Annotated in this window: 50 protein-coding genes and 3 tRNA genes (2 of these 53 running past the window's edge); 22 read left to right on the forward strand and 31 right to left on the reverse strand. The window is 70.9% G+C overall.

Annotated features, from left to right (window positions below; genetic code table 11):
• Positions 1-943, reverse strand: the 5' portion of a protein-coding gene (locus tag ACWGJM_RS19550; RefSeq protein WP_453412925.1) for a molybdopterin oxidoreductase family protein. 1,205 nt of this gene lie to the left of the window's left edge; only the first 943 of its 2,148 coding nucleotides appear in the window; it begins with the start codon at positions 941-943; its stop codon lies off the left edge, out of view.
• A 101-nt stretch (positions 944-1,044) separates the two neighbouring features.
• Positions 1,045-1,722 (reverse strand): SanA/YdcF family protein, encoded by a 678-nt coding sequence (locus ACWGJM_RS19555; RefSeq protein WP_453412926.1) that lies wholly within the window; start codon positions 1,720-1,722, stop codon positions 1,045-1,047.
• A gap of 151 nt (positions 1,723-1,873) precedes the next feature.
• Here ACWGJM_RS19555 and ACWGJM_RS19560 point away from each other — a divergent pair, with 151 nt between their 5' ends.
• The 5 genes from ACWGJM_RS19560 to ACWGJM_RS19580 all read left to right on the forward strand — a co-directional run bounded on the left by ACWGJM_RS19560 (position 1,874) and on the right by ACWGJM_RS19580 (position 8,900).
• Positions 1,874-2,713, forward strand: coding sequence for a sirohydrochlorin chelatase (locus ACWGJM_RS19560; protein WP_453412927.1), 840 nt, complete (start codon positions 1,874-1,876; stop codon positions 2,711-2,713).
• A gap of 172 nt (positions 2,714-2,885) precedes the next feature.
• Complete coding sequence (locus ACWGJM_RS19565; RefSeq protein ID WP_453412928.1) at positions 2,886-4,223, forward strand: deoxyguanosinetriphosphate triphosphohydrolase; 1,338 nt, start codon at positions 2,886-2,888, stop codon at positions 4,221-4,223.
• A 104-nt stretch (positions 4,224-4,327) separates the two neighbouring features.
• Positions 4,328-5,593 (forward strand): NAD(P)/FAD-dependent oxidoreductase, encoded by a 1,266-nt coding sequence (locus ACWGJM_RS19570; RefSeq protein ID WP_453412929.1) that lies wholly within the window; start codon positions 4,328-4,330, stop codon positions 5,591-5,593.
• A 47-nt stretch (positions 5,594-5,640) separates the two neighbouring features.
• Entirely contained in the window at positions 5,641-7,542 is a 1,902-nt protein-coding gene (gene dnaG / locus ACWGJM_RS19575; RefSeq protein ID WP_453412930.1) for a DNA primase, read from the forward strand.
• A 176-nt stretch (positions 7,543-7,718) separates the two neighbouring features.
• Complete coding sequence (locus tag ACWGJM_RS19580; RefSeq protein WP_453413013.1) at positions 7,719-8,900, forward strand: RNA polymerase sigma factor; 1,182 nt, start codon at positions 7,719-7,721, stop codon at positions 8,898-8,900.
• A 55-nt stretch (positions 8,901-8,955) separates the two neighbouring features.
• Here ACWGJM_RS19580 and ACWGJM_RS19585 read toward each other — a convergent pair whose 3' ends face one another.
• From ACWGJM_RS19585 to ACWGJM_RS19600, 4 genes are all read right to left on the reverse strand, one after another.
• The gene (locus ACWGJM_RS19585; protein ID WP_453412931.1) at positions 8,956-10,884 is read right to left on the reverse strand and encodes an ABC transporter ATP-binding protein; all 1,929 of its coding nucleotides are present in this window, start codon (positions 10,882-10,884) and stop codon (positions 8,956-8,958) included.
• Positions 10,884-12,617, reverse strand: coding sequence for an ABC transporter ATP-binding protein (locus tag ACWGJM_RS19590; RefSeq protein WP_453412932.1), 1,734 nt, complete (start codon positions 12,615-12,617; stop codon positions 10,884-10,886). The genes ACWGJM_RS19585 and ACWGJM_RS19590 overlap by 1 nt, the downstream gene beginning before the upstream one ends.
• A 139-nt stretch (positions 12,618-12,756) precedes the next feature.
• A complete protein-coding gene (locus ACWGJM_RS19595) occupies positions 12,757-14,211 on the reverse strand; it encodes a xylulokinase (protein ID WP_453412933.1) in 1,455 nt (484 codons plus the stop codon).
• Between the two features lie 171 nt (positions 14,212-14,382).
• A complete protein-coding gene (locus ACWGJM_RS19600; RefSeq protein WP_453412934.1) occupies positions 14,383-14,691 on the reverse strand; it encodes a YtxH domain-containing protein in 309 nt (102 codons plus the stop codon).
• 157 nt (positions 14,692-14,848) lie between these two features.
• On the opposite strand from ACWGJM_RS19600, the gene ACWGJM_RS19605 reads away from it, so the two are divergent.
• The 5 genes from ACWGJM_RS19605 (at position 14,849) to ACWGJM_RS19625 (ending at position 16,159) form a co-directional block, all read left to right on the forward strand.
• Positions 14,849-14,921 (forward strand) — tRNA-Asn (locus ACWGJM_RS19605).
• A gap of 5 nt (positions 14,922-14,926) precedes the next feature.
• Positions 14,927-14,999: transfer RNA gene (locus ACWGJM_RS19610), tRNA-Asn, on the forward strand.
• Between the two features lie 178 nt (positions 15,000-15,177).
• A tRNA-Ile gene (locus ACWGJM_RS19615) sits at positions 15,178-15,254 on the forward strand.
• Positions 15,255-15,521: 267 nt separating this feature from the next.
• On the forward strand, positions 15,522-15,755 hold the full coding sequence (locus ACWGJM_RS19620; RefSeq protein WP_453412935.1) for a type II toxin-antitoxin system VapB family antitoxin: 234 nt from the start codon (positions 15,522-15,524) through the stop codon (positions 15,753-15,755).
• Complete coding sequence (locus ACWGJM_RS19625; RefSeq protein ID WP_453412936.1) at positions 15,752-16,159, forward strand: PIN domain-containing protein; 408 nt, start codon at positions 15,752-15,754, stop codon at positions 16,157-16,159. The genes ACWGJM_RS19620 and ACWGJM_RS19625 overlap by 4 nt, the downstream gene beginning before the upstream one ends.
• Positions 16,160-17,077: 918 nt before the next feature.
• Here the strand turns inward: ACWGJM_RS19625 and ACWGJM_RS19630 are convergent.
• Positions 17,078-18,124, reverse strand: a complete 1,047-nt coding sequence (locus ACWGJM_RS19630; protein ID WP_453412937.1) for a LacI family DNA-binding transcriptional regulator — start codon at positions 18,122-18,124, stop codon at positions 17,078-17,080.
• A gap of 107 nt (positions 18,125-18,231) precedes the next feature.
• Here ACWGJM_RS19630 and ACWGJM_RS19635 point away from each other — a divergent pair, with 107 nt between their 5' ends.
• The 4 genes from ACWGJM_RS19635 to ACWGJM_RS19650 are packed head-to-tail and all read left to right on the forward strand — an operon-like array spanning position 18,232 to position 22,241.
• Positions 18,232-19,410 (forward strand): phytanoyl-CoA dioxygenase family protein, encoded by a 1,179-nt coding sequence (locus ACWGJM_RS19635; protein ID WP_453412938.1) that lies wholly within the window; start codon positions 18,232-18,234, stop codon positions 19,408-19,410.
• A gap of 17 nt (positions 19,411-19,427) precedes the next feature.
• Complete coding sequence (locus ACWGJM_RS19640; protein WP_453412939.1) at positions 19,428-20,189, forward strand: SDR family oxidoreductase; 762 nt, start codon at positions 19,428-19,430, stop codon at positions 20,187-20,189.
• A gap of 31 nt (positions 20,190-20,220) precedes the next feature.
• Entirely contained in the window at positions 20,221-21,225 is a 1,005-nt protein-coding gene (locus ACWGJM_RS19645; RefSeq protein WP_453412940.1) for a Gfo/Idh/MocA family protein, read from the forward strand.
• Positions 21,222-22,241 (forward strand): Gfo/Idh/MocA family protein, encoded by a 1,020-nt coding sequence (locus ACWGJM_RS19650; RefSeq protein WP_453412941.1) that lies wholly within the window; start codon positions 21,222-21,224, stop codon positions 22,239-22,241. Before ACWGJM_RS19645 ends, ACWGJM_RS19650 begins: the two co-directional genes overlap by 4 nt.
• A 58-nt stretch (positions 22,242-22,299) precedes the next feature.
• Here ACWGJM_RS19650 and ACWGJM_RS19655 read toward each other — a convergent pair whose 3' ends face one another.
• The 5 genes from ACWGJM_RS19655 to ACWGJM_RS19675 all read right to left on the reverse strand — a co-directional run bounded on the left by ACWGJM_RS19655 (position 22,300) and on the right by ACWGJM_RS19675 (position 27,490).
• Positions 22,300-23,319 carry a Gfo/Idh/MocA family protein gene (locus ACWGJM_RS19655; RefSeq protein WP_453412942.1) on the reverse strand — a complete coding sequence of 340 codons (1,020 nt, stop codon included), beginning with the start codon at positions 23,317-23,319 and terminating at the stop codon, positions 22,300-22,302.
• Between the two features lie 29 nt (positions 23,320-23,348).
• Positions 23,349-24,251, reverse strand: a complete 903-nt coding sequence (locus ACWGJM_RS19660; RefSeq protein WP_453412943.1) for an ATP-binding cassette domain-containing protein — start codon at positions 24,249-24,251, stop codon at positions 23,349-23,351.
• Between the two features lie 8 nt (positions 24,252-24,259).
• Positions 24,260-25,339: an ABC transporter permease gene (locus tag ACWGJM_RS19665; RefSeq protein ID WP_453412944.1), complete on the reverse strand. Its 1,080-nt coding sequence runs from the start codon at positions 25,337-25,339 to the stop codon at positions 24,260-24,262.
• Positions 25,339-26,358 carry a sugar ABC transporter substrate-binding protein gene (locus ACWGJM_RS19670; RefSeq protein ID WP_453412945.1) on the reverse strand — a complete coding sequence of 340 codons (1,020 nt, stop codon included), beginning with the start codon at positions 26,356-26,358 and terminating at the stop codon, positions 25,339-25,341. The genes ACWGJM_RS19665 and ACWGJM_RS19670 overlap by 1 nt, the downstream gene beginning before the upstream one ends.
• A gap of 112 nt (positions 26,359-26,470) precedes the next feature.
• Positions 26,471-27,490, reverse strand: a complete 1,020-nt coding sequence (locus tag ACWGJM_RS19675; RefSeq protein WP_453412946.1) for a sugar ABC transporter substrate-binding protein — start codon at positions 27,488-27,490, stop codon at positions 26,471-26,473.
• Positions 27,491-28,034: 544 nt separating this feature from the next.
• Between ACWGJM_RS19675 and mmsA the strand changes: the two genes are divergently transcribed.
• Positions 28,035-29,534 carry a CoA-acylating methylmalonate-semialdehyde dehydrogenase gene (gene mmsA / locus ACWGJM_RS19680; protein ID WP_453412947.1) on the forward strand — a complete coding sequence of 500 codons (1,500 nt, stop codon included), beginning with the start codon at positions 28,035-28,037 and terminating at the stop codon, positions 29,532-29,534.
• Entirely contained in the window at positions 29,534-30,310 is a 777-nt protein-coding gene (locus tag ACWGJM_RS19685; RefSeq protein ID WP_453412948.1) for a GntR family transcriptional regulator, read from the forward strand. The genes mmsA and ACWGJM_RS19685 overlap by 1 nt, the downstream gene beginning before the upstream one ends.
• An 85-nt stretch (positions 30,311-30,395) precedes the next feature.
• Here ACWGJM_RS19685 and ACWGJM_RS19690 read toward each other — a convergent pair whose 3' ends face one another.
• From ACWGJM_RS19690 to ACWGJM_RS19730, 9 genes are all read right to left on the reverse strand, one after another.
• Positions 30,396-31,253 carry a sugar phosphate isomerase/epimerase family protein gene (locus ACWGJM_RS19690; protein ID WP_453412949.1) on the reverse strand — a complete coding sequence of 286 codons (858 nt, stop codon included), beginning with the start codon at positions 31,251-31,253 and terminating at the stop codon, positions 30,396-30,398.
• 171 nt (positions 31,254-31,424) lie between these two features.
• Positions 31,425-32,312, reverse strand: a complete 888-nt coding sequence (locus tag ACWGJM_RS19695) for a sugar phosphate isomerase/epimerase family protein (protein ID WP_453412950.1) — start codon at positions 32,310-32,312, stop codon at positions 31,425-31,427.
• Complete coding sequence (locus tag ACWGJM_RS19700) at positions 32,309-33,256, reverse strand: NAD(P)-dependent oxidoreductase (RefSeq protein WP_453412951.1); 948 nt, start codon at positions 33,254-33,256, stop codon at positions 32,309-32,311. The genes ACWGJM_RS19695 and ACWGJM_RS19700 overlap by 4 nt, the downstream gene beginning before the upstream one ends.
• A 4-nt stretch (positions 33,257-33,260) precedes the next feature.
• The gene (locus tag ACWGJM_RS19705; RefSeq protein WP_453412952.1) at positions 33,261-34,496 is read right to left on the reverse strand and encodes a Gfo/Idh/MocA family protein; all 1,236 of its coding nucleotides are present in this window, start codon (positions 34,494-34,496) and stop codon (positions 33,261-33,263) included.
• 135 nt (positions 34,497-34,631) lie between these two features.
• Positions 34,632-35,417 carry an HpcH/HpaI aldolase family protein gene (locus ACWGJM_RS19710; RefSeq protein ID WP_453412953.1) on the reverse strand — a complete coding sequence of 262 codons (786 nt, stop codon included), beginning with the start codon at positions 35,415-35,417 and terminating at the stop codon, positions 34,632-34,634.
• Positions 35,414-37,378, reverse strand: coding sequence for a 3D-(3,5/4)-trihydroxycyclohexane-1,2-dione acylhydrolase (decyclizing) (gene iolD / locus ACWGJM_RS19715; protein WP_453412954.1), 1,965 nt, complete (start codon positions 37,376-37,378; stop codon positions 35,414-35,416). The genes ACWGJM_RS19710 and iolD overlap by 4 nt, the downstream gene beginning before the upstream one ends.
• A gap of 46 nt (positions 37,379-37,424) precedes the next feature.
• Positions 37,425-38,873 (reverse strand): aldehyde dehydrogenase family protein, encoded by a 1,449-nt coding sequence (locus ACWGJM_RS19720; RefSeq protein WP_453412955.1) that lies wholly within the window; start codon positions 38,871-38,873, stop codon positions 37,425-37,427.
• Between the two features lie 876 nt (positions 38,874-39,749).
• Positions 39,750-40,715, reverse strand: a complete 966-nt coding sequence (locus ACWGJM_RS19725) for an SMP-30/gluconolactonase/LRE family protein (protein ID WP_453412956.1) — start codon at positions 40,713-40,715, stop codon at positions 39,750-39,752.
• Between the two features lie 179 nt (positions 40,716-40,894).
• The gene (locus ACWGJM_RS19730) at positions 40,895-41,806 is read right to left on the reverse strand and encodes a helix-turn-helix domain-containing protein (protein ID WP_453412957.1); all 912 of its coding nucleotides are present in this window, start codon (positions 41,804-41,806) and stop codon (positions 40,895-40,897) included.
• 141 nt (positions 41,807-41,947) lie between these two features.
• On the opposite strand from ACWGJM_RS19730, the gene ACWGJM_RS19735 reads away from it, so the two are divergent.
• Entirely contained in the window at positions 41,948-42,463 is a 516-nt protein-coding gene (locus ACWGJM_RS19735; RefSeq protein ID WP_453412958.1) for an SRPBCC family protein, read from the forward strand.
• Between the two features lie 394 nt (positions 42,464-42,857).
• On the opposite strand, the gene ACWGJM_RS19740 is transcribed toward ACWGJM_RS19735, so the two are convergent.
• The gene (locus ACWGJM_RS19740) at positions 42,858-42,989 is read right to left on the reverse strand and encodes a hypothetical protein (RefSeq protein ID WP_453412959.1); all 132 of its coding nucleotides are present in this window, start codon (positions 42,987-42,989) and stop codon (positions 42,858-42,860) included.
• Between the two features lie 225 nt (positions 42,990-43,214).
• Between ACWGJM_RS19740 and ACWGJM_RS19745 the strand changes: the two genes are divergently transcribed.
• Together ACWGJM_RS19745 and ACWGJM_RS19750 are read left to right on the forward strand one after the other, a co-directional pair.
• Positions 43,215-45,689 (forward strand): molybdopterin oxidoreductase family protein, encoded by a 2,475-nt coding sequence (locus ACWGJM_RS19745; RefSeq protein ID WP_453412960.1) that lies wholly within the window; start codon positions 43,215-43,217, stop codon positions 45,687-45,689.
• Positions 45,686-46,177, forward strand: a complete 492-nt coding sequence (locus tag ACWGJM_RS19750) for a hypothetical protein (RefSeq protein ID WP_453412961.1) — start codon at positions 45,686-45,688, stop codon at positions 46,175-46,177. The genes ACWGJM_RS19745 and ACWGJM_RS19750 overlap by 4 nt, the downstream gene beginning before the upstream one ends.
• A gap of 268 nt (positions 46,178-46,445) precedes the next feature.
• Here the strand turns inward: ACWGJM_RS19750 and ACWGJM_RS19755 are convergent, their stop codons facing one another.
• Complete coding sequence (locus tag ACWGJM_RS19755) at positions 46,446-47,144, reverse strand: ANTAR domain-containing protein (protein ID WP_453412962.1); 699 nt, start codon at positions 47,142-47,144, stop codon at positions 46,446-46,448.
• Positions 47,145-47,375: 231 nt separating this feature from the next.
• Between ACWGJM_RS19755 and ACWGJM_RS19760 the strand changes: the two genes are divergently transcribed.
• Complete coding sequence (locus ACWGJM_RS19760; protein ID WP_453412963.1) at positions 47,376-47,738, forward strand: STAS domain-containing protein; 363 nt, start codon at positions 47,376-47,378, stop codon at positions 47,736-47,738.
• Complete coding sequence (locus ACWGJM_RS19765; protein ID WP_453412964.1) at positions 47,735-48,667, forward strand: anti-sigma factor RsbA family regulatory protein; 933 nt, start codon at positions 47,735-47,737, stop codon at positions 48,665-48,667. The genes ACWGJM_RS19760 and ACWGJM_RS19765 overlap by 4 nt, the downstream gene beginning before the upstream one ends.
• Positions 48,668-48,699: 32 nt before the next feature.
• Here the strand turns inward: ACWGJM_RS19765 and ACWGJM_RS19770 are convergent, their stop codons facing one another.
• From ACWGJM_RS19770 to ACWGJM_RS19800, 7 genes are all read right to left on the reverse strand, one after another.
• Positions 48,700-49,737 (reverse strand): rod shape-determining protein, encoded by a 1,038-nt coding sequence (locus tag ACWGJM_RS19770; RefSeq protein WP_453412965.1) that lies wholly within the window; start codon positions 49,735-49,737, stop codon positions 48,700-48,702.
• A gap of 104 nt (positions 49,738-49,841) precedes the next feature.
• The gene (locus ACWGJM_RS19775) at positions 49,842-50,204 is read right to left on the reverse strand and encodes a hypothetical protein (protein WP_453412966.1); all 363 of its coding nucleotides are present in this window, start codon (positions 50,202-50,204) and stop codon (positions 49,842-49,844) included.
• The gene (locus ACWGJM_RS19780) at positions 50,194-50,487 is read right to left on the reverse strand and encodes a hypothetical protein (protein WP_453412967.1); all 294 of its coding nucleotides are present in this window, start codon (positions 50,485-50,487) and stop codon (positions 50,194-50,196) included. The genes ACWGJM_RS19775 and ACWGJM_RS19780 overlap by 11 nt, the downstream gene beginning before the upstream one ends.
• Positions 50,484-50,870 (reverse strand): CU044_2847 family protein, encoded by a 387-nt coding sequence (locus ACWGJM_RS19785; RefSeq protein WP_453412968.1) that lies wholly within the window; start codon positions 50,868-50,870, stop codon positions 50,484-50,486. The genes ACWGJM_RS19780 and ACWGJM_RS19785 overlap by 4 nt, the downstream gene beginning before the upstream one ends.
• A gap of 107 nt (positions 50,871-50,977) precedes the next feature.
• Entirely contained in the window at positions 50,978-52,588 is a 1,611-nt protein-coding gene (locus ACWGJM_RS19790) for a carboxyl transferase domain-containing protein (RefSeq protein WP_453412969.1), read from the reverse strand.
• Positions 52,581-54,029 (reverse strand): acyl-CoA synthetase, encoded by a 1,449-nt coding sequence (locus tag ACWGJM_RS19795; protein ID WP_453412970.1) that lies wholly within the window; start codon positions 54,027-54,029, stop codon positions 52,581-52,583. Before ACWGJM_RS19795 ends, ACWGJM_RS19790 begins: the two co-directional genes overlap by 8 nt.
• 70 nt (positions 54,030-54,099) lie before the next feature.
• Positions 54,100-55,203 carry a MerR family transcriptional regulator gene (locus ACWGJM_RS19800; RefSeq protein WP_453413014.1) on the reverse strand — a complete coding sequence of 368 codons (1,104 nt, stop codon included), beginning with the start codon at positions 55,201-55,203 and terminating at the stop codon, positions 54,100-54,102.
• Between the two features lie 145 nt (positions 55,204-55,348).
• Here ACWGJM_RS19800 and ACWGJM_RS19805 point away from each other — a divergent pair, with 145 nt between their 5' ends.
• On the forward strand, positions 55,349-56,245 hold the full coding sequence (locus ACWGJM_RS19805) for an ATP-grasp domain-containing protein (protein WP_453412971.1): 897 nt from the start codon (positions 55,349-55,351) through the stop codon (positions 56,243-56,245).
• Here ACWGJM_RS19805 and ACWGJM_RS19810 read toward each other — a convergent pair.
• A protein-coding gene (locus tag ACWGJM_RS19810) for a LysR family transcriptional regulator (protein ID WP_453412972.1) crosses the window boundary here: on the reverse strand, positions 56,242-56,721 show its 3' portion. It continues 429 nt past the right edge of the window; the window shows 480 of its 909 coding nt (coding positions 430-909); its start codon lies beyond the right edge, outside the window — the gene reads right to left on this strand; it ends in the stop codon at positions 56,242-56,244. The genes ACWGJM_RS19805 and ACWGJM_RS19810 overlap by 4 nt on opposite strands.

The following is a 56,721-nucleotide window of genomic DNA, read 5'->3' on the forward strand; positions in this document are numbered from 1 at the left end:
CCAGGCACAGGTTGATCCAGGCGCCCACCGTGTCGGTGCCCTTGGACTGCTGCTCCGGGCCGCGCGCGGTCAGTACCATCGCTGCCTCCGGCTCGCAGAACAGCCGTACCGCTGCCCGGAGTTGCGGAACGGACACCCCCGTGATCCGCTCCACGTACTCCGGCCAGTGCGCCATCGCCGCGGCCCGCGCCTCCTCCCAGCCGGCCGTGCGCTCCCGGATGTACTCCTCGTCGGTGCGGCCCTCGGCGACCACCAGGTGCAGCAGTCCCAGGGCCAGCGCGAGATCGGTGCCGGGGCGGGGCGCGAGGTGCAGGTCGGCCTGCTCGGCGGTCTTCGTGCGGCGCGGGTCGACGACGATCAGCGTGCCGCCGTTGTCGCGCAGTTCGCTGAAGAAACGCAGCGACGGCGGCATGGTCTCCGCGAGGTTGGAGCCGACCAGGATCACGCAGCCCGTCTTCGGGATGTCCTCCAGCGGGAACGGCAGCCCCCGGTCAAGACCGAACGCCTTCGTGCCCGCCGCGGCGGCCGACGACATGCAGAAGCGGCCGTTGTAGTCGATCTGCGAGGTGCCCAGCACCACCCGCGCGAACTTGCCGAGCGCGTACGCCTTCTCGTTCGTCAGCCCGCCCCCGCCGAACACCCCGCACGCGTCGGGACCGTACGCGGTGCGCGCCGAGGCGAGACCCGCGGCGATCCGGTCCAGCGCCTCCTCCCAGGACGCGGGCACCAGCTCACCCCCTGACCGCACCAACGGCGAGGTCAGCCGCACCCCGGGCGACAGCAGCGCCGCAGCCGTCCGCCCCTTGCCGCACAGCGCCCCCCGGTTCACCGGGAAGTCCGGCCGCTCGGTCACCTCGACGCCCCCTCCCGGCGCGGGGGTCACATTCATCCCGCACTGCAAGGCGCAGTACGGGCAGTGGGTGGGCGTCGAGGTCGTCTCCATACCGCCCAGCGTGCTTCGCACGTGTTACGTGCCGTGACGGCTCCCTGTTACACGGCCGGGACGGTGACCTCCCCGCCACCGTCGGCCCACGGTGAGGCCCCTCACCGTCCGGCGGCCAGCGCCCTGGCCACCCCCGTCTCCTTCGGGCCCAGGAAGCGGGGGTCCGGCTTGAAAGCTGCGTCCAGGGCCGCCTTGCCCGCGGCGAAGACCTCGCGGGTGCCGCCGTAGTACCAGGTGGCGTCGTGCTTGGCGTCGACGCCGACGCCGTAGGAGTCGATGCCCGCCGCCTCGCAGAGGGCGACCGCGCGGCGGATGTGGAAGCCCTGGCTGATCAGGACGGCCCGGTCGACGCCGAAGATCCTCTTCGCGCGGACGCAGGAGTCCCAGGTGTCGAAACCGGCGTAGTCACTGACCACGCGGGAGCCGGGAACGCCCCGCTCGGTCAGGTACGCACGCATGGCGTCCGGCTCGTCGTAATCGTCCCGGCTGTTGTCGCCGGTGACCAGCACCACCCTCACCCGCCCCGCCCGGTACAGCTTCACCGCCGCGTCCAGCCGGTGCGCGAGGTACGGCGACGGCTCCCCGTCCCACAGCCCCGCCCCGAACACGACGGCGACATCGGTGCGCGGCACGTCCGCCGTATTGCGCAGCCGGTCGGCCGTCGACACGAACAGCCAGGTCACCGGAAGCAGCGCCAGCACGCACCCGGCCATCACGGCCTGCACCAGCCGCCGCCGTCCGGCACGCGTCCGCGGCAGGCGCAGTCGACGGATCTTCACGCGGGTCCCCCTTCTCCGTTCCGACGAGGAGGACGCGCCGCACGGTGATCCGGTTCGCCTCACACGGTCCGGGCGCACGCCGTGAACCCACGGAAAATTCCCGTGACGGCCGTGCAACGAGGGCGCAACCTCCCGCCGTCAGGATCGTTCCATGACGGACCTCGACAGCACGGCGGACATCATGGCGGACATCAGCAGCCTGCTCGCCGGCCGGCTCCGCCTCGTCTCCCTGGACGGCAGGCGCCGACCCGGCCCGCCCGCCCTCGTCCTGGTGGGACACGGCAGCCGCGACCCGCGCGCGCTGCGGACGGTCCTCACCCTCATGGAGCGGGTACGGGAGCTGCGCCCCGGCCTGTCGGTGCGCCTCGGCCACATCGAGCTGAACGAGCCCCTGCTCCCGGACACCCTCGCCGCCCTCGGCGACGCCCCGGCCGTGCTCGTACCGCTGCTGCTCAGCCGCGGCTACCACGTCAAGCAGGACATCCCCGAGATGGCCGCCGCCGCCACCGCACGCACGCGCGTGGCCGCACCGCTCGGCCCCCACCCGCTCCTGGTGGAGACCCTGTACGACCGCCTGCTGGAGGCCGGCTGGCACACCGGCCCCGACGACGCCACCCGCCGTTCGAGCGGTGTCGTGCTCGCCGCCGCCGGTTCCCGCGACCCCGACTCCGCGGCCGACACCCGCCGCACGGCCCGGCTCCTCGCCGACCGCCTCGGCGTGCCCGTCGTCCCCGCCTACGCCTCCGCCGCGACCCCGACCGTCCCGACCGCCGTACGCGCCCTCGCCGCCCGAGGCCGCCACCGAGTGGCGGTCGCCTCCTGCTTCACGGCCCCCGGCCGCTTCGCCACCCAGTGCGCCGAAGCCGCCCCCGGGATCGCCTCGGCCCCCCTGGGCGCCCACGAGGCAATGGCCCACCTGGTCCTGCACCGCTACGACCAAGCCCTGTCGACCCCGGCGACGCTGACGAATCCGGCACTGGCGTCGGCTTGAAGACGGGGGGCAGGCTCACCCACCCAGGGGCGCGGGGCTGTGACGATATGCGGCTCCGCCGCGTGGGCGCGACAAGCCACGAACATGCCGCACCCGCCATACAACAAGACTCGGCAGACGAGTAGACACCCGGAACCCCCCGATCGTCACCGCCGACCCGTACTGTCGAATCATGGAAGGCACCGCAGGCAAAGGCACCCCAGGTAAAGGCACCGCAGGTAAAGGCACCGCAGGTAAAGGGACCGAACCCCCCACCGGCTACGACCCGGCGTCAGCCGATCGCTGGGCCCACGAGCCCGACAAACGCCCAGGCCGCACCGCCTTCCAGCGAGACCGCGCCCGCATCCTGCACAGCGCGGCGCTCCGGCGTCTGGCCGGCAAGACCCAGGTCGTCACCCCGGGCGAGCCGAACCACCCGGCCTGGGACGCCAGCCCCCGCACCCGGCTCACCCACTCCCTGGAGTGCGCCCAGGTCGGCCGCGAGCTCGGCGCGGCCCTCGGCTGCGACCCCGACCTGGTCGAGGCGGCCTGCCTCTCCCACGACCTGGGCCACCCTCCCTTCGGCCACAACGGCGAACAGGCGCTGAACGAGTTCGCCGACGACTGCGGCGGCTTCGAGGGCAACGCCCAGTCCCTCAGGCTCCTCACCCGCATCGAGCCCAAGCGCTTCACCCCCGAAGGCTCCGTCGGCCTCAACCTCACCCGCGCCGCCCTCGACGCCGCCACCAAGTACCCCTGGCTGCGCGGCGCCCACCCCACCGACCCGGCGTCGGGGAAGTTCGGGGCGTACGAGGACGACCGGCCGGTCTTCGACTGGGTCCGCAAGGAGGCCCCCGGCACGCGCACCTGCTTCGAGGCCCAGGTCATGGACTGGGCGGACGACGTGGCGTACTCGGTGCACGACGTCGAGGACGGCCTGCACGCCGGCCACATCGACCCGGGCTGCCTGCGCGCCGAACCGGAACGGCAGGCGGTCTTCGCGGTCGCCATCGGCCGGTACGTTCCCGCCGGCACCGACCCCGCCGAACTCGCCGAGGCCCTCGACCGCCTCCTGGGCCAGGAGTGGTGGCCGCACGGCTACGACGGCACGGCGGTCGCCCAGGCCCGTCTGAAGGACGCCACGAGCCAGCTCATCGGCCGCTTCTGCCTGGCCGCCGAGGCCGCCACGCGCCAGACGTACGGCAACGGCCGCCTCACCCGGTACGGCGCCGAACTCGTGGTGCCGCGCTCCACACGCATGGAGTGCGCGGTCCTCAAGGCGGTCGCCGACCAGTACGTGATGCGGCGCGCCGAGCAGGAGCGGCTCCGCGCCGACCAGCGGATCGTCGTCGCCGAACTCGCCGAGGCGCTCACCGCCCGCGCTCCCGACGGCCTGGACCCGCAGTTCCGGTCGCTCTTCGACGCGGCGGACGGCGATCACGCCCGTAAACGGGTGATCGTCGATCAGATCGCTTCCCTGACCGACGCGTCGGCCCGCTCGTTGCACGCGAGACTGACGGGGTGCCTGTGAGAAGAATGTGACCCTCCGTGGCCTGATCGGGTCACTCCCCCTTCCCGCATCACGCTCAGTGCGGGACGCTCCCATGTGGCGGCATCTTTACGAGGAGGCATCAAGTGGTCGACGCGGACCAGACGTTCGTCATCGTCGGAGGAGGACTGGCCGGCGCCAAGGCGGCCGAAACGCTCCGGGCGGAGGGCTTCACCGGCCGGGTGATACTGATCTGCGACGAACGCGACCACCCCTACGAACGTCCGCCGCTGTCCAAGGGCTACCTCCTGGGCAAGGAGGAACGCGACAGCGTCTTCGTGCACGAACTCGCCTGGTACGCGCAGAACGACATCGAGCTGCACCTCGGCCAGACCGTCGACGCGATCGACCGTACGGCGAAGACGGTCCGGTTCGGTGACGACGGCACCCTCGTGCACTACGACAAGCTGCTTCTCGCCACCGGCGCGGAGCCCCGCCGCCTCGACATCCCCGGCACCGACCTCGCGGGCGTCCACCACCTGCGCCGCCTCGCCCACGCCGAGCGGCTCAAGGGCGTGCTGAGCTCGCTCGGCCGGGACAACGGGCACATCGTGATCGCGGGCGCGGGCTGGATCGGCCTGGAGGTGGCGGCGGCGGCCCGGGAGTACGGCGCCGAGGTCACCGTCATCGAACACAACCCGACCCCGCTGCACGGCGTTCTCGGCCCCGAACTCGGCACCCTCTTCGCCGACCTGCACCGCCGGCACGGGGTCCGCTTCCACTTCGGGGTGCGGCTCACCGAGATCGTCGGCCAGGACGGCATGGTGCTGGCCGCCCGTACCGACGACGGCGAGGAGCACCCCGCGCACGACGTCCTGGCGGCCATCGGCGCCGCTCCGCGCATCGGGCTGGCCGAGGCGGCGGGGCTGGAGATCGCCGACCGTGCGCACGGCGGCGGCATCGTGGTGGACGAGCGGCTGCGCACCTCCGACCCCGACATCTTCGCGGCGGGTGACGTCGCCGCCTTCCCGCACGCCCTCTTCGACACCCGGCTGCGGGTCGAGCACTGGGCCAACGCCCTCAACGGCGGCCCGGCGGCGGCCCGCGCGATGCTCGGCGGAGACGTCACCTACGACCGCGTCCCCTACTTCTTCACCGACCAGTACGACCTGGGGATGGAGTACAGCGGCTGGGCGCCGCCGGGGTCGTACGACCAGGTGGTGATCCGGGGGGACGCGGGCAAGCGGGAGTTCATCGCGTTCTGGGTGAAGGAGGGCCGGGTGCTGGCCGGAATGAATGTGAATGTGTGGGATGTCACAGAGCCGATCCAGAACCTGATCCGCTCCGCGGCGCCGCTGGACACCGAGGCGCTGGCCGACCCCCACGTACCTCTGGACAGCCTCGCCTCCTGACCGCTCGTGGGGCCGCCGCTGTCACAGCACCCCCGTACAATTCACGCGTGGCAGGACGGATCAACGACGAGGACGTGAAGGCGGTACGGGACGCGGTCCCGATCGACTCCGTCGTGTCCGAGTACCTCCAGCTGCGCAACGCGGGCGGGGGCAACCTCAAGGGCCTGTGCCCGTTCCACGACGAGAAGTCGCCGTCCTTCCAGGTCAGCCCGAGCAAGGGACTCTTCCACTGCTTCGGCTGCCAGGAGGGCGGCGACACCATCACGTTCGTGATGAAGGTCGACCACCTCTCCTTCTCGGAGGCGGTCGAGCGCCTCGCCGCGCAGGCCGGCATCACCCTGCGCTATGAGGAGGGCGGGTACAACCCGGCCCACCAGCGCGGTGAGCGGATCCGCCTGGTCGAGGCCCACAAGATCGCCGCGCAGTGGTACGCGGAGCAGCTCGCCACCAGCCCCGAGGCCGAGACCGGCCGCGTCTTCCTGGCCGAACGCGGCTTCGACCAGGCCGCCGCCGTCCACTTCGGCGTGGGCTACAGCCCCCAGGGCTGGGACCACCTCACTCGCTATCTGCGCGGCAAGGGCTTCACCGACAAGGAGCTGCTCCTCTCCGGCCTCTCCCAGGAGGGCCGCCGCGGCCCCATCGACCGCTTCCGGGGCCGCCTGATGTGGCCCATCCGGGACATCGGCGGCGAGGTGGTCGGCTTCGGCGCGCGCAAGCTGTACGAGGCGGACAACGGCCCCAAGTACCTCAACACGCCCGATACGGCGATCTACAAGAAGAGCCAGGTCCTGTACGGCATCGACCTGGCGAAGAAGGAGATCGCCAAGACCTCCCGCGCGGTGGTCGTCGAGGGCTACACCGACGTCATGGCCTGCCACCTGGCCGGGGTGACCACGGCGATCGCGACCTGCGGCACGGCCTTCGGCGGCGATCACATCAAGATCCTGCGCCGTCTGCTGATGGACAACGGCAGCGCACGCGTGATCTTCACCTTCGACGGCGACGCGGCCGGGCAGAAGGCCGCCCTGCGCGCCTTCGAGGACGACCAGAAGTTCGCCGCCGAGACGTACATCGCGATCGCTCCCGACGGCATGGACCCCTGCGACCTGCGCCTGGCCAAGGGTGACGAGGCGGTGGCCGACCTGGCCGAACCGCGTACGCCGCTCTTCGAGTTCGCGCTGCGCCAGATCGTGAGCCGCTACGACCTGAACACCCCGGCGGGGCGGGCCGCCGCACTGGACGAGGCCGCCCCGATCGTGGCCCGCATCAAGAACAGCGGCGCCCAGCACGAGGTCGCCGTCGAGCTGGCCGGGATGCTCGGCATCCTCGACACGCAGTTCGTGGTCAAGCGGGTCTCCCAGCTCGCCCGTTGGGCCCGCGATCGCGGCGGCAGGGGCCCGGCGCCGACGGCCCCCCAGCGCCCCCCGCGGGAGTACGCCGCCGTACGGGCCCCTTCCGGCCCCGCGCTGAACCTCCGCAACCCGGTGTACGCCACGGAACGCGAGCTGCTGAAACTCGCCCTCCAGCGGCCGGAGCTGGTCTCCCCGGCCTTCGACGCCTACGGGATCGACGAGTTCACCGCCCCGCCCTACGCGGCCGTACGCCAGGCGATCATGGACGCGGGCGGCGCCGAGTACGGCACGCAGGATTCCCAGGAGTACCTGGTCCGCGTCCGCGAGGCGGCCCCCGACGACACGGTCCGCGCGATGGTGACCGAGCTGGCCGTGGAAGCGATCATGCGCCGCACGGTCGACGAGGCCTACGCCGGCGAACAGCTCGTCTGGGTCCGCCGCCGCGCCGTCGACCGCCGCATCCAGGACATCCAGAGCACCCTCGCCCGCCTCGGCACAGGCAGTGACCCGGCCCACCTGGCAGCCGTACAGAACGAGTTGTGGGTCCTCCAGCAGTACGGCCGGACACTGCACGAGCAGGGCGCGGCCGCTCTCTGAGCGATTGCGCGTCCCTCCCGTCACCGCCCGGTCACGGCACGAACGCAAAAAGTCACCGCAAGCCTCTCGTGGCGGTGATGTGTCTTACCCCACACTGGGGTGCGGTGCCTGAGTCCTCGGAGCGCTGCTGATCCGTCCCCCACGGATCGCGCTCCCCGCGGTTCCACTCAGCAGCGATCACCCTGGAGGTCGCCCCCGTGCAGACCCAGACCCTCACACAGACCGACAGCACCGAGAGCACCGCGACGGACGAGCCGGACGCCGAGAGCGAGGTCTTCGCGGTGGTTCCGCCGCAGAGCCGTGCCGCGCACCACCCGGAGCCGGAGCCGGAGCCGGAGCAAGCGGACGCGGCCGAGCCGGCGGATCCGCCCGCCGAGGCGCTGGCCGATGAGCCCGCCGAGGCGCCCGTCGAAGCTCCGGCGGCGATCGCCCGCGCCGACACCAGCGGTCCCTCCTCGGACCTGTTCCGCCAGTACCTGCGCGAGATCGGCCGCATCCCGCTGCTCACCGCGGCCGAGGAGGTCGAGCTGGCCCGCCGGGTCGAGGCCGGGCTGTTCGCCGAGGAGAAGCTGAGCAGCACGCCCGACCTGGACAGCCAGCTCGCCCTCGATCTGGACAAACTGGTCGTGATGGGCCGCATGGCCAAGCGCCGGCTCATCGAGGCCAACCTGCGGCTCGTCGTGTCCGTCGCCAAGCGGTACATCGGACGCGGCCTGACCATGCTGGACCTGGTCCAGGAGGGCAACCTCGGGCTCATCCGGGCCGTGGAGAAGTTCGACTACGCCCGCGGCTACAAGTTCTCCACGTACGCCACCTGGTGGATCCGCCAGGCCATGTCCCGCGCCCTCGCCGACCAGGCCCGCACCATCCGCGTCCCCGTGCACGTCGTCGAGCTCATCAACCGGGTCGTACGGGTGCAGCGGCGGATGCTCCAGGAGCGCGGGTACGAGCCGCCCCCCGAAGAGGTCGCCGCCCACCTCGACCTGCCGCCCGAGCGGGTCGGCGAGGTGCTCCGCCTCGCCCAGGAGCCGGTGTCGCTGCACGCGCCCGTCGGGGAGGAGGACGATGTCGCGCTCGGTGACCTGATCGAGGACGGCGACGCGGCCTCCCCCGTGGAGTCGGCGGCGTTCCTGCTGCTCAAGGAGCACCTGGAGGCCGTCCTGTCCACCCTCGGCGAGCGCGAGCGGAAGGTCGTACAGCTGCGCTACGGCCTCGCCGACGGCCGCCCCCGCACCCTCGAGGAGATAGGGCGCATCTTCGGCGTGACCCGGGAACGCATCCGGCAGATCGAGTCCAAGACCCTGAACAAGCTGCGGGACCACGCGTTCGCCGACCAGCTGCGCGGCTACCTGGACTGAACGGGGGCCGCTCACCCGACGCGAGCGGCCCCCTGGGGTCCTCTGTCCCGCCGGCTCAGTCGACCTCGGCCACCGCCTGCGCGAACTGCGCCTTGTACAGCCGCGCGTAGGCACCGTCCGCGGCGAGCAGCTCCGTGTGGGCGCCCTGTTCGACGATCGAGCCGTTCTCCATGACGAGGATCGTGTCCGCGTCCCGGATCGTCGACAGCCGGTGCGCGATCACGAAGGACGTCCTGCCGTGCGCCAGCTTGGCCATGGCCTTCTGGATCAGCACCTCGGTGCGGGTGTCGACGGAGCTCGTCGCCTCGTCCAGCACCAGGATCACCGGGTCGGACAGGAACGCCCGCGCGATGGTGATGAGCTGCTTCTCGCCGGCGCTGACCCCCGTGCCCTCGTCGTCGATCACGGTGTCGTAGCCGTCGGGGAGGGTGCGCACGAACCGGTCCGCGTGGGCCGCCCGCGCCGCCTCCTCGATCTCCCCGCGGGTGACCTCGCGCGAGGCGCCGTACGCGATGTTCTCCGCGATCGTGCCGCCGAACAGCCAGGTGTCCTGGAGCACCATGCCGATCCCGGCGCGCAGTTCGTCCCGGGACATCTTCCGGATGTCCACACCGTCGAGGGTGATGCGCCCGCCGCTGACGTCGTAGAACCGCATGAGCAGATTGACCAGGGTGGTCTTGCCCGCGCCGGTCGGGCCGACGATCGCGACCGTCTGCCCGGGCTCCACCTTCAGCGACAGGTCCTCGATCAGCGGCTTCTCGGGGTCGTACCGGAACGACACGTGCTCCAGCGCCACCCGCCCGCGCAGCTCCGCGGGCTTCTCGGCCGCCACCGGATCCGGCTCCTGCTCCTCCGCGTCCAGGAGTTCGAAGATCCGCTCGGCCGAGGCGACGCCCGACTGCACCAGGTTGGCCATCGAGGCGACCTGGGTCAGCGGCATCGAGAACTGCCGCGAGTACTGGATGAAGGCCTGCACGTCACCGATCGACAGCGCGCCGGACGCCACCCGCAGACCGCCGACCACGGCGACGAGCACATAGTTCAGGTTCGACACGAACATCATCAGCGGCTGCATGACCCCGCTGTTGAACTGCGCCTTGAACGAGGCCTCGTACAGCGCGTCGTTCTGCTCGGCGAACTGCTTGGCCGACTCGTCCTGCCGCCCGAACACCTTCACCAGGGTGTGCCCGGTGTACATCTCCTCGATGTGCGCGTTCAGCTTGCCGGTCGAGCGCCACTGCTGCACGAAGTGCGGCTGCGACCGCTTGCCGACCCGGGTGGCGACCACGAACGACAGCGGCACGGTGACCAGGGCCACCAGGGCGAGCAGCCAGGACACCCAGAACATCATCACGAGCACGCCGATGATGGTCAGCAGCGAGTTGATCAGCTGGCCCATCGACTGCTGGAGCGTCTGGCCGATGTTGTCGATGTCGTTGGTGGCGCGGGAGAGCACCTCGCCGCGCTGGCGCTTGTCGAAGTACGACAGCGGCAGCCGGGACAGCTTCGTCTGCACGTCCTCGCGCATCCGGTACATCGTGCGGTTGACGGCCCGGTTGACCAGCCGCGTCGCCACCGCCATCAGCAGACCGGCCACGAGGAACGTACCGAGCGCGAGCAGCAGGACCTTGCCGACGGCGTCGAAGTCGATGCCCTTGCCCGGGGTGAAGTCGGTGCTCCTCAGCATGTCCGCGACGGAGCCCTGGCCCCGTTCGCGCATGGAGTCGAGCACCTGCTCCTTGGTGGCCCCGGCCGGCATCTGCCGCCCGATGATGCCCGCGAAGACCAGGTCGGTGGCCTTGCCGAGGATCTTCGGGCCGATCACGCTGAGGCCGACGCTGACGACCACGCACAGCAGCAGTGCGTAGATGGTGAGCCGTTCCGGCCCGAACCGGGCGACGAGCCGTTTGCCCGAGCCCTTGAAGTCCATCGAGCGCTGGTCGGGGCCGCCCCCGGCCATCATGCGTCCCATGGGCCCTGCCATCAGGCGGCCTCCGCTTCCGTCAGCTGGGAGAGCACGATCTCCCGGTAGGTCTCGTTGTCCGCCATGAGTTCGTGGTGCCGGCCCGTGCCGACCACCCGGCCCTCGTCCAGGACCACGATCCGGTCGGCTTCCCGGATGGTCGCCACGCGCTGGGCGACGATCACGACGGTCGCCTCGGCGGTCTCATGGGCCAGCGCCTTGCGCAGGGCCGCGTCGGTGGCGTAGTCGAGCGCGGAGAAGGAGTCGTCGAAGAGGTAGATCTCCGGGCGCTGCACGAGCGTACGGGCGATGGCGAGCCGCTGGCGCTGGCCGCCGGAGACGTTCGTACCGCCCTGTGCGATGGGCGCGTTCAGCCCGCCCTCCAGGTTCGACACGAACTCCTTGGCCTGCGCGACCTCCAGCGCGTGCCACAGCTCCTCGTCGGTGGCGTCCGGGTTGCCGTACCGCAGGTTGGTGGCCACCGTGCCCGCGAACAGGTACGGCTTCTGCGGGACCAGGCCCACCGTCTTCGCCAGCAGCTTCGGCTCGACCTCCTGGACGTCGACGCCGTCGACGAGCACCGCGCCCTCGGTCGCGTCGAACAGCCGCGGGACGAGCCCGAGCAGCGTCGACTTGCCGCTGCCGGTGGAGCCGATCACGGCGGTGGTCTCACCGGGCCGGGCCACCAGGTCGACCCCCTTGAGCACCGGCTCCTCGGCACCCGGATAGCGGAAGCCCGCCCCCCGGATCTCCAGGTGGCCGTGCCGGCGCAGCTCCACGACGGGGGCCGTCGGCGGCACCACGCTGGAGTCGGTGTCGAGGATCTCCTGGATGCGCTCGGCGCACACCTCCGCGCGAGGCACCATCATGAACATGAAGGTGGCCATCATCACGGACATGACGATCTGCATCAGGTAGGCGAGGAACGCTGTCAGGTCGCCGATCGCCATTCCGCCGCTGTCGATGCGGTGCGCGCCGAACCACACGACCGCGATCGACGACAGGTTGACCACCGTCATCACGATCGGGAACATCAGTGCGAGCATCCGCCCGGTGGCCAGTTGCATCTCGGTGAGATCGCCGTTCGCCTTCCGGAAACGGTCCGCCTCGTACTCGTCCCGGACGAAGGCGCGGATGACCCGGTTGCCGGAGATCTGCTCGCGCAGCACCCGGTTCACCGTGTCCAGGCGCACCTGCATCGACCGGAACAGCGGGCGCAGCCGCCGCACGATCAGCGTGACGCTGATGCCCAGCACCGGCACGACCGCCACCAGCACCCCGGACAGCGGCACGTCCAGTCCGAGCGCCAGCACGATACCGCCGACACACATGATGGGCGCCGACACCATCAGGGTGAACGTCATCAGGGCCAGCATCTGGACCTGCTGTACGTCATTGGTCGTACGCGTGATGAGGGAGGGCGCGCCGAAGTGGCCCACCTCGCGCGAGGAGAACGACTGCACACGGTCGAAGACGGCGGCCCGAACGTCCCGGCCGAGCGCCGCGGCGGTCCGGGCGCCGTAGTACACGGCTCCCATGTTGCACACGACCTGCGCCAGCGAGATGCCGATCATCAGGGCGCCGAAGGAGAGGATGTAACCGGTGTCCCCCTTCACGACACCCTTGTCGATGATGTCTGCGTTCAGGGTGGGCAGGTAGAGGGTGGCGCAGGTCTGCAGGAACTGCAGCAGCACCAGCACGGCTATGGGTTTCTTGTAAGGCCTGAGACAGGCCCGAAGAAGTCGTATGAGCACGCTAGGTCTCTCGGGGTCGGCGAAGGGGGCGTTCGGTTGCCCTTGGCCCCTATCGTCGAACACTGCACCCGCGTTACCTCAACCGATTAAGCCAACAGCGGTGCTCCAGCAGCCTTATAAATTTTGGGTGTTGTAACCCTTATGGGCGAAATGCTCCGGGATGGGTCTGCTCTCGCACCGACACGAACTGCTGCCGCACGGCCTGCCCCACCGCCAGTTCCTCACCCGGGTCCAGCACTTGCGCCGCCGCACCCTGCCAGGCCGGCGGGGTACGCGGGTCGAGGGTGCCCTGCGACACTCCGAGCGCCCACGCGGCCTGCCGGGCGGCACCGATCGCCGCGTAGTCGGCGGGCTGCGGTACGACGACCTGCGCGCCGAACAGCGAGGGCGCGGCGGCCTGCACGGCGGGCAGTTCGGCGGCCCCGCCGAGCAGGAAGATCCGCCGTACGTCCACGCCCCGGCCACGCAGTACGTCGAGCGCGTCCGCGAGCCCGCACAGCATGCCCTCGAACGCGGCCCGCGCCAGATGCTCGGGCTTCATCGACTCGCGCCGCAGCCCGGCCAGCGTGCCGGCGGTGTGCGGGAGGGTGGGCGTCCGTTCGCCCTCCAGATAGGGCAGGAGCACCAGACCGTGGGACCCCGGCGTGGACTTCATCGCCAGATCGGACAGGCTCTCCAGGTCCGAGACGCCGAGGAGTTCGGCGGTTCCGCGCAGGGTCCGTACCGCGTTCAGGGTGGTCACGACCGGCAGGTGCATGCCGGTGGCGTCGGCGAGCGAGGTGATCATCCCGCTCTGGTCGACGAGCGCCTCCGGGTGGACGGCCATCACCGACCCCGAAGCCCCCAGGGACACCACGGCGTCCCCGAGCCCCAGCCCGAGACCGAAGGCGGCGGCCATCGTCTCGCCGGTCCCGGCGGAGATCAGCAGCCCCTCCGGCGTCGTACCGGCCGCGTCGGACGGGCCGATCACCTCCGGCAGCATCGCCTGGTGACCGAGCGCCAGCTCGACCAGATCCGGCCGGTAGCCGCCGGTGGCCGCCGACCAGTACCCGGTGCCGGAGGCCCCGCCGCGATCAGTGGTCCGGCGCACCGGCCGCCCGAGCAGCTGCCACACCAGCCAGTCGTGGGCCTGGAGCAGCATGGCGGTCCGCCGCGCGTTCTCCGGCTCGCTCTTGGCGAGCCAGCGCAGCTTGGTGACGGGCTGCGCGGCCTGCGGAACGCACCCCACCGCCTGCGCCCACGCCTCGCGCCCGCCCAGCGCGTCGATCAGGTCGGCCGCCGCGACCTGCGCCCGCTTGTCGCCGCCGACCATCGCCGGGCGCACGGTGGAGCCCTGCGCGTCCAGGGGAATCAGCGCGTTCTGCTGTGCGGACACGCCGATGGCCTGCACGCCCTCGAGCAGCCCGCCGCCCGCCGCTTCCCCCAGGGACAGCAGCCAGGCCTGCGGGTCCACGTCGCTGGACCGCGGCCCGCCTTCCGGCATGTCGACCGGATGCGGCGCGTATCCCTGGCGCAGCACGGCACCCGTGTCCGTGTCGCAGACCACGATGCGAGTGAAATCGGGCGAGCTGTCCAACCCGGCGACTATCCCCATGCCTCAAATTCTGCCGTAGCGCTGCGCTTGCTTTGGCCGTGGGCGCCGTAGGGGTGACTGTGCGGGTGCGGGCGCGGGTGCGTTCTGGCTGGTCGCGCCCACGCGGCGGAGCCGCATATGTCACAGCCCCGTGCCCGTGGGTCGGTCGGTGTGCCCGGCGTTGGAGAGGTTCTAGGTGTTGCTGGTGCCCCAGTCGTCTTCCGGGGTGGTGCTGTGGCCGTTGTGGTGGCGTAGGGAGCGGACTCGTTGGGCCACCGATTCGGGGACGCGGTCGCCGACCTTGTCGCTCACTGAGTGCAGGGCCTTGCCCGCGAACTGGCGCCCCTGCTGGGCGGCGGTCTCGGCGGTGTTGCGGACGGCCGGGTTCTGGGCGATCTGCCGAGCGGACTTCTTCAGCGTCTCGTAGCGTTCGCGTCCGGCCCTCGTGCCCAGGACGTAACCAAGGGCGAGTCCGACGACGAACGTCAGCCGGTAGCGCATGACGACCACCTTCCCATGCGTAGCTCTCTCGTGCGGCGACGGCGCCGGGGAGTACCGATTGGCGGAGCACCCCCCTGCTTGCGCTAATGTATGTGTCGCAGCGAGCGGGCGCCCCCTGGCGGATACCCAGGGAGGTACGTTCGATGCAACGAGGCATTCCTCCGTAGCTCAATTGGCAGAGCAGCCGGCTGTTAACCGGCAGGTTACTGGTTCGAGTCCAGTCGGGGGAGCTCGGTCCTCCGTAGCTCAATTGGCAGAGCAGCCGGCTGTTAACCGGCAGGTTACTGGTTCGAGTCCAGTCGGGGGAGCATGCTGAACGAGGACCCCTCAGGGGTCCTTTTTCATGTCCGGGGGAACCGCCGCACCCGCGCCCGAGTCCTCAAGGTCATGAAGGGCCGCGGGAAGCCGACCATCCGAGGCAGGAGATCGTATGACCGGCTATGCTGCGGCAGACGGCGCGCACACATGTACGCGACACGCCGCTATGGGGCGGTAGCTCAGCCGGTTAGAGCAGCGGACTCATAATCCGCCGGCCGTGGGTTCGAGTCCCACCCGCCCCACCACTCGCTACGCGGGCAGAAACCTTCTGACGAGCAAATTTACTGGCTGGCAAGTGAGTCGAGGGATGCCGACGGCGCGTTTTAAGGCGCGCTTCATGATCGGCAGGACAGATTCGGGACGCTGATTCCGGTCAAGTCGGACATGGGGTCCATGGGGTGATTCGCATTAGGTGAGGCGCCCTTGCTGACCGCCCTGGACCGGGAAGCGGTTGGTATTCAATGTTGGCGATGTATCGTGAATGCATACATCGTGGATGTTGGAGGTGTCCGGTGTCCGTCACGCAGATTGATCTCGATGACGAGGCGCTGGCCGAGGCCATGCGGCTCATGGGTGCCACGACGAAGAAGGAGACGGTGAACGCGGCTCTTCGGGACTACGTGGCACGGATCAAGAGGCTGGAGGCCGCGGAGAAGCTGGCCGCGCGAGGTGCGCGTGGCGAGTTCGAGCAGGCCGCAGCGGCGCATGGCGCCGAGAAGCGTGCGCGACGCGAGGCCTTCGAGTGATCACGTACCTGGTGGACACCTCGGCTCTGTGGCACCTGTTCCGCACCCCAGGCGCGCTGCGTCCCTGGGAGGGACACATCGCCGCCGGGGTATTCCACCTCTGCGAGCCGACACGAGCCGAATTCCTCTACTCGGCGACCAGCCCGTCTCATCGAGATGAGCTGGCGGAGGAACTGGACGCGCTCTGCCTGCTCTCTCCAGTTCCGAAGAACGCCTGGCGTTGGGTCGACACCGCCCAGTACAAGCTGACCCAGCGGGGGCAGCATCGGGCGGCCGGAGCGATTGACCTGCTGGTGTGCGCGACTGCTGTGCACCATGGGCACACTGTTCTCCACGTGGACAATGACTTGGCGACAGTGGCCGGAGTCCTCAAGGAAGTTCAGCAGCGAGACGCACGAGTCTGATCACCCTGCGTGCCCGGGGCCGACTGTTGTAGAGCACCCACATGGGGCCCTCTCCGAGCGATCCCCGCGGGCGCGGGGCCGATTAACGGGTGCCGCCACCCGGTACAGCCCGACTGAGCTATCCCCGCATGTGCGAGGCCTACGTGTGCAGGTCGTCCGGCGTCGTGGCGACGTAGGAGTTATCCCCGCGTGGGGGGCCGAAATCTATGTCGCGTTCGTGGTCGCCCCGAACGCGGAGTCATCCCCGCGTGTGCGGGGCCGAAAGTCAGAACGGACGCGTTCTTGACCAATGCCCGTGTGGGGCCAGGGAAGCGCCCTAGCTGTTGCGGGTCCGCTGGCTGAACTACTGGCCGTGCTCGCCTGGTCAAGCCCGTGACGGGATTCGGGACGCTCGCAGGACGCAGGGAAACGGAAGCAGCTGTTCCGCTGCCATGCCGCCGCCCGGGGGCTGGTAGGGGAATCGGGGCGGAGAGGCGGCGGGAGGCTGGGCCTGGGCTCCGTGGATCACAGAGCCGCTGCTGCTGAGGTCGGCTGGAGTGACTGGGTAATGGCCCGTACTGATAGCGGCCCAGGGGCCTTCTGGTGAGTCGCCTCACGAGGCTTGGAGCCGTGGCCACGAGGTACGACAAGTTGGCGGTCCGCTACGAGGCGACCGTCCTTGTAGGAGACCGTCCATGAGTGGCCGCGAGCAGCACATGGCCGACGCGATCACTGCGACGTCGCTGGACGTCGCTGGCCGCCTACGAAATGAGCGGTCGCCGGCCTTGCCCAATCCATCCGCAGCTTGGCTCTCTCAAGGGGCGAGTTGAGAGACTCCAGTCATGGGATCTTGGGGAACGTGGGACCTGCCGCCCTGAGGCGCGCAAGTACTGTGGCCTGCTGCGGAGTGCACAGCCGAGCGAAGGCTCACAGCGGGTTTCAGCCGACGGCCGGCACGGACGGAGCACCTGGTGGCATGTTGAACGGCGTGACCACCTGGATCGCCGAGGGCAGCGAGGGGCCGTCGTCGGGGAGTGCCTTGTGGGCGCGCATGATGATCTGGCAGGCGCGTCGCATGTCCTGGCGCAGGTCGTGGTGGAGGACCGCGGACAGCCGGCGCTCGCGCAGCAGGCGGGTGTTGTCGTGGTCGAGGTCGTGCGCGATGAACACCGCGCACTCCCGCCCGAGCGCGTCGAAGGCGTCGAGGGTGGCGAGGTTGCCCCCACCCGCGGAGTAGACGGCGATGATGTCCTCGTCCCGCTTGAGCGCCGCCAGGACGAGATCGTGCTGGGTGGCGTCCAGGCCGTCGCTGTCGGTGACCTCCACCAGGGATCGTCTGGGGTCGGCGAGGCGCATCGCGCTGCGGAAGCCCATCTCGCGTTCTTCCTCGCCCCGGAAGGAGCCCCGGCTGATGGTGGTGAGCACGTTGCCGGGCCGCTTGCCCAGCCACTGTCCGAGGAGGTAGGCGGCGGTGGCGCCGGCGGCGCGGTTGTCGATGCCGACGTATGCCAGGCGCGCACTGTGGGGCAGGTCGGTCACCAGGGTGACGACGGGGATGCCGGCCGTGACAAGCCGGCCGACCGCGGCTGCGATCTCCGGCTCGTCGGGGGCCTTGAGGATCACGCCCTGGGTGCCACGCTTCGCGATCTTGTCCAGGGTTCCGATCAGCTCCTCGGGAGGGCAGGCCTCCCGGAAGTGGAAGCGCGAGCGCACGTGAGCGGGATGCAGAGAGGGCAGTTCGGCTTCGAGCGCCTCCCGGACGGCGGTGGAGAACCGCTCCGGGGTCTGCATCACGATGTCGATCATGAAGGTGCGGCCCCCGAGCCGTACCTGGCTCTGCTGGCGGTCCAGGTCCTTGATGGCTTCGTGCACCTCCCTGATGGTGCTCTCCGTCACGTTGCCCCGGTCGTTGAGGACGCGGTCGACGGTGGCCGTGCTCAGTCCGGCCTGGCGAGCGATTTCCCTGATCGGGTAGGGGTGTCGCATGACTGATCCCAAGGATGATGATGGATTTTTGATGCGCTGATAAGCATTGAATGATGGGTTCGGGTTCTCAAGACTGGCAGAAATGCACGGACTGCGAAAGGACCCGGATGTCTTCCATAGCCGCGGGAGTGCGGACTTGGTTGACCGAGGCGGACTGCGATCTCGACGTGTTCCGCTCACTCGTGGAGCAGCGCACCGACCCCGCGGGCCACCCCTCGGCCGAGCGGGTCGAACAGAACGTCCCGCTCTACGCCAGCGATCGGCTCCGCTCCCTGGTGACCTCCCCGGAGGGCCGCCGGAGCGTCCAGGACGAGTTGGTCCGGGCTCTGCTGGACGGGCCCGGCATCGTGGTCCTCAAGGGTGCCTTCACCGACGCGGCCGTCGTGGACGCGGCGTCCGAGGCCTTCCGCGCACTGATCGAGGAGGAGCGGGCGAGCGGCGCGGCCCGCGGCGACCACTTCGCCAAGCCCGGCGCGAACGACCGCGTCTGGAACGCCCTGGACAAGGTGGCCGTACGTGCGCCGGAGGTCTTCGCCGACTACTACGCCAACGACATCCTGGAGCTGATCGCCGAGGCCTGGCTCGGCCCCGCCTACCAGGTGACCTCCCAGGTCAACGTGGTCAACCCGGGCGGCGCGGCGCAGAACGTCCACCGCGACTACCACCTCGGCTTCCTCTCCCAGGAGCGCGCCGCCGCCTACCCGGCGCACGTCCACCGCCTCTCGCCGGTGCTCACCCTGCAGGGCGCGGTGGCCCACTGCGACATGCCCGTCGAGTCCGGCCCGACCCTGTACCTGCCGCACTCGCAGAAGTTCGAGTCCGGCTATCTCGCCTGGCGACTGCCGCAGTTCGTCGAGTACTTCGATGCCCACCGCGTCCAGCTCCCGCTGGAGAAGGGTGACGCGGTCTTCTTCAACCCGGCGCTCTTCCACGCCGCCGGACACAACCGGTCGGCCGACATCAGGCGCATGGCGAACCTGTTGCAGATCTCCTCCGCGTTCGGCCGCGCGATGGAGAGCGTGGACCGCGAGGCGATGGCGAACGCGCTGTTCCCGGTGCTGCTGCGCCGCAAGTCCGAGGGCGCCTCGGACGACTGGCTGCGCCGTGTGATCGCGGCCACCGCCGAGGGCTATCCCTTCCCCACCAACCTGGACCTCGACCCGCCGGTTGACGGTCTCGCCCCACCCTCCCAGGCGGACACCGTCTGGCAGGCCGTCGCCGAGGGCTGGGCCCCTCAGCGGCTGCGCCAGGAACTGCAGGCGGCCGCCAAGCGTCGCGAGAGCTGAAAGGGACACCACCACTCATGGGACTTCTTGAGGACAAAGTCGTCCTCGTCAACGGCGGCAGCCAGGGCGTCGGCGCGGGCATCGTGCGGGCGGCCGTACGGGAAGGCGCGACCGTCGTCTTCACCGGCCGTCGGGCCGAGGTCGGCGAGAAGCTCGCCGCGGACACGGGCGCGCACTTCGTGCGGGCGGACCTCTCCGATCCGGCGCAGGCGCGCGACAGCGCCGTAGTGGCCGTCGACGCTCACGGGCGCGTCGACTGTCTCGTCAACGCGGCCGGGCTGACGACGCGTGGCTCGCTGCTGGACACCACGCCGGAACTGTTCGACCAGCACATGGCGATCAATCTGCGCGCGCCGTTCTTCGCGATGCAGGCGGCGGTGGCCGACATGACGGCCCGCAAGGCGCCGGGCACCATCGTCAACATCGGCTCCAACTGCGCCCACGGCGGGCCGCCCCACCTGGCTCCGTACTCGACGGCCAAGGCCGGTCTGGCGGGCCTGACGCGCAACGCCGCGCACGCGCACCGCTGGGACCGGATCCGGATCAACACCCTCAACATCGGCTGGACGGACACCGAGGGTGAGGACGCCACGCAGCGCGCCTTCCACGACGCGGGCGACGACTGGCGGGAGAAGGCCGCCCGCTCGCAGCCCATGGGCAAGCTCGGCCAGGTCGACGAGATCGCCGACTTCGTCGTCTTCCTGCTCTCCGACCGCAGCGGCGTGGTGACCGGCTCGGTCATCGACTGGGACCAGAACGTCTTCGGCGGCCAGGACTGAACCGCCCTCGGGCAGAAGGAGCACGATTCTCATGCGTATAGGCATCATGGGACTGGGCCGCATCGGCGCCTTCCACACGGAGACCCTCGCCGGGCTCGACGCGGTGGACTCCCTGGTGGTCACCGACCCGGTGGCCGCGGCCGTCGCCACGGCCACCGAACGCTTCGGGGCCACCGCCGCCGACTCTCCCGAGGCCCTGCTGGCCGCCGGAGTCGACGGTGTCGTGATCGCCGCCGCGACCGATGCGCACCCCCAGCTCATCCTCGCCGCCGTGAAGGCGGGCATCCCCGTCTTCTGCGAGAAGCCCGTGGCACGCGGAGTCGAGGAGAGCCTGGAGGTGCTGCGGGCGGTGGAGGGCAGCGGCGTCGAGGTGCACATCGGCTACAACAGACGCTTCGACGCGGGCTGTGTGGCCGCGCGCCGGGCCGTACTGAGCGGCGAGCTCGGCGACCTGCACACCGTACGGTCCACCACCCTCGATCCCGCCCCGCCGCCGCCCGCCTACGTGGCCGTCTCCGGCGGCATCTTCCGCGACTGCAGCGTGCACGACTTCGACATCGTGCGCTGGGTGACCGGCCGCGAGGTGGTCGAGGTCTACGCGACCGGTGGCAACCGGGGTGTGGAGTACATCCGTGAGGCGGGTGATGTCGACACGGCGTCCACCCTGCTCACCCTCGACGACGGCGCCATCGCCGTCATCTCCAACTCCCGTCACAACGCCCGCGGTTACGACGTGCGCCTGGAGCTGCACGGTATGAAGGACAGCATCGCGGTCGGCCTGGAGGACAAGCTGCCGCTGCGCTCCGTGGAGCCGGGTGTCACGTTCCCGGCGGGCACCCCGCACGACTTCTTCATGGACCGGTTCGCCGCCGCCTACCGCGCCGAACTCACTGCGTTCACCGAAGTCGTCGCCGGTACCCGTATCTCCCCCTGCACGGTCGCGGACGCCATCGAGGCGAGCTGGATCGCCGAGGCGTGCACCCTGTCGCTCCGTGAGCACCGGCCCGTACGACTCGACGAGGTGCGCAAGGCATGACGGACGAGCCCCTGCGGGTCGGCGTCCTGGGCGCGGCCCGGATCGCCGAGCTGTCCATCGTCGGGCCGGCCCGTGCCGGCGGCCACCGCCTTGTCGCGGTGGCCGCCCGCGCCCGTGACCGGGCCGAGGCCTTTGCCGCCACGCACGGCGTGGAGCGGGTGGTCGGCTCCTACGCCGACCTTGTCGCCGACCCGGAGATCGAGGTCGTCTACAACCCGCTGGCCAACAGCCTGCACGGGCCTTGGAACCTGGCCGCCCTCCAGGCCGGCAAGCACGTCCTCACCGAGAAGCCGTCCGCGAGCAACGCGGCGGAGGCGGCCGAGGTCCACGAGGCCGTCGCCAAGGCGGGCACGGTGTTCATGGAGGGCTTCCACTACCTGTTCCACCCGGTCATTCTGCGCCTGCACGAGCTGCTGGACAGCGGGGAGTTGGGCGATCTCCGGCACGTCGAGACCATGGTCGCCATGCCCGCGCCGCCGGACAGCGACGTACGGTGGTCGCTCCCGCTGGCGGGCGGCGCGCTGATGGACCTCGGGTGCTACAGCCTGCATGCCCAGCGCATGCTCGCGCCCTGGGCGGGCGGGGCGCCCCGGCTGGTCGCCGCGCGCGGCGGTGAGAAGGCCGGGGTCGCGGGCGTCGACGAGTGGCTGTATGCCGATCTGGAGTTTCCCGGCGGGGTCACCGGTACGGCCAACTGCCACATGGCGTACGACAAGTGGCAGATGAGCTGCCGTGTCGTGGGCACGCGTGGCGAGGCCACGGTGATGAACTTCGTGCAGCCGCACCTGGACGACCGCGTGGTGGTACGCACGGCCGCCGGCGAGCGCACCGAGGAACTCGGCCGCCGGTCGTCGTACACCTTCCAGCTGGAGGCCTTCGCGGCCCACCTGCGGGATGGTGCGCCACTGGTTCTCGACGCGGACGACGCGCTGACCACCATGCGTCTCATCGACGAGTGCTACCAGGCGGCCGGGTTCCCGGTCCGGCCGCGTACGGTGCTTCCGGACGTCAGCTGAGAAGCAACGGAAGAGGGCGGTACCCGTACGGGTACCGCCCTCAACTGCTGGGTGCCGCCTACTGGTAGAAAGCGGGTCGCTCGATCAGCTCGACCTCGACGCGCCGCCCCTCCCGCTGGGAGAGCACGCCCGCCTCGCACACGGCAGCGGCCGCATAGCCGTCCCAGACACTGGGGCCGGTCGTCTCGCCGCGCCGCGTGGCGTCCACCCAGGCCTGAACCTCGCGGTCGTAGGCGTCGTCGAAACGCTCGAGGTAGTCCGGTGTGACACGGCCACCCCAACGGCCTTCGGCGGTCAGCCGCGGGCCGTGCTCGTCGTCGATCCGTACGGTGCCCCGCTCGCAGACCGCTTCGGCCTGCACCTGGTAGCCGTAGCCGCAGTGTCCGAAGATCTCGACGTCGACCAGGGCACCCGACTCGGTTTCGAAGAGGACGAATTGAGGGTCGTCCATACCGGCCGGAGCATGTGACGTCGGGGCCGGCTTGTGCACGGTGACCGCTGTGATCTCCTGATCGAGGAGCCAGCGTGTCACGTCCATCTCGTGGACCACCGAGTCGTTGATGAGCATCTCGTTGGTGAACCACGGCGGCATGGACAGGTTCCGGTGCCGGTGGTGCAGCATCAGTGCCCTGCCCAGCTCCCCGCCGTCGAGGAGCCGCTTCAGCTTCATGTATTCGCCGTCGTACCGCCGCATGAAGCCCACCTGGACGCGCCGGTGCCCGAGCCGCTGCTCCGCCTCCAGGACGCGAAGGGCGGAGGCCGCGTCGGGGGTGAGCGGCTTCTCGCACAGCACCGGCAGGTCACGGCCGAGGGCTTCGAGCAGGGCCGCCTCGTGGGCGGGCCCCGGCGAAGCGATGAGTACGGCGTCGACGTCCGTCGCTGCCATGGCCGCCGTGGGTTCGGTGTACGCCGTGCAGCCCTCGATGGCGTCCGCGAGCGTTTTGGCGCGGTCCGCGTCGATGTCGACGACGGCTGTCACGCGTGCCCCGCTGATGACGTCGTGGAGTCTGCGCACATGGTCCGCGCCCATCTTGCCGGTGCCGACGACGGCAACACCCAGTGCTCGCTGAGGTGGCATGTTCGTGATGTCTCCGGTGCTGGTGAGGGTCAGTTGGCCTGGGGGGCGCCGACCTGAAGGGCGTCCGCTTCGGGGAGCTCCTCCACGTCGACGCCGCGGACCTGGGCCAACTCGTGCTTGAGTGCCGCGAGTTCGGTGCCTCCGGCCATGTGGTTGGTCAGTTCCTCGAGCGTGATCTCGCTGCGTTCGGCGGACAGTTCCATGGTGCCCAGGCGCAGCACGCTGAAGTGGTCGCCCACCATGTAGGCGTGGTGGGGGTTGTGGGTGATGAAGATGACGCCCAGACCGCGGTCGCGGGCGGCGGCGACGTACTTCAGCACCACGCCGGACTGCTTGACGCCGAGAGCGGCGGTGGGCTCGTCCAGGATCAGGACGCGGGCGCCGAAGTAGACGGCGCGGGCGATGGCCACGCACTGGCGCTGGCCGCCGGAGAGGGTGCCGATGGGCTGCTCGAGGTCGTCGAGGAGGATGCCCATCTCGCGCAGCTCGTGGTCGGCGGTCTTCTTCATCTTCTCGATGTCGAGGCGGCGGACGGGCCAGGGGCCCTTGGTCATCTCGGAGCCGAGGAAGAAGTTGCGCCACACCGGCATCAGCGGGACCGTCGCCAGGTCCTGGTAGACGGTGGCGATGCCGCAGTCGAGGGCCTGGCGCGGGGTGGAGAAGTGCACCGGTTCGCCGTCGACGAGGAAGTCGCCCTCGGTGTGCTGGTGCAGCCCGGAGATGATTTTGATCAGGGTCGACTTGCCGGCGCCGTTGTCGCCGAGCACGCAGGTGACCTGGCTGGGGTAGACCTTCAGCTCTACGCCGTGCAGGGCGCGGATGTTGCCGTACGACTTGCCGGCGCCGCGCAGTTCGACGGTGGCACTGTCCTTGTCCGTGGCATTGTCCGCGAGGATTGCGCCGTGCGTGCCGGCTCCGTTGTTGGATGTCATGGGTTGGGTCACCTCCTGGTCGCCGACTGGCGGACCCACAGATTGATCAGGACGGCGCCGAGCAGCATGACGCCGAGGAAGGCCTTGAACCAGTCGGGGTTCCAACCGGCGAACACGATGCCCTGGTTGACCATGCCGAACATGAACGCGCCGAAGACCGGGCCGATCGCGGAACCGGCGCCGCCGGTCAGCAGACAGCCGCCGATCACCGCTGCCGCGATGTAGATCAGCTCCTGTCCCACGCCCTCGCCCGACTGCACCGTGTTGAAGGTGAACAGCTGGTGCATCCCGACGAACCACGCGCCCACGCCGACCAGCATGAACAGCGAGATCTTGGTGAAGGTCACGGGCACGCCGACCGCCCGTGCGCTCTCCTTGTTGCCGCCGACCGCGAAGATCCAGTTGCCGTACTTGGTGCGCAGCAGGACCCAGGTGGCCAAAGCGGCGAAGGCCAGCCAGTAGAACACGGTGATCTTCACCTGGACGCCACCGATGTCGAACGAGGAGGCGAAGATCTTCTGCGCCTGGCCGAAGCCGTCCATGTCGCTGATGTCGTCGGTCGCCACGTTGCCGGTGACCAGCTTGGTCACCGCGAGGTTGACGCCCTGGAGGATCAGGAAGGTGCCCAGGGTGATCAGGAAGCTGGGCAGGCCGGTCTTGACCACCATCCAGCCGTTGAAGAAGCCGACGGCCAGTGACACGAGGAGTGCCACGAGCACTCCCACCCAGACGTTCATGCTCAGCTGATAGGCGAGCATGCTCGCGGTGAGGGCCGAGGTGATCACGGCGACGCCGGACGACAGGTCGAACTCGCCGCCGATCATCAGCAGCGCGACCGGCAGCGCCATGATGCCGATCGTCGACGACTGGTAGAGGACCGTGGCCATCGAACTGCCGTCGCGCACAGGCGGGGCGGCGATCAGGAAGAACACGTACACCGCGGCGGCACCGAGGAAGACACCCACCTCCGGCCGCGCCAACAACCGGAGGGCCAGTGGCCGTTCAGACGTGCGGCCGTCCTTTGTACGGGTCGGCGGGGCCGGTGACGGGGAGCCCGTCGCCGGAGCCGTGGTCTGGGTCATGGTCATCACCGAGTACCCTTCGCGGCGAATGCGGCGACCTTGTCGATGTCGGACTTGTCGACGATGGCCGGGCCGGTCAGCACGGCCGCCGCACCGCCGCCGCTGTAGTTGCCGTTGTTCTTGTAGAGCCACATGGAGTCGACCGACAGGTAGCCCTGGAGGTAGGGCTGCTGGTCGATGGCCCACTGGATCTTGCCGTCCTGGACGGCCTTCACCAGGTCCTTGTTGAGGTCGAAGGTGGCGAGCTTGGCCTTGCTGCCCGACTCGGACAACGACTGTGAAGCGGTGAGTGCGATCGGGGCGGCGAGCGTCGCCACGAAGTCGATGGACGAGTCCTGCTTGAGCTTGGCGGTGATCGTCGACTTCACGGACGGCATGTCGGTACCGTTGACATAGAGGATGTCCGTCTTGCCGGAGAAGGTCTTCTTCAGTCCGTCACACCGCTGGGTGAGGCCGATGTTGCCCTGCTCCTGGACGACGCAGACCGTGTGCTTGGCGCCGACCTCGTTGAGCTTCTTGCCGAACGCCTCACCGGCCACTGACTCGTCCTGCCCGAAGAACTCCAGCAGGCCCAGCTTCTTCCAGTCGCTCACACCGGAGTTGAAGCCGACGACGGGTATGCCCGCCTGCCCGGCCTTGGCGACGACGCTCTTGAGCGCGTCCGGCTTGGCGAGGGTGACGGCGATGCCGTCGACCTTCTGGTCGATCGCGTTCTGCACCAGGTTGGCCTGGTTGCCGGCGTTCGGGTCGGAGGAGTAGACGAGCTTGATGTTGTCCTTGGCGGCGGCGGCCTGGGCGCCCTTGCGGACGGTGTCCCAGAAGGTGTCACCGGGCGCGGCATGCGTGATCATCGCGACCGTCATACGGGGAGTGGAGGCCTTGCCGGCCGAGATGTCGTTCCCGGCCTCGTCGGCCTTCTTGCCGCCGGAGCTGCTGGAGCATCCGGCGACAAGCAGGGCGGCCGCCGCCGCTGCGGCAACGAAGGGGGTGATTCTGAGGGAACGAGGGTGGGACAAGCGGTCCATCCTTACGACACCTCACTGTGCGGCAGGGGACGGGAGAGGTCCTTCTCCGGGGCCGCCGGCGTGGTCGGCGACGGGGAGCCCTTCGCCGGAGCCGTGGTCTGGGTCACGGTGATCAACGGGTTCCCTTCGCGGCGAACTGGGCGATCTTGGCGACGTTGGACTTGTCGACGAAGGCCGGCCCGGTCAGCACGGGCGCCTCGCCACCGCCGCTGTAGTTTCCGTTCGTCTTGTAGAGCCACAGCGAGTCGACCGACAGGTACCCCTGGAGGTAGGGCTGCTGGTCGATGGCCCACTGGATCTTGCCGGCCTTGATGGCGCCGACCGCGTCCTTGTTGAGGTCGAACGTGGCGAGCTTGGCCTTGCTGCCCGACTCGGCGATGGACTGGATGGCGGTCATCGCGAACGGGGCGCCGAGCGTGGTGACGTAGTCGATGGAGGAGTCCGTCTTGAGCTTGGCGGTGATCGTCGACTTCACGGACGGCATGTCGGTGCCGTTGACGTAGAGGATGTCGGTCTTGCCGCTGAAGGTCTTCTTCACGCCCGCGCAGCGGGCCTCCAGAGCCACCTGCCCCTGTTCCATGATCACGCAGACGGTGTGCTTGGCGCCGGCCTGGTTGAGCCTGCGGCCGAACGCCTCACCGGCGATGCTCTCGTCCTGGCCGAAGTACTCGAGCAGGCCCTGCTTCTTCCAGTCCTGCACGCCGGTGTTGAAGCCGACGACGGGGATGCCGGCCTTCTCGGCCTGGGCGACCACGGTCTTCATGGCGTCCGGCTTGGCAAGAGTGACAGCGATGCCGTCGACCTTCTGGTCGATCGCGTTCTGCACCAGGTTCGACTGGTTGGGACCGTTGGGGTCACTGGAGTAGACCAGCTTGACGTTGTCCTTGGCGGCGGCGGCCTGGGCGCCCTTGCGAATCGTGTCCCAGAAGGTGTCGCCAGGGGCCGCGTGCGTGATCATCGCGATCGTCATGCGGGGAGTGTTGGCCTTGCCGGCCGAGATGTCGTTCCCGGCTTCGTCGGCCTTCTTGCCGCCGGAGCTGCTGGAGCATCCGGCGACAAGCAGGGCGGCCGCCGCCGCTGCGGCAACGACGGGGATGGTTCTGCGGGAACGCGGGTGGGACGAACGGTCCATCTTTCCGGCACCTCACTGTGCTGCGGGGGAAAGGAGAAGCGGCTGATCGAGCGAACACTGCGGATCACATGCCGTTAACACGGCTGTTGCCCATGACGAGATAGAACCGTCGCGCCACCCTGAGGTCAACGTTTGTAATGACATCATTTGTCCATCAAGGAAAGATGTCAGAACAATTACTTGACGCTGGTTACGCGTGACCTCTAGACCTGAAATGACCCCAGGCAGGAGATCCGTGAATGAACGCTTCCTTTGATGTAATAACCATGGGTCGAACGGGGGTCGACATATATCCGCTGCAGACCGGCGTGGCCCTGGAAAGGGTCGAGAGCTTCGGCAAGTTCGCCGCCGTGATCACTCGAACCGGGCAGGACCCGTTCGACAGGTCCGTGCGCGAGGGACTCAAGGGGTTCGGGGTCGACGACCGCTGGGGTCGCCCGTGGCCGACCACCCGACGGTCGACCCTCGCCTGCCTTTCTGCGCCGGCCTCGACAGCCGCCGCGACCACGCCTGAGTCCGGCCGTCCGGAAGGAAACCCGCACCGATGAAGAACCTCCACCACTGGATCAACGGCAAGCCCAGCGAGGGTTCGTCCGCGCGCTACGGCCCCGTCCACAACCCGGCCACGGGCAACCAAGAGAAGCAGGTCCCCTTCGCCTCCGTCGACGAGGTGGACGCCGCGGTCGCCGCTGCCAAGGACGCGTACGCCACCTGGGGCCAGTCCTCGCTGGCCAAGCGGACCACGATCCTGTTCAGGTTCCGGGCGCTGCTGGATGCGAACCGGGACGCGATCGCCGAGCTGATCACGGCCGAGCACGGCAAGGTGCACAGTGACGCGCTCGGCGAGGTGGCCCGCGGCCTGGAGATCGTGGACCTGGCCTGCGGTATCAACGTGCAGCTGAAGGGCGAGCTGTCGACGCAGGTCGCCAGCCGCGTGGACGTCTCGTCCATCCGTCAGCCGCTGGGCGTGGTCGCGGGCATCACGCCGTTCAACTTCCCGGCGATGGTGCCGATGTGGATGTTCCCGGTCGCCATCGCGACCGGCAACACCTTCGTCCTGAAGCCGTCGGAGAAGGACCCTTCGGCCTCGCTGAAGCTCGCCGAGCTGCTCGCCGAAGCCGGTCTGCCGGACGGCGTCTTCAACGTCGTCCACGGCGACAAGGTGGCCGTCGACCGCCTGCTTGAGCACCCGGACGTCAAGGCCGTCTCCTTCGTCGGCTCCACCCCGATCGCCCGCTACATCCACACCACCGCCTCCGCCAACCACAAGCGGGTCCAGGCCCTGGGCGGCGCCAAGAACCACATGCTCGTCCTCCCGGACGCCGACCTGGACGCGGCCGCCGACGCCGCCGTGAGTGCGGCCTACGGCTCGGCCGGCGAGCGCTGCATGGCCATCTCCGCGGTCGTCGCGGTCGGCTCGATCGGCGATGAACTGGTGGAGAAGATCCGCGAGCGCGCCGAGAAGATCAAGATCGGCCCGGGCAACGACCCGACGTCCGAGATGGGCCCGCTGATCACGGCCGTGCACCGCGACAAGGTGGCCTCCTACGTCGAGGGCGCCGCCGCGGAGGGCGCGGAGGTGGTCCTGGACGGCACCGGCTACACCGTCGAGGGCTTCGAGGACGGCCACTGGATCGGCATCTCGCTGCTCGACAAGGTGCCCACGTCCGCGAAGGCCTACCAGGACGAGATCTTCGGCCCGGTGCTGTGCGTGCTGCGGGTGGACACCTACGAGGAGGGCGTGGCCCTGATCAACGGCTCGCCGTTCGGCAACGGCACCGCGATCTTCACCCGGGACGGCGGCGCGGCCCGCCGCTTCCAGCTGGAGATCGAGGCCGGCATGGTCGGCGTGAACGTGCCGATCCCGGTCCCCGTCGGCTACCACAGCTTCGGCGGCTGGAAGGACTCCCTCTTCGGCGACCACCACATCTACGGCAACGACGGCACGCACTTCTACACCCGCGGCAAGGTCGTCACCACCCGCTGGCCCGACCCCGCCGACGCCCCGACCGGCGTCGACCTCGGCTTCCCGCGCAACCACTGATGAAGGCCGGGCGCCGGAAGACGGCCGACGGTACGGCTGTGCTCGACATCGCCATCGACCGCATGAGTCCGGTACCGCTGTACCACCAGTTCGCCCAGCAGTTGGAGCAGGCCATTGAGCACGGCCTGCTCCTCCCGGGCGCCCTGCTCGGCAACGAGATCGACCTCGCCGGACGACTCGGTCTGTCACGGCCGACCGTCCGGCAGGGCATCAAGGCCCTGGTCGAGAAGGGGCTGTTGGTGCGGCGTCGGGGCGTCGGCACCCAGGTCGTGCACAGCACGGTCAGGCGCCCTCTGGAACTCACCAGCCTCTACGACGACCTGGAGGAGGCCGGGCAGGAACCGAGCACACGGGTGGTACGCAACGACGTCGTGCCCGCGTCCGCCGAGGTCTCCGCAGCTCTGGGTATCAGGGAGGGCGACAGCGTGGTCCGGTTGGAGCGGATCCGGTACGCGAACGGACTCGCCGTGGCCGTCCTGCGCAACCACCTGCCGACCGACCTGCTGCTCGATCTCGACACGCACCTGCTGGAGGCCATGGGGCTGTACCGGCTCCTGCACTCGGCCGGAATCAGTCTGCACAGCGCGCATCAGTCGATCGGCGCCGGCGCGGCCACCGCCGAGGAGGGCGAACACCTCGGGGAACCCGAGGGCGCGCCCCTGCTCACCCTGCGGCGTACGGCGTACAACGCCGCTGGGGAGGCCGTGGAGTGCGGCACGCATCGCTACAACGCGGCGCGCTACGTGTTCGAGTTCCAGCTGCTCATGCGGAGGTAGGGCGTCGGCAGCCGACCCGCGTCGGCAGAGGGAAACAGGGGTGGCGGGGACGACCGTGGTTTCGTCCCCGCCACCCCTGTGGCATTTACCTCACCTGCTCCACCAGCGCCGCCGCAGTCCGGTACGCCGCTGCGGCGGCCTCCCGCACCGGCAGCGCACGGTGCATGTCGGAGAGGATCTCCACACCCCAAGGGCCGCGAAAGCCGGCCGTACGGAGCGCGGCGATGATCCCCGGCAGGTCGAACGAGCCCTCTCCGCACAGGCGACGGCGATGGACGGTGTCCTCGAAAAGCGTGCCGACAACCTGAGGGTCGGCGTCGTTGAGCTCCACGCCCACGATCCGTGACCCGGGCACATCCGCCAGGTCGGCGGGCGGAGTGTGGGCGCGCTCGGTGTGCCAGACGTCGATGATGAGCCCGCCCGCCGGATGACCTGCGGTCTCGACGAGCCGGAGTCCGTCGTGCACGGTCTTGAGGTTGGACCAGGGCAGGGGCTCGACCCCGAGCCGGGCGCCCACCCCGTCGGCCTGCGCCGCCAGCGTGGCGAACTCCTTGGCCCAGACGTCCAGGTCCCAGGGCGCGTCCGCCACGTCAGGGCCGATCTTGAAGGTGCGTGCGCCGAGCGACTCGATGGCCCGCAGCATTCCGACGCGGACGGTGTCCGACGCGGCCCGACGGGGTCCGTCGGCCCACCAGTCGGTCAGCAGTTCCAACTCGATGTGGTTGATGCCGTTGTCCGCGAAGAGAGACCGGATGCCGGCGAGCCCGTACTCGCGCTCGGCCTCCACCAAGTCCCAGTACAGCAGCCCGAAGGCCGTGAATCCTGCGTCGCGCGCCGCTTCCACGCGCTCCCGCAGGTTCAGCGGACTGCGCTGGTCTTCCTCATCGGGAGCGGCGTCGCCCGCGGTGGTCCAACAAGTGGCCAGAAATTCGTCAGCGGTCATTTCTGTTTCCAGGATTCCTCATGTTCGGAAAGGACGCCGGCACGCAACGAATGGCGATTACAAGAAATGGCAGCCAGAACAGGCAGCAAGTCGCCTCGGCATTCTTGGACGCCCCGCATGCGCCGGTCAATCCCTCAGAAGACATCAAAAACGCATCAGGCCCGTATACGACTACGCGACACCGCGCAGCACCGCGCGCAGATGCTCGGCGCTGGCCCACACATCCTCGACCGGCCCCTTTTCCTTGGGCTCCTCGGTCAGGATGGTGTCCTGTTCCAGGACGTACCAGCCGTCGTAGCCGCGTGCGCTGAGGTGGGTGACGATGGCCTGGACGTCCACGTCTCCCGCGCCCAGCGGGCGGTACATGCCCTTGCGTACGGCCTCGGTGTAGCTGAGCTGTCCGGACTGGACCTTGGCGGCGAGGGAGGCGTCCACGTCCTTCATATGGGTGTGGGCGATGCGCTCGGGCGCCTGGCGGGTGAGCTCGGCGGGGTCGGTGCCGCCGATGAGCAGGTGCCCGGTGTCGAGGCAGAGGGAGATCGCCGAGTGCTCCAGGACGCGTCGGACCTCGTCGCCGTTCTCGATCATCGTGCCGACGTGCGGGTGCAGGACGGCACGTACGCCGCGTTCGGCGGCCAGCGAGGAGAGCCGGTCGAGGTTGGACAGCAGCAGCTGCCAGCCGTCGGCGTCGAGCTCGGGGCGGGAGTCGTAGCCGTCCTGGCCGGTGACGGCCGACAGGACGAGCACCTCCGCCTTCGAGGCGGCGTAGCTCTCCAGGAGCTGTTCGGTCTCGGGCAGCGGGTCGTGTCCGGGCACGTGCAGCAGCAGCGGGGTGAAGCCGCCGACCGCGTGCAGGTCGTGGTCGGCGAGCGTCCGTGCCATGGCGTCCGGCTCGCCGGGCAGGAAGCCCTCGGGGCCGATCTCGGTGGCCGCCAGGCCGACTTCGCGCATCTCGTTCAGCACCCGCTCGGGCGTCAACTGGTAGCCCCAGCCGGGGACTTCGCACACACCCCAGGAGATGGGCGCGCCGGCGATCCTGTTCAGGGGTGAGGTGGTCATGCCGTGGCCTTTCGGAGGTTCCAGTCGGGGTTGGCGACCGCGGCCGGCGGGCGGCCGGCGAGGACGTCCGCGACACCGCGGGCGGCGTCGACGAAGGTCAGGGTCATCGCCCGGCGCGTCATGCCCATCAGGTGGGGGGTGAGGACGACGTCGGGGTGGTCGAACAGCGGGTGGTAGAGCGCCGGTTCGGGGTCGAACACATCCAGCCCCACCCCCGACAGCCGGCCCGACTCCAGGGCGGCCAGGGTGGCGTCCGGGTCGAGCAGGCCACCGCGGCCGCAGTTGATCAGGATCGCTCCCGGCCTGACGCGGGACAGCAGCCACTCGTCCACGAGGTGCCGGGTCTCCTCGACGAGCGGCGCGTGCAGGGTGAGCACGTCGCTCGACTCGGCCAGTTCACCGAGGTCGGCGCAGGCGAACTCGGACGGGGGAGGGCTGAACGGGTCGTAGGCGAGTGTCCGCATCCCGAAAGCGGCGGCGAGTTCGCCCACCCGGCGTCCGATGCGGCCGTAGCCGACGATCCCCAGGGTGGCGCCGTCCAGGTCACCGACCGGTACGGCGTTCCGCTCGGCCCAGCGGCCGTCCCGTACCAGGTCGGTCAGTGGTTTCAGCCGCTTGGTCAGGTGCAGGGCCATGGCGAAGACGCCCTCGGCCACGGCCCGGCTGCCCGCGTTGGGGGTGATGACCACGGCGATGCCGCGGGCGGAGGCCGCCGCCACGTCGACCAGGTCCACGCCGACGCCGGTGCGGGCGATGACACGCAGCCGTGGCGCCCGCTGGAGGAAGTCGGCGTCGATGCGCCGGTCGGCACGGACGATGGCGCCCTCGGCGACCGCGAGGTCCTCGGGGGTGGGGTCGGTGACGAACGTGACCCGCTCGCCGAGAACGGGACCCACGGTGTCGGCGTCGACGGGGCCGAGGGCCACTACGACATGCTCGGTCATACGATCAACTCCGCGCCGACTGCACAGGATGCACAGGATGACTGAAGTTCGCCCCCGGCACCGCGGGCACCGGCTGCCAGGAGCCGCTCTCCGCGGAGGCCGCTGCCGCCGCGATCACCTCGGCGACGGCGTGCGCGTCCTCGATCGTCGAGTTGTGGTGCTCGATGCCGGCCACGGCGGCCAGGAACTTCTTGGCCTCGATCACCTTGAGGTCGTCGTAGCCCATGCTGTTGCCGGGGCCGGGCTGGAAACTGGCGTAGTCGCCCATGTGGCCGTTGCCGAGCACGGTGGTGTAGCCCTGGTGGGGGCCGCTGCGGTCGAGGGCGACGCGCAGTTCGTTCATGCGCTCGAAGTTCCAGGCGACCGATCCGTCGGTGCCGTAGATCTCGAAGCCGATGCCGCACTGCGGGCCGACGATGACGCGGGACGCCTCCAGCGTGCCGACGGCTCCGCCGCTGAAGCGGACGAGGGCGGCGCTGTAGTCGTCGTTCTCCACGGCCGCCATCTCGCCGTCCTCGATCACCGCGAAGTGCGTGCCCGAGCCCATGGGCAGGATCGGGCGCTCGGTGTAGACGGTGCTGGTGAGGGCGGAGACTTCGTCGATCGGGGCGACGACGTAACTGACCAGGTCCACGACGTGGCTCAGCAGGTCCCCGAGCGCGCCGTGCCCGGCCAGATCCCGCTTGAAGCGCCAGGACAGGGCGCCCTTGGGCTCGGAGGCGTAGCCGGAGAAGAAGGTGGCGCGCACGTTGGTGATACGGCCCAGGCGTCCCTCGGCGATCAGCTCGCGGGCCCGCTCCACGGCGGGGGCGTGGCGGTAGTTGTAGCCGATGGAGGTGACGACCCCGGCGGCGCGGGCCGCGGCGGCGACCTCGGCGGTCTCCTCGGCACCGCGCCCGACGGGCTTCTCGATCCAGAACGGCTTGCCGGCCTTGGCGGCGGCGATGCCGATCTCGTGGTGGAGGAGGTTGGGCGCGCAGATCGAGACGACCTCGACGTCCGGATCGTCGAGGACGGCGCGGTAGTCGGTGGTGGCCTTCTCGTAGCCGAGGACGTCACGGGCGTAGGCCGCGCGGTCCTCGGCCGTGTCGGCGGCGTGCACCAGGCGGGGCTTGATGCCCAGCTCGGGGTAGACGGACGGCAGTGCCTGGTAGGCGCGGCTGTGGAGCTTGCCCATCCAGCCGACGCTGATCAGTCCGACGCCGATCTCGCGGGCGGCGCCCGGGGTGTTGGGGGTCATTGATGTCTCCTGATGGTGAGCCGAGCGGCCTTGGTGAAGTCCGGCGCGGTACGGCGCGCCCCGTAGGGGCGCGGGGAACTGCGCGACCAGCCCCCACCGGCCCGCGGGTTCATGACTGCGCTCCTAGCGGAGCGCCTACGCCCGGGCCTCGCCGAGCGCGGCGGACAACGCGGCGGCGAGCAGGGTCGAGTCGGAGCCGATACCGATGAACGTCCAGCCCTCGGCCCGCTTGGCGGCCGCGGCCGCGCCGTCGGGGACAAGGAGCCCGGACGCCTTGCCGTGGTCGGCGGCGGCCTTGCGGACGCGGTCCAGCGCCTCCCGGTAGACCGGGGCGCTGAACTCGCCCGGCACGCCGAGGTCATGGCTGAGGTCGCGGGGGCCGACGAACAGCACGTCGACGCCGTCGAGGGCCGCGATGGCCTCGACCTCGTCCAGCGCGCTCGCCGACTCGATCTGGATCACGCCGAGGATCTCCCCCTCACGGTCCAGGGCTTCGGGGTCGAGTCCGAAACGGCAGGCCCGGTTGTAGGTGGCGACGCCCCGATCCCCCGCGGGCGGATACCTCAAGTGCCGTACTGCTTCCTGGACGTCGGCCGCCGTGTCGAGGCGCGGCAGCATGACCCCGGCGACGCCGAGGTCGAGGACGCGGCCGATGCGGATCCGGGCCACGGACTCGACACGTACGACGGTCGGCACTCCGTAGGCCGCCGCGGCGGGGACGGTCGTACGGACCTGCTCCTCGCCTCCGGCGCCGTGTTCGAGGTCGAGCAGCACCCAGTCGGCTCCGGTGGCGGCGCAGACCTCGGCCGAGACCGGGGAGGCGAGGCCGACGAAGGTGCCCAGGGTGGCCTCGCCGGCGGCGAGCCGGGCGCGCAGTCGGCCGTGGTCGAGGGGAGAGTGATCGAAACGTGCGGAACTCATCCGTACCACCTCTGGGACGCCAGGCCCTCTTCGTACTCGCCGCGCAGCTGCGCGACCGTCTCCTGCTCGGAGACCTCGGCCGGGGCCACGTCCCACCACACGCCGGCGCCGGGAAGGTCGGCGTGCGGGATCACGGGGACGACCAGGACGACCGGGCCGCTGTGGTCGCGGGTCTCGGCCAGTGCGGCACGCACCTCGTCGGCGGTCGTGGCGCGGAGGGCACGGGCGCCGAGGCCCTCAGCGGTCTTGACGAGGTCGACCTGGAGGTAGTCGCCCTCCAGGCGGGCGGGCTTGCCCGAGCCGATCTCCAGGCTGCCGTCCCGGTAGCGGAACTCGTTGCCGAACTCCCGCCCGTTGCGGCCCATCTGGAGTCGGTGGATGACCTGGTAGCCGTGGTTCTCCGGGATCACTACCGTGATCGCGAGCCTCTCCTGGGCGGCCGTGACCAGCTCGGTCGGCGCCATGAGGAACGTTCCGTCGCCCAGCAGGGACAGCACCCGCTTCGACGGGTCCGGCTCGGCGAAGCGGACGCCGATCGCGGCGGGCAATTCGTAGCCCATGCAGGAGAAGCCGAACTCCAGGTGGGCGAACCGGCCTTCGGTGGCGTCCCACACCTTCTGGAGGTCACCGGGCGGACCGCCGGCGGCGGCGATGATCGTGTCACCGGACTGGGCGTGCTCCTGGAGCAGGCCGATCAACTGGCCCTGGGTGAGGGCGGCTTCGGTGTCCCGTACGACGTCGGAGTCATCGGACAGCGACGCGAAGTCGAAGGGGATGTCCGGGTCGAGCGCGGCGGTACGTTGCTCCTGCCACTGCTCGTCGAGGGCGCGCACCTTCTCCTGCCAACCGGCGGTGGTGGTGGTGCCGTTGGCCCGTACGGCGTCTGCCAGTGCGGCCAGGGCCCGCTTGGCGTCGGACACGATGCCGGTCGCGCCCAGGCGGCCCGCGTCGTGCACGTTGACGTTGATGCTCGCGAAGCGCACGTCGGGGTTCTCGAAGATGGAGTGCGAGGCGGTGGCGAAGTCCGTCAGCCGCGAGCCCACGGTGAGCACGAAGTCGGCTTCCCGGGCAAGGACGTTGACCGCCGGAGTACCTTCGAGGCCGATGCCGCCTAGCTGCCACCAGGCGCGGCGCTGGACGGCGCCCTTGCCGGCGAATGTCTCCGCGACGGGGATGCCCGCCGCGTCGGCGAGGGCCTCCAGTTCCTCGGTGGCACCGGAGTACACGACCCCGCCACCGGCGATGATCAGCGGCTTCTCCGCCTCGGCGAGCATCCGCGCGACCACCGCGACCTCGTCGGCGTCCGGCGCCGGACGGCGTATCGGCCAGTCGCGCTCGGCAAAGAACTCCGCCGGGTAGTCGTAGGCGTGGGACTGGATGTCCTGCGGGAGGGAGACGACGACCGCGCCGGTGTCGACGTCGGTGAGGGCACGCATCGCCGCGGGCAGCGCGGTGAGCAGCTGCTCGGGCCGGGTGATGCGGTCGAAGAAGCGGGATACGGGCCGGAAGGCGTCGTTGACGGAGGCGTCGGCCTCGATCGGGTGCTGCAACTGCTGGAGTACGGGCCCCTGGTGACGGGTCGCGTACGTGTCGCCCGGCAGCAGCAGGACGGGGAGGCGGTTCACGGTGGCGAGGCCCGCCCCGGTCACCATGTTGAGAGCGCCCGGGCCAATGGAGGCGGTCACGGCGAGGGTGGCGTGCCGCTTGGTCGCCTTGCCGTAGGCCGTCGCGATGTGGACCAGCGCCTGCTCGTTACGGCCCTGCACGAACGGGAGTTGGTCGCTGAGCTGGTCGAGGGCCTGGCCGAGCCCGGCCACGTTGCCGTGGCCGAAGATGCCCAGCGCGGCCGGTATGAGGCGGCGGCGGTGGCCGTCGGCCACCGAGTACTGCCGGGAGAGGTAGGTGACGACGGCCTGGGCGACGGTGAGGCGCACCGTGCCTTGTCGCGTCCGGTCGATCATGAGTCGGCTCCTGATAGGGGGTGTGTACGGGGACGCGGCGGCCGGGTCACCAGGGGCGGCCGTGCAGGACGATGGTCTTGACCTCGGTCATCTCGCTGACCGCGGCGCGGGGGCCTTCCTTGCCGTAGCCGCTGCCCTTCAGGCCGCCGTACGGCATGAGGTCGGCACGCCACAGGGGCGTCCAGTTGATGTGGACGGAACCGGCGTCGATCTCCCGGATGGCCCGCACCGCGCCGGCCACGTCGGAAGTGAAGATGCCGGCGCCGAGGCCGTAGGCGGTGCCGTTGGCCTGGGTGATGGCGGACTCCCAGTCGGCGGCCGAGCTGACGGCGACGGCCGGTCCGAACAACTCCTGCTGATTGAAAGGGGAGTTGGGATCGACGTCGGCCACGACGGCCGGGCTCACCACGGTCCCGTCACGCTCGCCGCCGGTCAGGACGCGGGCGCCGTCCGCCGCGGCCCGCGCGATGGCGCGCTCCACCCGCTCCGCCTCGGCGGTCGTGATCAGGGCGCCCATGGTCGTGTCGGGGGACGACGGGTCCCCGGTCCTGATGGCCTTGACCTTGGGGACGAGGGCGTCGAGGAAGTCGGCGGTGACCGAAGGGTGCGTGATCACTCGCTGGACCGAGATGCACACCTGTCCGGCGTTGACGTAACCGCCCAACGCGACGGCGCTGGCGGCCAGTTCGAGGTCGGCGTCGGGAAGGACGACGACCGGGCAGGAGGCGCCCAGTTCGAGGGAGAGCTTCTTGACCCCGGCGACGCGTGCGATGTGCTCGCCGGTCGCCGTGGAACCGGTGAAGGAGATCTTCCGTACCCGGGGGTCGGTCACGAGGGCGTCCCCGAGTACCCCGCCGGAGCCGACGAGCACCGACAGCACGCCCTCGGGAAGCCCGGCGTCCACGAAGCACTCGGCGAGCGCCAGCGCGGTCAGCGGGGTTGAGGTGGCCGGCTTGAGGACGACCGCGTTGCCCGCCGCCAGCGCGGGAGCCAGTTTGTGCAGCACGAGCAGCGCGGGGTAGTTGAACGGCGTGATGGCCACCACGACTCCGCACGGTTGGCGCAGCGTGAAGCCCACCTTGTCCTGCCCGGTGCCGCGGTTGGCGTCCAACGGCAGGGTCTCGCCGTAGAGCTGGGTGCCCTCGAAGGCCGCGAGACGGATCAGGTCCCCGGATCGTGACGCCTCGCCGGTGGCCTCGGTGATGGTCTTGCCCGACTCCGCGCTGATGGTCTGCGCGATCTTGCCGGCTCTCTGGTCGGCGAGCTCCGCCGCACGCAGCAGGATCGTCATCCGCTCGTGAGCGGGTGTACGGCGCCACACCGCGGCACCCCGCTCCGCCGCCGCAAGGGCCGCCTCGACGTCCTCGGGGCCGGCTACCGCTACGGTGCCGACGGTCTTGCCGTCGAAGGGCGACGTCACGTCGCGGATCCGTCCCGACCCCGCCGACGCTTGCCATCGGCTTCCGATGAGTAGTTCCGCAGGCGCCATTGCCATCTCCCTCCAGAAACCGTCACAGCTGGTCCGAAGTGCTGATCAGCCAACGGCCAGGCCGTTTACATGGGCGCAACGGTAGGCGGGTCACAGGGCATTGCTGAAGAGGTGGAATCCATCATTATCGCGTCATTGAATACATCTTTTTTCCATCACCTCTGACGCCGGTGCGCTCGCCCGGAGTGGATCACGCACGCTACGGCTTGGCGCAGCCGGACGTCGTTGGCCAAGCGGCCGATTCGGGACGCGTTCGGGACGCGTTCGGGACGCAAGGATAGGAACAGACCGACAAAGACGAAGGGATGTCGACACGGCTCACCTCGTCTGACCCGGGCAAACGCCAAGGATGAGCGTAGATCGGCAAGGGTCGCCAAGACCCTCAAAGGACTCATAATCCGCCGGCCGTGGGTTCGAGTCCCACCCGCCCCACCTGTGCAGGGCTGTGACCTGCGGAAACGTCTCAGCAGGCGGGCGGATTCAGGACTTCGGGCGAACGGACGGAATCCGCTGCTCGTGAGTTCCACGGCGATTCGGTGACGCGTGGTTGGCGCGTCGTTGACCTGCGGTCATGAAGCGTTTGGTGGCTCTCGCGGGTTGGAGGGGATGGCCTGATCGGCGGGCGAGGGCGGGTTTCGGGACGCTGATGGGACGCAGGGAATCGCGAGACAGCGGAAGACGTCGGTGGCGACGGACGGGGGTGCTCCCGGCTCCCCAGCCCGGCGCCGTCCATCCGGAACGCCGGGCACACAGGCAGGTGAGGGTCCCGCCCAGGTAGAAACCGATCGCCCGGCCTTGCCGGTGCACATGGGCATGGCCGATGTAACCAGTCGGTCCCACGAGCGGGCGGGGGTGCCTCGGGTGTGTGCTTGCGGCTGGGGCCTACCGGCCCAGGTGAGCGAGGATCAGGTTGGGATCCTCGGCGGTGAGCCAGCCGGCGTTCAGCACGTAGACGGTGTGGCCGCGCAGGGCAATGGATGTGGGGTTCTGCAGGCCGTCGGCCGAGCTGAGCACGGTGGAATGGGTGCCGTCGGACTGGACAAGCGCGACTTCGTTCGGTGTGTCGAGGGCGGCCAGGAGTTGGTCGCCACGGCCGGTGAAGGCGATGTCATCGATGCCTGGCATACCGTCGGCCCGAGTCTGGATCCTGCCGGCGCGTCCGTCCCGGAGGATGGGGATGCGCAGGATGGTGCCCTTGTCGAGGTTGGTGGCCCAGACCGCGCCATTGTGGATCTTCAGGCCGTTGGCGCCGAGGAAGCCGGTGGGGGTCAGTTCGGGGGCGGTGGACCAGGCGGTGGGGGTGCCGCCGGTCGTGGGCACGCTCCAGATGGTGCCGAGCGCGGAGTCGGCGACGTAGAGGGTGTGGGTGCGCGGCTCGAGTGCCAGGCCGTTGGGCAGGCCGTTCGCGGGCAGCGCGGCGATTCGCTGCGGTTCCCCGCCGGGGCGCAGGCGCCACACGCCGGTGAGGTCGGCAGTGCCGGTGGCGTACAGGAAGTACAAGGTTCCGTCGTGGGCTCGGACGATGCCGACGGTCAGCGGGAAGCCCAGGGCCGGGGTGTGGACGCCGCCGTCGGCGGGCTCGGGCAGCGTGGCCAGGATCCGGACGGCTCCCCTGCGGGAGACCTCGGCGATCTGGCGGCCCTTGGCGAAGGTGACGTACGTGCGGCCCCCCGGTGCAAGGGCGACGTTCTCCGGTGTCTGGCCCTTGGCCAGGTCGAAGTGCGCGGCGATCCGCGCGCTGCTCAGCGGCGCGGAGACGGCCGAGGCCGGAACGGGGCTGAGCGCCGCGGCAGCGGCCGCGACCAGGGCGCCCACTGTCACGGCGGAGGTGGAGAGCTTCTTGAACATGGTTCCTTCTCTGATCTTGGGGTGTTCCGGGGCATGGCGCAGCAGACTGCGACGCATGGGTGGGAACAGGCGGGTCTTCTGGCGGGGCGGCTGCCCGCGGCAGAGTCGGCCGGCGGCCGTGCCTGGGTGGGACGGGCGCCGACTCGCTGTGGCCGGACGCCCGGTGACGTTCTGTGAGGTCAGGTCTTGTCGGCGCGGGGCCGCGTCTGCGCCGGGTCGGAGGAGAGGCGGGCCTGTGTGGTGGCCTCGCCGGTCACCTGGGCGAGCAGGGCGAGCGCGGCCCGCGAGGGCGAGCCCGGTTCTGTGGTGGCGACGACCACGCTGGGGCCCGGCCCGCTGTTGAGGGTCTGCTGAATGACCGTCAGGGGACCGACCAGCGAATGGCGCATGTCATAGGGGGCGACGGTACAGGCCTTGATGCGGTGGTCGGCCCACATCGAGGCGAACTCGGTGCTCTTCGCGGACAGTTCGCCCAGGACCGCGTGCAGTGCCACGTCCTCCGGATGCTGGGCCGCCACGATGCGGAGATTCCCGACAACCGCCCTGGCTTTGCTCGGCCAGTCCACGTACAGGTCACGGACATGGGAGTCGAGGAACACCAGTCTGGCCATGTTGGGGCGCTGCGCCGGCAGGTCAGGGGCGCCGGGGTCCAGGTGCCCGGCGAACAACGCGTGGCCCGGGCGGTTCCACGCCAGCACGTCGCTGCGTCGGCCGAGCACGATCGCCGGAACGTCGCCCAGCACGTTCAGCAACTGGTGGATCGCCTCCGTCACCCGCTCCGGCGCCGACTGTCGGCCCCGGGTGCGCTGCCTGTCCGCTCGGGCCAGGTCGTGCAGGTACCGTCGCTCGGACTCGTCCAGCCAAAGGGCCGTGGCGATCGCATCCAGAACCTCAGGCGACGCGCTCAGTGACTGCCCCTGCTCCAGGCGGGTGTAGTAAGAGGTGCTCACGCCCGCCAGCAGCGCCAGCTCCTCGCGTCGAAGACCCGGTACACGCCGGCGCTCACCGTAGGTGGGCACCCCGACATCCTCCGGGCGCAGCTGGGAGCGCCGCGCATGCAGGAAGTCCCCGAGTTGCGTCTTTCCGTCCATGGCTCCAAGTGTGGGCCGCCGTTCCACACCCAGCCTGACCCAGCTTTGGATAGGCAACGGCGGGTCTGGTTCCCCGCCCGCACCATCGATGAAGTGGGAGGCAGCCGAATCCGTCAGCCCGTGCGCACCCAGGAGGCCGCCTTGAGTATCGCCACCACCGAAAACGAACCCTTCGACGCTCTGGACGCGGCAGACTTCGCCTTCACCAGGCGCGCCTGGGTCGACGCGGCGCCTGCCCGCGTCTACGAACTGGTCAGTGACGTGTCCGCGATCAGCCGTTGGAGCCCCAACGCCGACGACGTCGCTTTCGACCCGGGTGCCGGCCCCTGGGTCAGCGCCTGGTTCAGTGGCCGCAACCGCAGGGACGGCAAGGAGTGGACCAGCCGCTCCCAGATCGTGCACGCCGACTCCGGGGCGGCTTTCGCCTTTGTCGTCGGCGGCGCGGAGAACGGCATCGTGCGCTGGGAGTGGACCTTCACCCCCCAGGGACGCGGAACCGTCGTCCAGCAGTCCTGGAAACTGCTCCGCCTCGACCCGGTGCTGGGCACCACCCGCTCCGAGCTGGACGCGCTCCGTCGCTACATGACCAACAGCGTCGAAACCACGCTCACCGCCCTCGCCCAGTGGCTCGCCGAGGAACGCTCGAGCCCGAGCTGACGCGCCATGCACCTGAGCAGCCACTCCTGCCGGAGGCCGTATTGCCCGGCGTGGGAGGCCGCCTCTCAGCAGTCCGCTTCTTCAGGGGCGATCGACTCTCGCTGGGCTGTCTGCCGACACGGGAGAGGAGGGTGCGCAGCTGCTCGGCGTCCTGGTCACTCAGATCGGCGAGGAGGTGTGCTTCGGGGCCGGACTCGGCGGTGACCGCCCCTGCCGGAAGCACGCTGTCGATGACGGTCGACGGCGTGCCGACCGCCGTCGAGCCTGGCGGCGACTACAGCGGGGCGATCACCCTGTCGGAGTCCTGAGGGCCGTCAGCCGCAGGAGCCGGTGAAGACGTCGACTTCGTCGTTGCTGCTGCTCGCCGTCACGATGTCCTGCGTGCCGTCGGAGGTCACTCGGCGGCCGCGGCCTCGTAGGCGCCGGCGGACGTCAGTTCGGTGAGCTCGGTCAGCTCGCCCCCGGAGGTGCCCTGGTAGACGGAGACGGAGTTGCCGCTCAGGGAGGAGACGCGGATGTCCCTCACGCCGTCGCCGTCGAGGTCGGCGGAGCTGACCGCGACCGGCAGGGAGGACGTCGTGTAGTCGGTGGGGTCGTCGGAAGGTGCCGTCGCCGTTGCCGGCGTAGACCTCCTGGGTGTCGGAGCCGTCGGAGATCGTGGCCAGGTCGGTTTCGCCGTCGGGACGGGAGGTGGGTCGGACGCGGGCCGCCGGGTACTCGGGCCGCCTACAGGTGGTGCCGGAGGTGCGCGATGGACGGTTCCGTGGACCGGATCGCCGAGCCCTGGGGCGCGCGTACGCCGTACGGGCCGGGTGCGGACTGGCCGGTGCGTACCGACACGCATCTGGCGGCCGGGATCGGCGAGGACGACGTGGAGCGGTGGGTGCAGGCCGCCTCGCTGTTGCACTCCAACGGGGACGCCATGGACATCGCGGTGCGCGGCGGGCGGATCGTCGGCGTGCGGGGGCGGGCCGTGGACCGGGTCAACAGGGGGCGGCTCGGGCCCAAGGACCTCTTCGGGTGGCAGGCGGGCGCATCCCCGGACCGGCTCACCCGGCCGCTGGTGCGGGAGGCCGGCCGGCTGGTGGAGAGCGACTGGGACCATGCCATGGGGCGGGTCGTGAGCCGCAGCAAGGAGCTGCTCGAAGAGCGCGGACCCGGGTCCATCGGCTTCTACACCACCGGACAGCTGTTCCTGGAGGAGTACTACACCCTCGCCGTCATCGCCCGGGCGGGCATCGGCACCCCCCACCTGGACGGCAACACCCGGCTGTGCACGGCGACCGCCGCCGAGGCACTGAAGGAGACCTTCGGCTGCGACGGGCAGCCCGGGTCCTACACCGACGTGGACCACGCCGACGTCCTCGCCCTCTTCGGGCACAACGCCGCCGAGACACAGCCCGTGCTGTGGATGCGGATGCTGGACCGGCTGGACGGGCCCGAACCGCCCCGGCTGATCTGCGTGGACCCGAGGCCCACGCCCGTCGCACACCGCGCCACCGTGCACCTCGCGCCCCGGCTCGGGACGAACGTCGCCCTGCTCAACGCCCTGCTGCACGAGATCATCCGGACCGGGCGGGTCGACCACGACTACGTACGGGACCACACCGTCGGATACGAGGAACTCGCCGCCCGCGTGGACGACTGCACCCCGCGGTGGGCCGCGCGGATCTGCGACGTACCCGCCGCGGCGATCGAGGAGGCCGCCGAGGTCCTCGGCGGTGCCGAGCGGCTGCTGTCCACCGTGCTCCAGGGCGTCTACCAGTCCCACCAGGCCACCGCCGCCGCCGTCCAGGTCAACAACCTGCACCTGATCCGCGGCATGCTGGGCCGCCCGGGCGCCGGCCTGCTCCAGATGAACGGGCAGCCCACCGCCCAGAACACGCGCGAGTGCGGCGCCGACGGAGACCTGCCGGGCTTCCGGAACTGGCAGAACGACGAGCACGTCGCCGAGATCGCCCGGCTGTGGAACGTCACCCCCGAGACCGTTCCGCACTACGCCCCGCCCACCCACGCCATGCAGATCTTCCGCTACGCCGAGCAGGGCTCCATCCGCATGCTGTGGATCACCGGCACCAACCCGGCCGTCTCCCTGCCCACCCTGTCCCGCATCCGGTCCGTCCTGGAACAGGACCGGCTGTTCACCGTCGTACAGGACCTGTACCTCACGGAGACGGCCCAACTCGCCGACGTCGTACTGCCCGCGGCCACCTGGGGCGAGAAGACCGGCACCTTCACCAACACCGACCGCACCGTGCACCTGACGGAGAAGGCGGTCGAGCCGCCCGGCGAGGCCCGCCCCGACCTGGACATCCTCCTCGACTACGCCGCCAGGATGGGCTTCCGCGACAAGGACGGCGGCCCCCTGATCACCTGGCAGGACCCCCAGTCCGCGTTCGAGGCCTGGCAGCGGTGCAGCGCCGGACGGCCCTGCGACTACACCGGTCTGAGCTACGACCGCCTACGCGGCGCGTCCGGCATCCAGTGGCCCTGCACCCCCGACGCCCCCGACGGCACCGAACGCCTCTACACCGGCGGCATCACCTGGGCCCACCCGGACCACTGCGAGAGCTACGGCAAGGACCTGGTGACCGGAGCCACCGTCGAACCGGTGGAGTACCGCTCCCTCAACCCCGACGGCAGGGCGGTCATCAAGGCCGCCGAGTACCTCCCCGCGCACGAGGTCACCTCGCACGACTTCCCGCTCCAGCTCACCACCGGACGTACGCTCTACCACTTCCACACCCGCACCAAGACCGGCCGCGTCCCCCAACTCAACGCCGCCGCACCCGAGATGTGGGTCGAGCTGTCCGCCGCGGAAGCCACCGCCCGAGGGCTCGCGGAAGGCGACCTGGTGGAGGTCACCACACCCCGCGGCGCGGTCCGCGCCCGGCTGCGCGTCACCGCCATCCGCGACGGCACGGTGTTCCTGCCCTTTCACTACGGCTACTGGGACACCCCGGCGGGACACCGGCCGCCGGACCGGGTCACCGGCCGGGCCGCCAACGAGACCACGGTCACCGACTGGGACCCGGTCTCCAAACAGCCGCTGTTCAAGACCGCCGCCGCCCGCGTCCGCCTGTTCGCGCACGGCGACGGCACACCCGCACCCGCCCCCACCACCACCGCCTCCGCACCGGCCCACCCGGACGGCATCCCGCCGACCGAGGGCGGACCCCAGGCACACGCCACCCACACGGGGGAGCGGCGGGAGGACCGCCCATGAACGGCATCACCCTCACCCTGCGCGCACTGCACCACGGCGAGCGCAAGCTGGAGAAGGACCTGCTGGCCGCCGCCGAACGGCACCACACCGAGCACGAGTTCCACCACGTCGCGATCGACCTCGCCGACTGGTCCCACCGGCACCGGGCCCGGATCGCCGAGACCGGCCGCCACTACGGCCTGGACATGTCCAACTCGCCCGCCCAGCCGGCGTACGGCATCATGGCCACGCTCCGCGAAGTGGCCGCCGACACCCTCACGCGCCGCCCCGAGACCGGACTGCTGCTCCTGCACGACCTGCACGACCTCTACCTGACCGCCTCCGGCAACTCCCTCTACTGGGAGATGCTCGCCCAGGCCGCACGGGCCACCAAGGACACCCGGCTCCTCGAACTGGCCGCAGCCTGCCACCCCCGGACCCTCCGGCAGATCCGCTGGGCCGACTCCATGATCAAGACCCTGTCACCGCAGTTGCTCACCAGCCAGTGAGCGCGGACCGGGGTACCCGCCTCCTCCCCGGGGAGTAGCCCGACCACCCTCGGCTCATCCCCCGGGGCCAGGGCAGGTGCCTCCATGCGGGCGATGTGCCCGGCAGGCGCGAGGGCGAGGCTTGGGGCAGCAGGTTCGAGGCAGTACGAGGCATCAGGAGGGCGTCATGGAACGCCGGATCCGTGTTCGTGTCAGCCGCCGGCCCGCAGCGCCCCGGGGCCAGGAGATCGACCGCAGGACGCCGTCGGGCCGGATCCTGCCCTACTGATCAATGGTCGGGGTGATGGTGGGTGAGCGCCGTGCGCAGGGCACCGCGCAGGCGTTCCGGGAACGGCGAGCCGTCGGCCGTGCTGGTGGCCGTGACCGCCTCCGCGACGGTGTGCAGCTTGGTGTTGGACAGCTGGGAGGTCTCCCGCAGGATGTCCCACGCCTCGTCGGACGTGCAGGCGTGGGTGGCCATGAGGACACCCCGGGCCTGGTCGATCAGCGGGCGGGAGACGATCGCCCGGCGCAACTGGTCTATCTCCTCCTCCAGTACGCGCATCTGCTCCGCACGCTCCCGCGACACCGACGAGGAAGCGGAAGCGGGGACGGACGGCTCCGGCTCCGGGCCCTGAGCGTGGGTGTGCAGCGGGTCCGCGGTGTCCAGTCCCGCCAGTTCCAGGACCCGGCGCGGCTGGCCCTTCCAGGCGGTGGCCGAGACCGGGACACCGTGGTGCCGGCCGTACCGGTTCAGGAGCTCCAGGAACTCCAGCCCGGCCGTGTCCATGAAGTCCACCGCCGACATGTCCAGCTCCACCCCGACGACACCTGTCGGCAGGGCCGCCAGCTCCGTGGCGAGGATGTCGGCGCAGCCGTGGACGAGCTCGCCCTGTGGGATCAGCAGCGCCCTGTTCGTCTCCGTACGGGAGTCGATGACCAGCGCGGCCGGCCGCGGGGAAAGAGGTGCGCGTGCCACTGAGGTCATGTCTCCGCCCTTGGTCGTCCCGGACAGTGCTCGCGCTGATGCACCGTGTGTGCGTCGGGTCGACGCACAACTCGGTGTGCGCCTGCCCCAGGTGCGCCGGAGCACACCCCGGTGCGGAGTGAAGAGGGAGAAGATGCCGATGGGACCGGCGATTCCCGGCGGTCCGGGGGACCGGGGTGGTGGGGACGGCGCATACTGGGAACCCGTGGCCCCGAGCACCGAGGAGACGGCGTGAGCATCCCCCAGCCCGCGCGACACGCCCCGCCGGGCAGCGCCGCGCCGTCGGCACAGCTGCGGGTCCGTCCGCTGTGCGGACGGATCGGCGTACAGGCGCTGGGCGAGGTCAGCCTGGCCACGCGCGGGATCTGGGAAGGCGCGCTGGAGCAGGCTGTTCGCGAGGACGAGGATGTGTACTACTTGGAACTTTCCGCGGTGACGTTCGTGGACGTCGCGGGTGTCGACGCGCTCGCGGGCGCCGCCCAGCGGCTCCGCGACGGCCGCCGGATCGTCGTCGACCGGCCACCGCCCGCCCTGCCGCGCCTCCTGGAACTGTTCTGGCCCGGCCTCCGGACGATCGAGGTGTCGAAGTCATGACCGCCGTGGCCGAACCCTTCGTGCATCCCGCGCTGTTCTACGCGGACGAGCAGCAGTACCTCGCGGGCACGGTCCCCTTCATCCGGGACGGGCTCGCCGCCGGTGAACCGGTCGCGGTGGCCGTCCCCGGCGAGAACCTGCGGCTCATCCAGGACGAGCTGGGCGCCGACGGCGAGTCCGTGCGGTTTCTGGACATGCGCGAGGCCGGACGCAACCCCGGCCGCATCATCCCCGGCGTGCTACGCGCGTTCGCCGACACCCAGCCGCCCGGCCGGCGGGTCTGGATCATCGGCGAGCCGATCTGGGCGGGCCGCAGCACCACCGAGTACCCCGCCTGCGTCCAGCACGAGGCACTGATCAACGCGGCGTTCCGGGGCCGCGAGGTCACCATCCTGTGCCCGTACGACACCGTGCGCCTCGACGAACAGGTCCTCGCGGACGCCTACGCCACCCACCCGACCGTCATCCCGGCCGGCGCCACCAGCGGCCGGGACAGCGAGGCGTACGCCCCCGAAGCCGTCGTCGCCCGCTACAACGAGCCGCTGCCGCCCGCCCCCGAAGGGCTGTCCTTCGACTTCCTCGCGGAGACCCTCTCCGAGGCCCGGCACACCGCCACCGCCGAGGGCGCCCGGCTCGGGCTCACCGGCATCCGCCTGGAGGACCTGGCGCTGATCACGGCCGAGCTGACCACCAACAGCGTGGTGCACGGCGGCGGTTCGGGCCGTCTGCGGGTCTGGGCCGAGCACGGGCACGTCGTCTGCGAGGTACGCGACAAGGGCCGGCTGACCGACCCGCTGGCCGGCCGCCGGCCCGCGAGCCGCGACCAGCGCGGCGGCCGCGGCCTGCTGCTGGTCAACCTGGTGGCCGACCTGGTACGGCTGCACACGGGGGCGGACGGCACCACGATCCGCTGCTACCTGGCGCGATAGGCGACGCTTTCAGCGCCCCCTCAGCGACACTCTCAGGCAGCCAGCGGATCCAGCACCAGCGGCTCGATGCGGCCCTCCAGCATGGCGCCGATGCCCTGGATGGCGCACATCTCGGGCCGTTCGGCGATGTGCACCGGCATACCGGTCGCCCCGATCAGCATCTGGTCGAAGCCGGGGAGCAGCGCGGAGCCGCCGACCATCACGATCCCGCGGTCTGCCAGGTCGGCGACCAGGTCCGGCGGGCAGTTCCGCAGCACCTTGCCGATGCCGTCGAGCACGGCGGTCAGCGGGGTCTGGATGGCGTTCCGTACGGCGGCGGTGTCGACCCGCACACTGCGGGCGAGGCCCGTGACCACGTCCCGTCCGTGGATCTCGGCGGACGCCGGGCCGTGCGGGGTCAGGCCGTTGCCGGACAGGGCGAGCTGGAGCGGCCGTACGGACTGGCTCGGCAGCATCAGCGCGTGCGCGTGCCGCAGGTGCTGCACGATCGCGTGGTCGACGGCCTCGCCGCCCACCGGGATCCGCTGGGCCGTGACGATCGACCCCAGGGAGAGCACGGCGACCTGCGTCGCCGCGGCCCCGCACATCATGATCATGGTCGCCTCGGGCCGCTCCACCGGCAGCCCGCACCCCACAGCTGCGGCGATCAGCGTGTCGACCAGCTCCACGCGCCGGGCACCGAGCCCGACCAGCGTCTCGATCGTCGCCCGCTGGGCCAGCGGATCGGCGTCGTGCGGGGTGCAGGCCGCCGCGCGCAGCCGCGGTCTGCGGCGCAGGCTGCGGCGCATCTTGTCGCCGAGCAGATGGCGCAGCATGCGCTGGGCCATCTCGATGTCGACCACCGTGCCACCGGAGACAGGCCGCACCACCCGGATGTAGTCCGGCGTCCGCCCCGTCATCTGCTCCGCGAACTCACCCACCGCGATCAGGGAGCCGCTACGGGTGTTCACGGCGGCGACGGACGGCTCGTCCACGACGAGCCCCGGGCCCTTGACGTACACACGGGTCCGGGCCGCTCCCATGTCCACGGCGAAATGGCAGCGGCGCAACTGCTCCAGACTGACGGTCACGGCAGATCCTTCCGAGCGCGCGGGCTTCCTCTGTGCATCCTGCGCGGGCGCCGGGGGCGGGCGCCTTTTTAAGGGGGCCGGGTGGGGGTGCGGCTGAACGGGGTTCAGCGCAACTGGGCGGCTTGCAGGAGGGGGGAGAGGAGGGAGGCGTAGGGGCCCGGTGGCGCGCCCGTGGCCGGCAGGTGGAGTGGGGCGCGGGGGGACTCGGACTCCGTCGCGGGGTGCTCCGACATGGGGCGCGGCGGTGCGGGTTCCGGGACGTCGGCCCGTTCCTCCAAGGCGTCCGTGGTGCTCGTGGGTTCCGGAGTCGGCTGCGGGTCTTCCGCGGCCGCCCGCTCCATCTGCCGGGCCAGCCACAGCGGCTCCGCCAGCTCCAGCGGTGTCGGGCGCACCCCGCCGGCCGCCCTGGCCAGTACGTCGGTCAGGCGGGCCAGGGCGGCCGAGGCGGCGGAGGGATCAGAAGGCATCTGCCTGCGCGGCCCCACCGAGGTAGGGCATGAGCTGCTCGGCCAGCTCGTTCAGGGACTCCGGGGCCAGGGCGGGGGAGCGGGCCCAGCCACCGTGCACGACCACCTGCGCCGGCACCTCGCTCAGCTCCCTGCGGTGCGGGAAGGTCACGGTCACCTGCGCCCAGTCCCCGTTCCGCACGACATGCGCGCAGGTCAGCACCTTGCTGGGGGTCACCAGGAAGCCGGCTCCGGCCACCTCGCCCCCGCACTCGATCCGGGCATGCCAGGCAGCGCGGCTCATGACCGGGCGGTGGGCTCCGAGGCCTGCGGGACCGTGGCCGTCCGCTCCGCTGATCCCTGTGATTCCTGGCCCGGCGTCCAGCTCAGCCGGACCACCAGCTGGCCCTCCGCCGCGCCCTTGGCGATCACCGCCCCGGCCTCCGCGCTCAGCTTCACGCCGAACTCCAGTTCCACGGAGTCGGGCCGCAGCGCGCCGTCCCGGAAGACCCGCAGCGCGGACTGGGCCGCCGCGCGCACACCGTCCAGGGCGCTCTCGAAGGTGCGGGCGGTCTGCGCGGCCGGTCCCTCGCCGCGGGACACGAGCCGGGAACCGGTCGCCGCTTCCGCGGTCTCCACGACGACGAGTGCGCCGTCCTCGGTCTTGAACTCCACCAGCCTGTTCATGGCGCCGCTCGCTCCCCCGTGTGCTGATGCCGCATCAACTCCATTGTGGCGGACGGCGGCCGGCGATGTCCTGCGGTTCCGTGTCACGCTCCCGGGCACGGTGGGGGTCAGAGGCGATCCACGATGCCCCGGATCACCCCCAGCTCCAGCAGGTCCTGCGGCCGGATGCGCAGCTGCTCGGCGGTCGCCTCCACCTCCTCCGGCGGGCGCTTGAGGATCGCGGCCGCCAGCTCCGGGGCGATGACCGAGAAGTAACTGTCCGGTGTGGCCCAGGTGTTGCCGGGCGCGGCCAGCGCGAGCGCACCGCCCGAGCCGCCCTCGCCGACGACCAGGGTGGTGACCGGGACCCGGGCGGCGGCCACCGCGCCGAACAGGTCCGCGATCGCCGCGCCCGCGCCCTGCCGCTCGGCCTCGGCGTCGTTCGCCGCGCCCGGCGTGTCCACCAGCGTCAGCACCGGGATGCCCAGCCGGTCCGCCAGCCGCACCAGCCGGGCGGCCGTGCGGTATCCGGCGGGGCGGGTGGCCGTGCCGGTCTGGGCGGCGTAGGCGACGGTACGGCCGTCCCGCTCCCCGAAGCCGCACAGCATGCCGTCGGGGTCACTGCCGCCGCAGCGGTCACCGGAGAGGGCGACCCGGCGGGTGAAGCAGGCGTCCAGATAGGCCTGGGCGCGGGGCCGTTCGGGGGAGCGGGCGCGCTGGACGGCGGCCCAGCCGGTCCGGGGGAGCCCCGTGGCACCGAGAGCGGCGGGGACGGGGGCCGGCTCGACGCGGGCCGGGGACGGCGGGGCCGCGGTCTCGGATGCCGCCGCCGCGGCCGGGGCCGGTGGTCGCGTGGCACGGGGTTCGCCCCCGGCCCCCGCCGCGGATGCGCCGGAAGTACCCGCGGTACCGGGGGAGTCGGCCGCGCGTACGGCGCTGGGCGTGCCGTGGGCGTCGGGAGCACCCGGCCTGCCGTGGGCGCCCGAAGCGCTGGGCGTGCCGGAAGCGGCGGGTGCGCCCGAGGCTCCGGGCTGCCCGGGCTGCGTCCCCCGCGTCGCCGGCCCACCGGCCAGCAGGCGCAGCCAGAGTCCCAGTACACCCCGCAGCTCCGCCGGGGACACCACCGCGTCCGCTGCTCCCGCCGTCACCTGGGCCTCGGCCGTGTACGCGGTCGGGTCGGTGTCGGGTGGGCGGACGCGGGAGCCGGCGAAGCCGATCTGGGCGCCGGGCAGGGCGAGGATCACGTCGGCGCCGGCGCCGAGGGTGGCCCAGCCGCCGCCGGTGGTCGGGTCCCGCAGCACCGCGATCTGCGGCAGGCCCGCCTCGCGGGTGAGTACGGACTGGCGGGCCACGCGCTGGAGTTGGGTGAGGGCGAGCATGCCTTCCTGCATTCGGCTGCCGCCCGTGGCGACCAGCGGTACGACCGGGAGCCGGTGCTCGCGGGCGTGGGTGTACGCCGCCTCCAGCCGGTCGCCGGTGCCCTCGCCCAGCGAGCCGCCGAGATAGCCGAACTCGAACGCGATCAGCACGGCCCGGGTGCCCTCGACGCTCCCGGTGCCGCACACCACGGACTCCCGCTCGCCGGTGCGTGCGGCGGCGCGGGCGCGCGAGGCGTCGTACCCCTGCCAGGAGAGGGGGCCGTCCCGCTCGGACTCCCGTATCGGATACGGGAGTTCGGCGAAGGTGCCGGCGTCGGTGACCAGGTCGAGCATGGCCCGTGCCGACAGGCGTTCAGGCATCGCCCAGCGCCCGCTTCATGATCTTCCCCATGTCGTTGCGGGGCAGGGCGTCCAGGTGGCGGACCACCCGGGGACGCTTGTGCGGAGCCAGGCGGCGGGCCACGTGATCGGCCAACTCCTCCGTGGCCGGCGGCTGTCGCGGGTCCGTCGGGACGATCCACGCCACGATCCGCTCGCCCAGGTCCGGATCCGGCTCCCCGGTGACCGCCGCCTCGCGTACCCCCGGATGCTCCAGCAGGGCGTTCTCGATCTCGCCCGCGCCGATCTTGTAACCGCCGCTCTTGATCAGGTCGGTGGCCTTGCGGCCGACGATCCGCACGTACCCGTCGGACTCGCGCACCGCGACATCTCCGGTGCGGAACCAGCCGTCGGCCGTGAAGGCGGCGGCGGTGGCTTCGGGCCGGTTCAGGTACTCGGTGAACAGGTTCGGGCCGCGCACCTGGATCTCGCCGACGGTCTCCCCGTCGTACGCGCTCACCTCCGTACCGTCCTCCTCCACCAGCCGCAGCTCCACGCCCGGCAGCGGCACGCCGACCGTCCCGGCGCGCGGCTCGCCGTCGGCCCGCACGCTGGTGTTCATGAGCGTCTCGGTCATGCCGTACCGCTCGATCACCCGCCGCCCGGTCGCCGCCGCGATGCGCTCGTGGTCGTGCACCGGCAGCGCGGCCGAGCCCGACACCAGCAGCCGGGCCCGGCCGAGCGCCTTGGCCAGCTCCGGGTCGGCCGGGAGGGCCTCGGCGATGCGGTGGTACATCGTCGGCACCCCGAACAGCATGGTCGCGCCCTCGTTCAGCTCCCGGGTCACGCCCTCGGTGCCGAACCGGCCGAGGTGCCGTACCGAGCCGCCGCGCCTGAGCGGGCCCAGGATGCCCAGCACCAGCCCGTGCACGTGGAACAGCGGCAGCCCGTGCACCAGCACGTCGTCCCCGGTCCACTGCCAGGCGTCGGCCAGCGCGTCCAGGGTCGTGGCGACGGCCCGGCGGGGGATGACCGCGCCCTTGGGCGGGCCGGTGGTGCCGGAGGTGTACACGATCAGTGCCGGGTCGCCCTCGGGCGTACGGTCCTCGGGGACGGCCCCGGCACCGTACGCGTCGACGTCCACCCGCTCCAAGCCGGCGACGGCGGCCGGGAGTTCGGCGCCCGGCGCGGCCAGCACGAGCGCGGGCGCGCTGTCGGAGAGGATGTGCGCGAGCTCCTTCTCACCCGACTTCGGGTTCAGCGGCACCGCGGCCACCCCGGCGAGCAGCGCGCCCACCACCCCCACCGCCGTCTCCAGTTCCGGCGTCGCCCAGACCGCGACCCGGCGGCCCGCTTCCCGGACCCGCTCGGCCACGGCCCCCGCCGCGGCACCCAGTTCCCCGTACGTCAACGACCGGTCGCCGAACCGCAGGGCGACTCGCTCGCCCGAACCGCCCGCCAGGGCCGGAAAGAGGGAGGACACGCGGGACACTCCTTAACTGTCGGGGGCACTCGGCACCAACACCCCCTTCCTACACCAGGCTCCTCGCGTCCTACACCAGGCTCCTCGCCGCCGCCTCGACCACGTCGGCCACCACGCAGCTGACGTTGTCCGGACCGCCGACGGCGTTCGCCGCGTCGATCAGGGCGTGCACGGCGCGGTCCGGGTCCGGGCCGTCGGCCAGCAGGCGCCGGATGTCGTCGTCCGGTACGACACCGGACAGACCGTCCGAGCACAGCAGGTACCGGTCGCCGGGCCGGACGTCGTGCAGCCGGAGGTCCGGGGTGGCCGGGGGCGCGGTGCCGGTCAGGGCCTTGGCGAGCAGGGCGCGCTGCGGGTGGCTGGCGGCCTCCTCCGGGGTCAGACGGCCCTCGTCGATCAGGGACTGGACCACGCTGTGGTCGTGGGTGATGCGGAAGAGCTCCGCGTTTCGCAGAAGGTAGGCGCGGGAGTCGCCGATGTGCACGAGGGCCAGCCGGGAGCCCGTCCACAGCAGTGCGGTGAGGGTGGTGCCGACCTCCTCGCCCGTGCCCGGAGAGCTGTCCGCCGCCAGGTCCTGGAGCGCCTGGCCCGCGCCCTGCACGGCGTCCTCCAGCAGGTTCAGCACCCCGCCCGCCGACAGGTCCGCGCCTTCCAGGAACTTCAGCGCGTCCACGGCCGCGCCGCTCGCCGGTCCGCCCGCCGGGCCGTAGCCGTCGGCCACCGCGAGCAGCCTCCGGCCCGCGTACACGGTGTCCTGGTTGGCGGGCCGGACGTGACCGGTGTCCGTGTGGGCGCTGTATCGCAGTTCGAGCATGGTTGTGTCCTTCCTCGACTCCGTCGACAGGCCGACCGACAGGTGGTCGACCAGGAACGCGGCGAGGTCCCGCCGCACGGCCGTCTCCGCCTCGACCCGGGCCCAGTACGCCCGGATCTCCCGCGCGGCCTCGGCCGGCGGCAGGGCGGACACCTCACGGATCCCGGCCAGCGGCATCCCCAGCCGCCGCAGCCAGGCCACGAGCCGGGCCTGCTGTAGCTGTTCGGCCGCGTAGTAGCGGTAGCCGGTGCCGGGGTCGACCCGTGCGGGCCGCAGCAGGTCCAGCTCGTCGTACAGCCGCAGCGCCTTGGGCGACAGCCGGGACGCCCTGGCGAAGGCGCCGATCGTCAGCATCTCCATGTGCACCTCGTAGTTCTCCGGGGCCTCCGGTTCCCGCCTCCGATGCTGGGGCTTCACCGAGGGGGAAGGTCAACGGCCTGTTTCGGTTGCGGCGAAGATTGTTAGCCTGCGGGGGCTGCCCCCCTCCGCCCCGAAGGAGCCCGCCGTGTCCCGCATCGCACTCGCCACCTACGACCCCGGAGCGGAGCCGAGCAAGGACCGTGATCTGCCGGGGCTGGTGCGGGCCCTGCGCGCGGCCGGGGCCGACGCGGTCGCCGTCCCCTGGGACGACCCCGACACGGACTGGGGCGGCTTCGACCTCGTCGTCATACGGTCGACCTGGGACTACAGCTGGCGGGCCGAGGAGTTCGTGGCCTGGGCCGAGCGGTGCGCGAAGGCGACCCGCGTGGCCAATCCGGTCCCCGTCGTGCGCTGGAACACCGACAAGCGCTACCTCGGCGACCTCGCGGCGGCCGGCGTGCCCGTGGTCCCCACCCGGTACCTCGCCCCCGGCGACGCGGTGACCGCGGACAGCGTCCCCGGTGACCACGACTTCGTCGTGAAGCCCACCTTCGGCGCGGGCGCCCGGTTCGCCGCCCGGTACACGCCCGCCGAACGGCAGACGGCCCTCCGGCAGCTCGCCCGGATGCACGCGGAGGGGCTGACCGCGATGGTGCAGCCGTACCTGACCCACATCGACGTCAGCGGCGAGCGGGCGCTCCAGTTCTTCGGCGGCCGGCTGCTGCACGCCAGCCGCAAGCGGGCGGTGCTGGCGGCCGGCACGGCCTACGACGCGGACAAGGTGGCCCACCCCGACCTGGAGCCGTGGACCCCGACCCCGGCCGAACTCTCCGTCGCCGAGCGGGCGCTGGCCGCCGTACCGGACGCACCCGAGCTGCTGTACGCGCGCGTGGACCTGGCCGACGGGGCGGACGGGAAGCCCCGGGTGATGGAGCTGGAACTGGTCGAGCCGAACCTGTTCCTGTTCCTGCACCCGGGATCCGTGCCGAGGGTGGTCGAGACGATCCTGGCGGCGGCCGGCGAGAACTCCGTGCAGCGTTAACCCGAGACCGTGCCCCGGCACGCCTCCGCGTACGCCCGGACCAGTGGCCGGTGCTCGTCCTCGCGGCGCCAGGCCAGGGCGTAACGGCTGGGGCCGATGCCCCGGACCGGGCGGGTGGTGACCCCGCCCAGGCTGATCAGCGGGGCGTTGCCCGCGGCCACCAGACACACGCCGAGGCCCGCGACCAGGGCCTCGTACGTCTCCTCCACCCCGGCGATCTCCGCGCCGACGCACGGTGGACGGCCCGCGCGGGCGTCCAGGGCCAGCCAGTGGTCTCGCAGCGGGCCCGCGTGCTCCGGCAGGGCCAGGAACGGCTCGTCGATCAGGTCGGCGAAGTCGATCTCGGCGCGGGCGGCGAGCGGATGGGTGTCGGGCAGGGCGACCAGGCGGGGCTCCTCCGCGACCACCGTCCAGCCGTAGCGCTCCTCGTCGGGCAGCGGCAGCCACACGAAGGCGACGTCCGCGGCGCCGTCCGC

The organism is Streptomyces sp. NPDC054834 (assembly GCF_053611185.1).

Coding starts and splice junctions, on each gene's coding strand:
- ACWGJM_RS19560 (WP_453412927.1), top strand. CDS start 1,874: ATGACGGACCTCGACAGCACGGCGGACATCATGGCGGACATCAGCAGC.
- ACWGJM_RS19565 (WP_453412928.1), top strand. CDS start 2,886: ATGGAAGGCACCGCAGGCAAAGGCACCCCAGGTAAAGGCACCGCAGGT.
- ACWGJM_RS19585 (WP_453412931.1), bottom strand. CDS start 10,884: ATGGCAGGGCCCATGGGACGCATGATGGCCGGGGGCGGCCCCGACCAG.
- ACWGJM_RS19595 (WP_453412933.1), bottom strand. CDS start 14,211: ATGGGGATAGTCGCCGGGTTGGACAGCTCGCCCGATTTCACTCGCATC.
- ACWGJM_RS19600 (WP_453412934.1), bottom strand. CDS start 14,691: ATGCGCTACCGGCTGACGTTCGTCGTCGGACTCGCCCTTGGTTACGTC.
- ACWGJM_RS19630 (WP_453412937.1), bottom strand. CDS start 18,124: ATGCGACACCCCTACCCGATCAGGGAAATCGCTCGCCAGGCCGGACTG.
- ACWGJM_RS19635 (WP_453412938.1), top strand. CDS start 18,232: ATGTCTTCCATAGCCGCGGGAGTGCGGACTTGGTTGACCGAGGCGGAC.
- ACWGJM_RS19640 (WP_453412939.1), top strand. CDS start 19,428: ATGGGACTTCTTGAGGACAAAGTCGTCCTCGTCAACGGCGGCAGCCAG.
- ACWGJM_RS19645 (WP_453412940.1), top strand. CDS start 20,221: ATGCGTATAGGCATCATGGGACTGGGCCGCATCGGCGCCTTCCACACG.
- ACWGJM_RS19650 (WP_453412941.1), top strand. CDS start 21,222: ATGACGGACGAGCCCCTGCGGGTCGGCGTCCTGGGCGCGGCCCGGATC.
- ACWGJM_RS19655 (WP_453412942.1), bottom strand. CDS start 23,319: ATGCCACCTCAGCGAGCACTGGGTGTTGCCGTCGTCGGCACCGGCAAG.
- ACWGJM_RS19660 (WP_453412943.1), bottom strand. CDS start 24,251: ATGACATCCAACAACGGAGCCGGCACGCACGGCGCAATCCTCGCGGAC.
- ACWGJM_RS19665 (WP_453412944.1), bottom strand. CDS start 25,339: ATGACCATGACCCAGACCACGGCTCCGGCGACGGGCTCCCCGTCACCG.
- ACWGJM_RS19670 (WP_453412945.1), bottom strand. CDS start 26,358: ATGGACCGCTTGTCCCACCCTCGTTCCCTCAGAATCACCCCCTTCGTT.
- ACWGJM_RS19675 (WP_453412946.1), bottom strand. CDS start 27,490: ATGGACCGTTCGTCCCACCCGCGTTCCCGCAGAACCATCCCCGTCGTT.
- mmsA (WP_453412947.1), top strand. CDS start 28,035: ATGAAGAACCTCCACCACTGGATCAACGGCAAGCCCAGCGAGGGTTCG.
- ACWGJM_RS19685 (WP_453412948.1), top strand. CDS start 29,534: ATGAAGGCCGGGCGCCGGAAGACGGCCGACGGTACGGCTGTGCTCGAC.
- ACWGJM_RS19690 (WP_453412949.1), bottom strand. CDS start 31,253: ATGACCGCTGACGAATTTCTGGCCACTTGTTGGACCACCGCGGGCGAC.
- ACWGJM_RS19695 (WP_453412950.1), bottom strand. CDS start 32,312: ATGACCACCTCACCCCTGAACAGGATCGCCGGCGCGCCCATCTCCTGG.
- ACWGJM_RS19700 (WP_453412951.1), bottom strand. CDS start 33,256: ATGACCGAGCATGTCGTAGTGGCCCTCGGCCCCGTCGACGCCGACACC.
- ACWGJM_RS19705 (WP_453412952.1), bottom strand. CDS start 34,496: ATGACCCCCAACACCCCGGGCGCCGCCCGCGAGATCGGCGTCGGACTG.
- ACWGJM_RS19710 (WP_453412953.1), bottom strand. CDS start 35,417: ATGAGTTCCGCACGTTTCGATCACTCTCCCCTCGACCACGGCCGACTG.
- iolD (WP_453412954.1), bottom strand. CDS start 37,378: ATGATCGACCGGACGCGACAAGGCACGGTGCGCCTCACCGTCGCCCAG.
- ACWGJM_RS19720 (WP_453412955.1), bottom strand. CDS start 38,873: ATGGCAATGGCGCCTGCGGAACTACTCATCGGAAGCCGATGGCAAGCG.
- ACWGJM_RS19725 (WP_453412956.1), bottom strand. CDS start 40,715: ATGTTCAAGAAGCTCTCCACCTCCGCCGTGACAGTGGGCGCCCTGGTC.
- ACWGJM_RS19730 (WP_453412957.1), bottom strand. CDS start 41,806: ATGGACGGAAAGACGCAACTCGGGGACTTCCTGCATGCGCGGCGCTCC.
- ACWGJM_RS19745 (WP_453412960.1), top strand. CDS start 43,215: ATGGACGGTTCCGTGGACCGGATCGCCGAGCCCTGGGGCGCGCGTACG.
- ACWGJM_RS19750 (WP_453412961.1), top strand. CDS start 45,686: ATGAACGGCATCACCCTCACCCTGCGCGCACTGCACCACGGCGAGCGC.
- ACWGJM_RS19755 (WP_453412962.1), bottom strand. CDS start 47,144: ATGACCTCAGTGGCACGCGCACCTCTTTCCCCGCGGCCGGCCGCGCTG.
- ACWGJM_RS19765 (WP_453412964.1), top strand. CDS start 47,735: ATGACCGCCGTGGCCGAACCCTTCGTGCATCCCGCGCTGTTCTACGCG.
- ACWGJM_RS19775 (WP_453412966.1), bottom strand. CDS start 50,204: ATGCCTTCTGATCCCTCCGCCGCCTCGGCCGCCCTGGCCCGCCTGACC.
- ACWGJM_RS19780 (WP_453412967.1), bottom strand. CDS start 50,487: ATGAGCCGCGCTGCCTGGCATGCCCGGATCGAGTGCGGGGGCGAGGTG.
- ACWGJM_RS19785 (WP_453412968.1), bottom strand. CDS start 50,870: ATGAACAGGCTGGTGGAGTTCAAGACCGAGGACGGCGCACTCGTCGTC.
- ACWGJM_RS19790 (WP_453412969.1), bottom strand. CDS start 52,588: ATGCCTGAACGCCTGTCGGCACGGGCCATGCTCGACCTGGTCACCGAC.
- ACWGJM_RS19800 (WP_453413014.1), bottom strand. CDS start 55,203: ATGGAGATGCTGACGATCGGCGCCTTCGCCAGGGCGTCCCGGCTGTCG.